Raw genomic sequence first — 56825 nt, 5'->3', positions numbered from 1 at the left:
TGTGCAGCTTCGAGCGCCTTTTCAACATACTCATATGCTACACTTTTATCCGCAGCGATAGCCAAAATAGTATTTTCGTTTTTTGACTTTTCTTCTTTCAAACGGGCCGTTACACCGTCAAAAGTCACTTTACTATCTGATTCTGCACCTAGATAATAGCTGCCATCCGGCGCAACGGTTAAACGTAAAATATCTTTTTGCGCAGGCTTCTCTTTCTGGACAGCCTGCTCCGAAGCGGTCGGTAACGTCAACGGAATCGAATGCGTCAGCACCGGCATGGTAATCATAAACACAATCAGCAACACCAGCATCACATCGACCAAAGGGGTCACGTTGATGTCAGACATCGGCGCGTCTTCATCACCGGAATTCATTGAACCGAATGCCATATTTTAATCCTTTTGATTCAACAGACGAACGTGCAAATCATGCGCGTAAGCGTCTAAGTCTTGGGAAACCGTTTTTTTACCGCGGGTTAAGAAGTTGTAAGCCAACACCGCCGGAATCGCCACAAACAAACCTGCCGCAGTCGCCACCAAGGCTTCACCAATCGGGCCTGCTACCGCAGCGATGCTCATTTGGCCGCTTTCACTGATGTTAATCAACGCGTGGTAAATACCCCAAACGGTACCGAACAAACCGATAAACGGCGCGGTGGCGCCAATCGATGCCAAAGCAGTCATGCCACCGTCAAATTGACGCATGCTCTGATTCATGCTGGTGCGGATTTGGCCGGCTAAGAATTCATTCAGCGGCAATGCGTTGGCTAAGGTTTTGGTGGTGCTTTGACGATAATTGTCGTAAGCACGCACGGCATCAGCGGTCAGCATGCTGATCGGCGCATCAATATTTCTGACTTTCTGCACGGCATCGTTCAAAGTAAACGAATCCATTACCGCTTTTTTAGCAGCAGCATTACCTGCTTTAGCTTTGCGCAGCTTAACCACGCGCACGATCAAAACGCTCCACGTGACAATACTCATGATGACCATCAATAAAAATACACTGATTAAGACGTAATCGCCCGATTGAAACACTAATCCTAAATTCATGGTTTTTCCAAAATCAAATAAATAAATGAAAGATTTGGCGGTGGCCTGCTTAGCCTTAGGCCGCCGCATGACTGCTTTCAGACGGCTTATCCGCCCAAGCTGAAGCGCACCGGCACACGGTAGCTGGTCCACACATTGGTGTTGAAATGGCCGGATTTTGCTGCATTGCGCGCGGCACGGTCTAAACGTGACGAACCGCTGCTCTTGGCAACCGATACCGAAATAACTTTACCCCCCGGCGCCACCAACACATTCAACACAACAGTACCTTCTTCACCATTCTCTTGTGATAAAGAAGGATATGGCGGGGTCGGAATCGAACCGGTGGCCTGCACCGGATTGCTGCGGCTGCTGCCCGGACCACTACCGACGCCCGTGCCGCTGCCGTCACCGGAGCCGCTTTCACCTTTTTTACCGCCTGAACCGCTGCCACTGCCTTTTCTTTCGCCTTTGGCAGACGAACCACCTTTACCGGTCTCGCTGCCCGCTTTTTCAAACGCGTTACCGCCGGCTTTTTCCACCGGTTTTTCGGGTTTAGGATCTGGTGCCGGTTTCGGTTCAGGCTTGGGTTCAGGCTTGGGTTCAGGTTTTGGCTCGGGCTTAGGTTCCGGCTTAGGCTCGGGTTTTGGTTTGGTTTTTTTGACCGGTTTCGGTTTTTCTTTAGTTTGCTGCATATCCGCGTCTGCTTTTTTGGTAATCACCGGCTTAATCACGGGCTTCGCCTCTTCTACCGGTTTCGGCTTAGGTTTTGGCCCCGGACGAGGTTTAGGCTTCTGCGGCGGAGCCTGCACCGGAGCAGGCGCACCGGCACCTTCCGGTGCACCATCGCCGCCACCTAAATCTCCTAATTCAACAAACTCGATATGCGTCACGTCAACAATGTCAAGCTTATGGGCTTTCCATAATAAAGACATCAAGCCAATGTGCAAAAGAGCGACCACGGCGACCACCGTGGGGTTTAAAATTCGATCTTTTTTCATAGTATGCGCATGGTAATAGCAATTATTCCTGTTTGCAACTTATTTCTACACAATTCCGCCCTTTGACAGGCTTACTAATATTCAAACAACTACTTTAAAAATCAGATATTTAAAATAAAGGTAATACTTACTTTCATATCAACCCACAAAAACGGCTTTATTTCCGATAACGTATCGGGAATAAAGCCGTTGGAACGGATATGGATTTACCGGAGTACAGCGGTCACGTCTTTCATGCCAACTTAAAACTTAATCCGTTTAGGTGGCGGTATTTGAATTTAGTTCACCACATCAATACGAATATTCGGCTGCGCCACTTTATTCCGGCACACACTCAACTTCATCAGACACAGTAGTCGGCATGGTCTCTACTACTTCCTGCTCGGGCAAAATGTCGATTTTAGGAAAATACAGCAAATCATAGGTTGGCTTGTTCAACAAATCTTCCAGTGTAAAACCATCGAGATAGTTGAAAAACGATTTAATCGCGCCGCCAAGGATACCGGCCAAACGGCAAGAAGGTGTAATCAGACAATCATTGTTGTTTCCCATACATTCAACCAACTGCATAGGTTCCAAATGCCGTATCACAGCACCGATATTGATCTTGTCTGCAGTCATAGCCAGCTTTAATCCTCCGCCTTTTCCACGCACACTGGTCAGGAAGCCGCCTTTTACTAGAGCGGTAACCACTTTCATCAAATGACTTTTAGAAATACCATAAGTATCGGCAATGGTGCTGATGTTGACCAATGCATCATCGTTAATCGCGGTGTAGATTAAAACGCGTAGCCCATAATCTGTATGTTGGGTTAAATACATAACAATCTCTGTTCTGAATCGGGTTGTATTTGTTATTTAAAATCAGCCACCCTATTGTTTTATCATGCAGTTGGGGCGGTATGTATTTGACTTTATATGAAGTTAAGTTTCATAATATATGAAACTTATAAATTAATCCAGTAAAATCCGACACGAGCTGCCGATTATGAAACCATTAAAACGCCATCCCGCGCTGATTGAACTCTCGCGCGAACACCATCACTCTCTTTCTTTATGTGTGCGTATTTTGCGCACACCATCTGAAAGCCATCAAGCCGAAATCGAACCGCATTTTGTTGAATTGGCGCAACATTTCCAAGAAGAAGAAAACCAGTTCGCGCCGCATTGGCGGAATATTGCGCCCGAACTGCGCGCACGTTTTGAAAACGACCACGCCAAACTGCGCCAAATGATGGCACAACCCGATTACACCAGCGAGGCATGGAATCAAGAATTGGCCACCACCCTGCGCGACCATGCCCGCTTTGAAGAGCGCGAGCTTTTCCCTGCCGTTGAGCCTTACTTAGACGATGCAACGGCCTAAGCGGACAAATAAGGCCGTCTGAAACTTTTCAGACGGCCTATCCACTATCCACCATAATAATTCAAGGAACCACCATGAACGCACTGTTCAAACACCCCGTTTGGGCCATGGCTTTCCGCCCGTTTTACTCGCTGGCCGCCCTTTACGGCGCCTTGTCGATTTTACTGTGGGGCTTCGGCTATCAAGGCACACCCGAGCTGCCCGGCTTTTACTGGCACGCGCACGAAATGATTTGGGGCTACGCAGGCTTGGTGGTAATTGCGTTTCTGCTCACCGCCGTTGCCACTTGGACCAGCCAGCCGCCGACCCGTGGCGCGGTATTGGCCGGCTTAACCGCGTTTTGGCTTTTGGCACGCATTGCCGCGTTTATTCCCGGTTGGGGAGCGGCGGCCAGCGGTATTTTCGGTACAGTTTTCTTTTGGTATGGTGCGGTGTGCATGGCGTTGCCGGTGTTCCGTACCCAAAACAAGCGCAATTATGCCGTCGTCTTTGCCATCTTCGTGCTGGGTGGCACCCATGTCGCCTTTCACCGCCAACTCAGCCCGTTTGACCCCGCTGCCTTATTGGTCGGCCTGCAATCCGGTCTGATTATGGTGGCCGGTTTCATCGGCTTAATCGGCATGCGCATTATCTCGTTTTTTACATCCAAACGCTTAAATATTCCGCAAATCGCCAGCCCGCAATGGGTTGGCCATGCATCTTTGTGGCTGCCCATGTTGACTGCCATGTTGATGGCGCACCAAATGTTGTTGCCGCTGGCTGCCTTATTTGCCTTTACGGCTGGCGTTATCAACTTGGTGCAGGTGTATCGCTGGTGGCATAAAAATGTGTTGAAAGAGCCGATGCTGTGGATTTTGTTCGCCGGCTATTTCTTCACCGGATTGGGCTTAATGGCGGTCGGCATTTCCTACTTTACGCCGTCTTTCCTGAATCTGGGTGTACACTTAATCGGCGTGGGCGGCATCGGCGTGTTGACCTTGGGCATGATGGCGCGTACGGCACTCGGTCACACCGGCAATGCGATTTACCCGCCGCCGAAATCAGTGCCGGTCGCGTTTTGGTTGATGATTATTTCAACTTTGGTGCGCATTTTGGCTACCTTCGTTCACGGCACGGCTTACACCCACAGCATCCGCTTGTCGGCCGCACTATTTGCCGCCGCCCTACTGCTTTACGCGTGGAAATACATTCCTTGGCTGATTCGCCCGCGCGCCGATGGCAAACCGGGTTGAGTGGTTAGATTAAAGGCCATCTGAAAGAATTTACTTCTTTCAGATGGCCTTCTCGTTTTTCGGATTTTTCAGAAAGCCTGAAACCTACTGTCCTTTCAACCACTCATCGCGTGTGCTTTTGGCCTCTTCAAAGTAAGTATAAAGCGCCGCTTTGTTTCCGGTTGCCAGCAGCTGCTCCAAAGTATCCAATTGCCGACGGATACCGCCGATTAAATCTCGCAGGCTGTTTTTATTGGCCAAGCAAATGTCCGTCCAAATCGCCGGATGACTGGAAGCAATGCGGGTGAAATCTCTGAAACCGGAAGCGGCGAAGTTCAGATAAGCTTGTCCGTCGGGGTGGTCGAAAATTTCGTGCACAAAAGCAAAGGCCAACAAATGCGGCATGTGCGACACGGCGGCGAAAATGGCATCGTGCTCGGCAGCGCTCAAACGAAACGTTTTTGCGCCCACTGCCTGCCACAGCGATTCAAGCCGCTCAAGGCCGTCTGAATGCTCGTCGCCGTGCGGTGTGATAATCAGCTTTTTGTCTTGATAAAGACCGAATTGCGCTGCCAATGCGCCATGACGGTCGGAACCGGCTATCGGGTGCGCGGCGATACAGCGCGGCAAATGTTCGGGCAGATAAGTGCGGAAAGCTTCGACAGTGATTTGCTTGGTGCTGCCCACATCCGACACCAGCGCATCCGCCCACAAAAACGGCTTAATGGCCTGGCAAATCATCGGCAAGGTCGATACCGGCGTGGCAATCAACACCAAATCCGCCCCACCGATGCTCTCGGCATTGATTTCGGTAAACGCGGCGTCAATCACGCGTCGTTCTAATGCGCGGTCAAGATTTTCTCGGTTTAGATCTATGCCGACCACAGTTTCCACCAGCCCCAAGCGTTTCAAATCCAGCACAAACGAGCCGCCGATCAGCCCGACGCCGATAAGGGTGATTTGTTTGAGTGGGGTGATGGCAGACATAACAGGCGACAGCATGGATAAAAGAACGAGTTTACCTGATTAAGCGTTGGGAGTAAAAGGGCGACACCTTTGCACCTTAGATTTGAGTGCAATTTGAAGTTGCAGCAACACAGAAAGCGAGGGCATATCATGAAGATAGGCAAGCTTTCGAGCAGCGCATAACGAAGAAATGTGCCAAAGATAGGGATTTCGCACAGGTCTCAGGCCGTCTGAAACCGATTCCGTTTCAGACGGCCTGATTCAAACATTCATCGCCATTGGCCGACAAATTCCTGCCAATGCAGTTTATCCTCGGCTTGCTCCTTGAGATAATTTTTCATGCGCTTGACTTCGACTTCGTATTCATCGCTGTCCAAAGCACCGCTCATCAAGCGGAAACGCAGATACATCAAATAAGTATTGGCGGCATCGGTTTCGCAATAATCACGGATGTCTTTCAGACGGCCTTGATAATATGCTTCCCAAACTTGGCTGCCGTCCATACCCAATTTACCCGGAAAACCGCACAGCTTGGCCATATCGTCCAGCGGTACACTGGCACGAGGTTGATACAGCGCGAGCAAATCCATCAAATCGCAATGGCGGTTGTGATAGCGGCTGATATAATTATTCCATTTGAAATCGCGGCTGTCGCCGAAATCGCCCTCGCCCATGTCCCAATAACGCGCGGCGGCAATACCGTGTATCAGGGCGCGGTAATGCAATACCGGCAAATCGAAACCACCGCCGTTCCAACTCACCAGCTGGGGCGTATGGTTTTCAATCAGCTCGAAAAATTTCGCAATCACCGTCTCTTCGCTGTCTTCGATTTCGCCGATGGTACCGACATGGATTTTCTCGCTGCCCCAACGCATACAGCACGAAACCGCCACCACTTGATGCAGATGGTGCTGCATGAAATCGCTGCCGTTTTGTGCGCGCCGTTTTTGTCGGGCAAACAACACTACTTCGTCATCCGGCACGCTTTGCGGTAAATCGTAAAGCAAACGGATGCCGTTGACATCGGGAACGGTTTCAATATCAAAAGCGAGTATCGGGGTCATGGCATGCTCCTTGGGTCAGGATATGGGCATTGTGACACGAAGCCGTGGATAAAAAAAGAGGCAACCCCCCACAGGATTGCCTCAATACCTCAAATCAGAGATTTACGCTTCACAAACAATACAGGCTCTCGCCTGCGGCTTTATTAATGCAGCTCAACTCTGCATTAATAAACAGTCGTTTCATCGGCAGAATCTTGCCGCTAAAACGCCCGTTAAGGGAACTTGACGATATTCAAAACTTGCTTGGCTGAATATCTTGTAACTTTATGTAGTGAAATTTACGCGTTTTTAACGCACTTGCCAAGTCTTTTTTTGAAAAATTCGCTTTTCCTTCTAAAAATATAATATTTCTCTGAATATTTAAAAATATTAAAATAATTTCTATAATTTATTTTAAAAATATAAAATGCCGATTTTTATAAAATCTTACCTATCATATAATGAAACGTTAAATTCGATTTATTTTTTTATAATATGTTGTTTTTTTTAAAATATATTTAATTTAATATATTGATTAAATGTTCAATAAATATGAAACTTAAATGTTTCAGTTATTTGACAAAAATAAATCCGAAACTTTCAGACGGCCTGTTTATCGCTTTAAATAAAGGGGATTACCCTCCCTTTAATTACATACCTACATCAAATAAACATTCACTTTCTGCTCGATCAAACAGAAATAAAAAAGGTTCGGCAGTCACCGAACCTTCTATTTTTTGCAACTGTATGTAATCAATAAAAGCCTGCTTCACCTTCCGGACGGGTTTTAAAACGCTTGTGCAGCCAGAAATATTGCTCAGGAATTTCACGCACGCGCTCCTCGATGAAGTCGTTCATACGTTGGGTATCGGCAACTACATCCCTACTGGGAAAATCCTCCCACGGTTCGTAAAAACGCAAAGTCACGGTATTATCCGCCTCACGAAACGGAACCGCCGGAATCACTTTGGCTTTGGCCATACCTGCAATGCGGCTCAAACCGGTAATCGTGGCCGTCGGAACGCCGAAAAAATCGACAAAAATCGAATCATTGCGACCGAAATCCTGATCGGGCAAATAGAGAAAAGGCGCATCGCTTTTGCGCAAATATTTGATAATTGCGCGCAGGCCTTCCGTGCGGCCAATCAGAAACACATTATCGTAGCGGTGGCGGCCTTTTAAAATCTGCTCGTCCACCGCTTTGTTTTTCTGATGCGAATACATGCTGGTCAGCGGCACATCTTGGTTGAGTGTGTACACCGCCATTTCAAAGGCGGTAAAGTGCGGATAAAGCAAAATTACTTTTTCGCCCGATGCCAGCACATCATCCAGATAATGCTTGTTTTCATAGCGTACAAAACCGCGCAACCTCTCCGCCGGCGCATACCAATAAAGACCGTACTCAAACATCAGCTTGGCCATGTGCTGAAAATGGCGTTTCAACACAGCTTCACGCTTTTCACCGCTCCATTCGGAAAAACATTTTTCCAAATTAACCTGCCCGACTTTGCGGCGCGGTTTCACGACATAATACGCCAGCCAACCCACTGCGTCGGCGATTTTGTGTATCAGCTTAAACGGCAGAAGCTGCACCAGATACAAAATAAAAAAAGCAAATTTCATGTTTCAGACGGCCTGTGTATGAAGTGGCATCATTATAACAGCAAAGGCCGTCTGAAAATTTCAATACCGTATGCTATTTTTACTTCAGACAGCCTTTATCCATGAGATACGTGAGTAACATATCCCCATACAGGGTTCCGTTTTGGAAGCATAGGCCGATCTACAGTAGAAACGTATTTTAATGGAGCAAACTGCTAAATTCACAGTCATTTTTATAGACACAACTTGACGAATTTGCTGCTCTTCTATACTATTTAAAAATGATTATCATTTATTTAAGGATATACCCATGAAACCATTGCTACTGAAACGCAAATTAATCTGTTCCGCCACTATATGTGCGTTGCTGCCGGCAAATACTTGGGCTCAAACAGAAACCGAAAACGAACAGGTAGCATTAGAGCCCATTGTTGTGATGGGTACTGCTGTTCCCACTAAAGTAACACGCAAACGGCTTGACCAAACTAATACAACCGATTTGAAACAAGTTATGAAAAATCAAATAGGTATGTCTGTAGGTGGCGGCAATGGCGTAGCACAGTACTACAGTATTCGTGGGATAGGGGAGGACAAAATCGTGTTGGACGTGGACAACACCAGCCAATCCACCAAAGTTTTCCACCACCAGAGCCGTTTTCAGCTCGATCCTGCTTTGTTGAAAAGCATCAATGTAGAAAAAGGCACCGGTTCGGCAAGTGCCGGGATAGGGGCAGTCGCAGGGGTAATTCGGGCGACAACGGTTGATGCGAAAGATTTGTTGGTGGATGACAAACCTTTTGGTTTCCGTGTAGGTGCAGGTTACAGCAGCAACAAAGGACACCACAGCAGTTTGGCGGCCTACACCTACCAAAACGGTTTCAGCGGTCTGATTGCAGGCAATTTTCTAAATAACGGCGAATACAAAAGCGGCGGCGAACTCCAAAAAGGCAGCAAACTTAACCAACGCGGTCTGTTGGCAAAAATCGGCTACGATTTTAATCCAGACCATACCGCTTCTTTAAGTTACCGCCAAGAATATCAAAAAGGTTCGCGCAGCAATAAAGCGGAATTCCGTACCGATGAGTACCGCGGCTTCCCGGGAGCGGAGCAAAAAGAGCAAACATTGAATGCACAGTACACAGGGCACAATATCGGCTTTATCAATAAACTGGATATAAACGCCTTCCAAATCCGCACCGAAGACATCAAACCGCCCAAAGATTGGGAAAGCGGTAAAAATGTCTCGCACACAGGCGAAAAAACTACCGCAAAAGCCATAGGTGGCAATGCGGATTTTACCAGCAGCATTTTTGATAAGCACACACTCAAATACGGCATCAACTACCGTCGCGAGACCTCCGTGCCGTCTGATAAAGCCACGTGGCTGAAAATTTTGAACGTTACCCCCCACTCCGAACGCAAAACCGATATCGGCGTGTACGCGGAAGGTATTTGGGATTTGTCCCCCATTACCTTAACCACCGGTTTGCGTTACGACCATTTTAACTGGACTTCAGCCAGCGACAACCCTGCCGCACGCAAAGCCAAAGCGGGGCAAATCAATCCCAGCTTGGGTGTGATTTGGGAAGCCAATCCCAATCTCACCCTATTGGCAACACTCAATCAAGCCAGCCGTTCACCGCGCTTGAACGAGGCTTTGCTGGCAAACGAACGGGCAGGCGCAGTAATGGATATTAATCCCGATTTAAAAGCGGAAACGGCACGCCGTGCGGAAGCAGGCTTCAAATGGAAAACAGGAAACTTTGATGTTTCAGGCAGCGTATTCCGTCAAAAAATCGACGATTTAATTATTTACAAATGGGCAAACATCAGCAAAACATCCGTCAGCAAACGCGGTGCAGTATTCAACAACGGCAGCCTGAACATGAACGGCTATGAATTGGACGCGTCTTACCGCAACGGCGGTTTAACCGCACGCGTAGGCGTATCACACACCAAACCCAAAATACAGGGCAACGACATTTGGTATGGTGAAACCCCATTGGCAGATGAACACCATGAGAGCTCATTTTATTTTTGGAACACCGGCCGCCAATGGCTGACCGGCTTGTCTTACCGGTTTGAAAATCCCAAGCTGGAAATCGGTTGGCTTGGCCGCTACGCCCAAAGCACGAAGTACACAGATACCGCCCGCCGAAAAGGTACATTACGCGCCACCAAATCAGGTTATGGCGTACACGACATTTACGCCAACTGGCAGCCGCTGAAAAAAGATACCATGAACGTGAATTTTGCCGTCAATAACGTAACCGACAAAAAATTCCGCAGTCACAGCCAGCACTTCCCCGATGGAGAACAACGGGTACCGTTTTACGAACGTGGGCGTGAATTCGTTCTCAGCGTAAATTATCGTTTCTAAAAATCCCATGACGGCCTTTTAGAATCTACCTTTCATCGCTTTGTTTTTACTGATGTAAATAGCGGTGTACATTGTGATTGAGCGTGTACACCGCCATTTCAAACGCCGTAAAGTGCGGATAAAGCAAAATCACTTTTTCTCCCGATGCCAGCACATCATCCAGATAATGCTTGTTTTCATAGCGTACAAAACCGCGCAACCTCTCTGCCGGCGCATACCAATAAAGACCGTACTCAAACATCAGCTTGGCCATGTGCTGAAAATGGCGTTTCAACACAGCTTCACGCTTTTCACCGCTCCATTCGGAAAAACATTTTTCCAAATTAACCTGCCCGACTTTGCGGTGCGGTTTCACGACATAAATGGCTGTTATATCTATAATAGTGAATTGAAATATTCGTTGGCTGCAGCTTTGCCGTACTATCTGTACTGTCTCCGCCTTGCCGCCTTGTACCTTTCTTATTTCAATTCACTATAGTAGCCATGGCATGTGCGCGTCGGACGCACTCAAATCAGTGTATTTGCACAATCCTGACAGCAAACTGTTTGAAATCAATCGCCGTTGCGTCTGATATCGCTCTTTTTCAGAATGCTGAATACACGGTCTTGGGATGATGACAGGCAGCCACCGAAACAAACGCCTGTCGAAAATACGTTCAGGCGGCCTTTCAGGCCGTCTGAAACAATGGGCAATTAAGAAATGTGCAGCTTGCGCTTTGCCGCTGACAGCAGGGTAAAGTCAGATACCGTATTTTCCTGCCAGATAAACTGCCGCATAGCAGAAGAATATGGCACCATAAGTCAGCGAACAGAAAATTTTCTGCCGGGATGTTTGAGGAACGGGGACAGTCCAAACAGCGATGGCTGCCATGATCAAAATCACGTCACCCGATGTGGGATTCTCGATACGGCGGTTGCACAGTTACAATATGCCCCAGCCTACTGCCAGCAAAACAGTAAAGCTTGCTCTGATTATTTTTTCACGGTTCATTACCAACCTTGTCTGCCTGCCACACCGCGGATGCTGCCACCCGCAAGTACCGTTGAAACTCCAGATGCCCCATCGGCTCTGCGGTTCCGCCTGCAACTGCTCCTCCGGCAGCATAAGTGGCAAGCTTGCCGGAGAAAATTTATCGCCGCTGATTTGCTGTTCGACTAAATAACCCGCACTTGACCGATCACACCGAAAGTGCCTTGGACACGTGTTAAGTCTTCATTGCTAAAACGTACATGATGCTCCCCTTCAATAAAAATAATAAACAAATTTAATCAGGAACTCGAAACTAAAAAACAGATCTTGTTCCTGATTTGTTAGGAAAAAAATAATAAAAATAATAAAAGTTTCAAACTGATTTCAGCTTCTAATTAACTTATTGATATCAATAAGTATTACTTTAATTTCAGCAGGTTTGTAAAATCCGCAATTTGCGATTTGAGACACTTTCAGGCCGTCTGGTGCTGCCGTACATGCCAATTTTTCTTGCTTTAATTTAATAAGAAGCAGGATTTTGGCAGGATAAAAGGTTCGTTGTTTGAGCTACCCAAAGACAGCGACTTCAAGCCTGCTGCCAAAATTCTGCGCTGTGAGGGAAATCCGCCCGGAGACCGAACCTGCAACTGCGCCGCCTTTCTTTTGCCTGCTTTTAAGCTTCGCCTGTCATAACTATGGTTTAACATTAAAGTCTCACTTATATGGTTTCATATGGTTTCAGAAAACATCCAATCTTTTCAGACGGCCTCAACCATGAAACCGCCCGCCCTTAATCTGCAAACCGTTGCGGTTGATTTGATTGGACAAACCATGATTGCGCAGCGCATGGGTGAGCGCCACGGCCAAACCGTCGGCCGCATCGGCTTGCGGCGTACCCGACAACCCCAGCATCTGCACCACCATATGCTGTACCTGCTCTTTCGCTGCTTTGCCCTGCCCGACCACCGCCTGTTTTACCTGCAACGCCGTGTATTCATACACCGGCAAACCACGCAGCACCATGGCCGCAATCACCGCACCGCGCGCCTGACCGAGCATCAGCGTGGCTGCCGGATTGACGTTTACAAACACTTGTTCGATGGCGGTTTGATTCGGTTGGTACACATCAATGATTTCATTGATGTGTTCGCAAATCACGCCGATGCGTCCGGCCAGTTCGTCACCGGGAATGGTTTTGATGCAGCCGGAAGCAACGTAGCTGTGTTCACGGCCATATACGTCAATCACGCCAAAGCCGGTTATGCGGCTGCCGGGGTCAATGCCTAAAATGCGGATGTTTTTTTTATTCATTGGATTCAAGTTGGAAAACAAGCCGTCTGAATCGGTTTCAGACGGCCTTTTTTATTTAAAGCAAACGGTGCTGCAAAGCCGGTAAGCGCGTACGCACGCTGTTCAGACGGCCCGCATCCAAATCCGCCGCCACTACACCTTCACCTTCCGGCAACACAGCCAGCACTTCGCCCCACGGGTCGATAATCATACTGTGACCAAAGGTGCGCCGTCCGCTTTCATGTTTACCGCCTTGAGCCGAAGCAACAACGTAACATTGGTTTTCTACTGCCCGCGTGCGTAACAGTAATTCCCAATGTGCCGCGCCGGTGGTGTAGGTAAAAGCCGCGGGCAGCAGCAATACGTCAAACGGCGCCTGCATGCGGAAAAATTCGGGGAAACGCAAATCGTAGCAGACGCCCGCTGCCACACCCATGCCGTCCACCTGCCAATCAGGCACTTCCTTGCCCGCAGTGATGGTGCCGGCTTCGGCATAGCGTTCGCCCAAGCCGGAAAAGCCGAACAAGTGCATTTTGTGGTAATGCGTCAAAGACCGGCCGTCGCGGCCGTAAGCCAGCATGGTGTTCATCACTTTACCGTCTTCATCGCTGGTTAAAGGAATGGTGCCACCGAACAAAACCACCCGGTTTTCACGTGCGGCCTCACTTAAGGCCGTCTGAAGTTTGCCTTCGCCCAATGTTTCGGCAAAAGCAATTTTATCGGTATCCTGCTGCCCCATAACCGGCCAGTATTCCGGCAGCAACACCCAATCAGCCCCTTTTTCGGCGGCTTCTTTGACCAAACGGCGCATGGTTTGGATATTGGTATCGGGGTCAGTAGTGGAAACCATCTGCACGGCGGCAGCGCGGATTGTGTGAGCCATATCATTTCCTTTCAGACGGTCTTTACTGAACCGTCATTCTTTTACAGCCAAGTCGGTTATACTTACCCCATCTTATTTTTTTTTCACCCGAAAGGCAAATCATGAAATCCACCGCCTTTATCCTAACCGCCCTGCTCCTGCCCACTCTGGCGTATGCCGAAGTGAAAATCTACGGCGAACTCAAAAGCGGCGTAGAAAGCTCGCGCACCAAAATCAACGGCAAGCCTGTTTCCCATACCCAAATCGCCGATCAAGGCAGCTTTATCGGTTTGCGCGGCTCTTACCCGATTGGCAGCAACGGCAGCCAAATGACGTGGCAATGGGAACAAGACGCACCCACCGCTTCGGATAAATGCAACAGCAGTAACAACGGCTCATTACGCCAAGAATGGCGCGGACGTAAACAGCGCGGCGAATCGTATATCGGTTTTGAGAAAGATCGCTGAAACTCAACAGGCTGAGACCTTTGTAAAACCCTAGGTTTGAGTACAGTTCAACGTTGTCGCAGCGCAGAAAGCGAAGACCTACCATGAAGATAGGCAAGCTTTCGAGCAGCGCGCAACGAAGAAATGTGCCAAAGATAGGGTTTTGCAAAGGTCTCAGGCCGTCTGAATATTCAGACGGCCTGTTGGTTCTCAAAATACTGGCTAGCGCGGCAAGCCCAATTTTGCCGCGATTTTTTCCCACACTACTTCCAAAGGAATCGCACCGAGCAAACGCGCTTTGTCATCCGTATTAATGCTTTCCGGGTGCGGTAATTCGCCGAAATCGCCTGCCCACACCACTTCAGCCTGTTCCGAATACGGCCGCCAACGGCCAACCCATGTCGAGCCGAACAGAGCAACTTGTAGCTTATCCAAGGCTGCCGCAATGTGCATAGGTGCGGAATCGACGCCGAAAAACAATTGAGCGCCGTCGATTGCAGCGGCAAGTTCCCGCAGGTTGAGTTTACCGCCCATATCCCATACCTTCACACCGGCAGGAATATTCAGACGGCCTAAAATCTCATCCAGCATTTTGCGTTCGGTTTCATCAGGCGCGGCGGTGAGCACCACATGGCAGCCGTGATTAAGCAAAAGCTGTACCACTGCCGCATTTTTACCGTCTTCCCAGCATTTAAACAACCAACGCGAACCGGGATGCACCAACACATAATCTTCGCCACGCCAGCCTTGTTGGCGTAATTTGTTCTCCCAACTTTGCCGCGCTTCATCACTGATGGTGAGCAGCACTTTCGCTTCGCCGCAATCTTCACGCGCCATCAGTGGCGGCAACACCGCCAAATGCCGCTCGATCACATGATGGTTCACATCCAAATCAGGATTGATAAAATCATGGGAAAACCGCCATGCCGCATTATCGCGCTTTCCATAAGCCAAAGTCGCGCTACATTCGGTGCAAAATTTGGCAATAAACGCCGTGCGCCATTGGTCGGACAGGTTAAATGCCCAATCATAACGACGCGCTTTAAGCTGTTTGAACAAATCGGTTTCATGTTTGATTTGCGCCTTCAGACCTTGCTTTTTCCACGCGCGGGCCACGCTGAAAATATGTGTAATCTCGGGATTGTCGCGGATGATGTCGGCAGTTTCCCGATACACCAGCATGTCGACTTCGCAATCGGGAAAACGCTGTTTGATGGCGGCCACCACCGGCGTGGTCAGCAACACGTCGCCATGATGGCGCAATTTGATGATTAAAATTCGTTTGGGGTCAGCGATGGACATAATAAATAAGCTTTCATGAGCTTTCAGACGGCCTGATGAGTTCGGCACCAATTTAAGAATAGCCCGCAATTGTAAAACGAATAGGAATTTTAGGGAATGCCCTTATATATATAAGCCATTCAATTCCAAACGGAGAATGACAATGACACACACCATTTATCTGGCCGGCGGCTGCTTTTGGGGCGTAGAAGCCTATTTCCGCCGCATTCACGGTGTCGTAGAAGCGGTGTCGGGCTACGCCAACGGCCGTACCGAAAATCCGTCTTACGAAGATGTTTGCCACCACAACACCGGCCATGCCGAAGCGGTGAAAGTAGTGTTTGACGACGAAAAAATCAGCTTGGCCGAGATATTGCAATACTATTTCCGCATCATCGACCCGACTTTGCTCAACCGTCAAGGCAACGATGTCGGCGAACAATACCGCACCGGCATTTATTATACCAAGCCGGACGATGAAGCAGCTATCCGCGCCGCCTTGGCCGCCGAGCAGCAACAACACGCCGCACCGATTGTAGTCGAATGCGAGCCTTTACAGCATTTCTACCCTGCCGAAGACTACCATCAAGATTACTTGGGCAAAAACCCCAACGGCTATTGCCACATCGACATTCGTTTGGCGTATAAACCCTTATCTGCTGATAATGCCGCCCCGCGTGTATTCAGCAGGCCGTCTGAAAGCGAAATTCGGGCAAAATTGAGCGACGAGGAATATTACGTCACCCAACAAAGTGGCACCGAACGTCCGTTTTCCCACGCTTACGACCATCTGTTCGAGCCGGGTATTTATGTCGATATTGTCAGCGGCGAACCTTTGTTTAGCTCCGCAGATAAGTTCGATTCCGGCTGTGGTTGGCCCAGTTTCGCCAAACCGATTGTGCCTGAACACATTACCATGTTGGAAGACTTAAGCCACAATATGCATCGCATCGAAGTGCGCAGCAAAGCGGCCGATTCGCATTTGGGACACGTTTTCCCCGATGGCCCGCAAGCACTAGGCGGCCTGCGTTTCTGCATCAACGGCACCAGTCTGCGTTTTATCCCGTTGGATAAAATGGATGAAGAAGGCTACGGCGAATGGAAATATTTGGTTGAGGCCGTCTGAACGTTTTTTCACCTTCAAATACAAGGCCGCCTGAAGTTTCAGACGGCCTGAAAACTATTTAAAACCAATATAAAAATCTAAGAAAATTATTTTAAATCAATGGCATGATGAAAAACGGCAGCAGAAACATCACACTCAAGCAAACTTCACCGAATAAAATTCGTGCCAATTGTTTGGTCGATATCGATATGACGCTGATTGGACACTTCGTTGCAGAACATTTGTTGTTCCAATATGATCTCGGCCTGGGGCACACCTATTGGCGAAAGGCGTCTCTGGCTTGTTTGCTAACATCAAAACCAAAAAATTATGATCTATATAGAGAAACAAAATATTCAAATCAATTTAGGCGCGTTTGGCGAATTTAAAGATATTTTAAAAACACACAAAATCGCTGACGCACAGATTGAGTAACTAGGATTGGTTTATTGGTTTTAGATTTATGTCGAGAAATAATTTAATCAAAATTGTTCTATAAAACAAAAGGCCGTCTGAACATTCAGACGGCCTTTACTCATATCAAACTTAATCATGCTTTGAGTGAATAATCCACTCGCTGATTTCCAGCCACATTACAGCAAACCCGGCTGACCCAACGCAGGGTCGGTCGCGCGGGCGGCTTGTGCCTCGGCAACGGTCATGCCCAAAGCTTTGGCAACGCCTTCGCCGTAAGCAGGGTCACACATAAAGCAGTTGCGGATGTGGCGGTGTTTGATGAAATCCTCCGCATCGCCCATAGCCGCGGCAGTGTTGCTGAACAAGGCTTGTTTTTGAACATCACTCATCAAGTTAAACAGCGCACGTGGCTGGCTGAAATAATCCGCATCATCTTCACGGAAATTCCAGTGGTCGGCATCGCCATTAATTTTCAAAGGCGGTTCGGCAAAATCAGGTTGCTCTTGCCATACACCAAAGCTGTTTGGTTCGTAGTGTTTCAAGCTGCCGTAATTGCCGTCCACGCGGGTCAAACCGTCACGGGCATTGCTGTGTACCGGACAACGCGGTGCGTTCACCGGAATTTGATTACGGTTGACGCCCAAACGGTAGCGTTGTGCATCCGCATAGTTAACCAAACGTGCTTGCAACATTTTGTCTGGAGAAACACCAATGCCCGGAACCAAGTTGCTTGGCGCAAACGCGGATTGTTCTACATCAGCAAAGAAGTTTTCAGGGTTTTTATTCAGCTCAAACTCACCTACTTCAATCAGCGGGTAATCACCTTTCGGCCATACTTTAGTCAAGTCAAACGGATGGTACGGCACTTTTTCCGCTTCGGCTTCCGGCATGATTTGCACATACATTTTCCATTTCGGGAATTCGCCACGTTCAATCGCTTCATACAGGTCGCGTTGATGGCTTTCACGGTCTTGGCCAATTATTTTTTCCGCTTCTTCATCGGTCAGATTTTCAATACCTTGTTGGGTACGGAAGTGGAATTTCACCCAGAAACGCTCGCCGGCTTTGTTCCAGAAGCTGTAAGTATGCGAACCAAAACCATGCATATGACGATACGATTTAGGAATACCGCGATCCGACATCACGATGGTTACTTGGTGGAAAGCTTCCGGCAATAAAGTCCAAAAATCCCAATTGTTGGTGGCAGAACGCATATTGGTGCGCGGGTCACGCTTAACCGCCTTGTTCAAATCTGGAAATTTGCGTGGGTCGCGCAAAAAGAATACCGGCGTATTGTTGCCCACCATATCCCAGTTGCCTTCATCCGTATAGAATTTTAAAGCAAAACCACGAATATCGCGCTCGGCGTCGGCCGCGCCACGCTCACCGGCAACGGTGGTAAAACGGGCAAACATTTCAGTTTTCTTGCCAACTTCGCTAAAAATAGAGGCACGGGTATATCGGGTGATATCATTGGTCACAGTAAAGGTGCCGAATGCACCGCTACCCTTGGCATGCATACGGCGCTCAGGGATGACTTCGCGTACAAAGTCGGCCAATTTTTCATTCAGCCACAAATCCTGTACCAGCAACGGACCGCGCGGCCCTGCGGTCAGACTGTTTTGATTGTCGGCTACCGGCGCACCGTTGCTCATAGTCAAATGGTTTACAGGGCATTTATTCATGGTTTTGCTCCTTGGTATTACGTTATTGAATGGAAATCTTTTAAAGCAGGCTCAGTTTAAGCTGCTTTGATGACTTTTATTATCATGGTCGGAGATGACTGCCGCCCGTTGCTGTTTGTTACGATGATACAGACTATACATGAATAATTTAGCTATTAAAACTATAGGATAGATTATTATTTTCTATTTAAATTTTAATCTTACAACAGCTTTAACCTCTTGATATTCAGCCGGAACTATCGTCTATCATGACCCATACAGTGTGACACAAAGCACAGCCAACAGCAGCATTTTTACGAAAAATTAAATCAAATAAATAGGATAATCATCCAAATAAACTTTTATTCTATTTTAAATACAAATATTTAATCTCATACTGATTATCATACCCCACGTTATGAATGGATTCAGACAACCTATCGGCTCTTAAAATTTAACGCAATAATTACATTTTTACCGGTTGAATGCGATGCCGCCAATAACATACAAAATGCCGTCTGAAATTGTGTTTCAGACGGCATTTGGATACATTAAATCAATTAAGCATCAATATTTTGCGCAATCAAGGCATTGTTTTCGATAAACGCGCGGCGCGGCTCGACTTCATCGCCCATCAAGGTCACGAACACTTCATCCGCCGCAATGGCATCTTCAATGCGCACTTTCAGCAAACGGCGCACGTTCGGATCCATCGTGGTTTCCCACAATTGCTCGGGATTCATCTCGCCCAAGCCTTTGTATCGCTGAATGCTCATGCCTTTTTGCGCGGCACTCATCAAGATATTCAAGGCTTCTTCAAAACTAGTAACCGGTTGCTCATTCTCGCCTTTCAGCAATACTGCTTCTTCACCGACCAAACCATCCAACATTTCCGCAGTTTGCACGATGGTTTGATAAGATTTGCTGCTCAAGAATTTCGGCTCGATGTAGCTGATGGCAACATTGCCGTGCAACTGACGGGTAATCTTGATGAAATGGCTGCCTTCTTGATGGCCTTCAATGCGTTGCAACGCAATTTCCTGATTTTTGAGCAGACCGCCCAACTCAGCAATGGCTTTATCGGTGCTTTCCGCCGTCGATAAATCCACCGGCTTGGCATAGAGCATGGCATTGAGTACCAAGCTGTCAATCACGCGGCTTTCTTGCTCGATCACGGCTTTGGCCAACAAGAATTGCTTGGCGATTTGCGCCAATTCTTCGCCTTCGATGGTGCGGCCGCCTGAAACCAATTTGGCTTTATCTACAGCCAAACCCAACAACCATTGGTCTTTTTCAAATTCGTCTTTCAAATAACGCTCTTGCTTACCGTATTTGGCTTTATACAAAGGCGGCTGAGCAATATAGATATAGCCGCGCTCGACCAATTCCGGCATTTGGCGGTAGAAGAAGGTCAGCAACAGTGTACGGATGTGTGCACCATCGACGTCGGCATCGGTCATGATGATGATGCGGTGGTAACGCAGTTTTTCCGGATTGAATTCTTCCTTGCCGATACCCGCGCCCAACGCAGTAATCAGCGTCGCCACTTCTTGGCTGGCCAGCATTTTTTCAAAACGCGCTTTTTCCACGTTAAGAATTTTACCTTTTAACGGCAAAATCGCTTGGAATTTGCGGTCACGGCCTTGCTTGGCCGAGCCGCCGGCGGAATCCCCCTCGACCAGATACAGTTCTGACAAGGCCGGATCTTTTTCCTGACAGTCCGCCAGCTTGCCCGGCAAACCCAAACCGTCCATCACGCCTTTGCGGCGGGTGATTTCACGGGCTTTGCGGGCAGCTTCGCGTGCGCGTGCGGCATCGACGATTTTTCCGGTGATGATTTTGGCTTCGTTCGGGTTTTCTTCCAAGAATTCGGTCAAAGCCTGGTTGATGACTTCGTTCACCACCGGCCCGATTTCACCCGACACCAGCTTGTCTTTGGTTTGCGATGAGAATTTCGGGTCAGGCAGCTTTACCGACAACACGCAGGTCAAGCCTTCGCGCATGTCGTCACCGGCGGTTTCGACTTTGGCTTTTTTTGCCACTTCATTAGCTTCGATATAGGCATTCAAAGTACGCGTCATCACGCCGCGCAAAGCCGCCAAATGGGTGCCGCCGTCGCGTTGCGGAATATTGTTGGTGAAACATTGCACCGATTCTTGGTAGCTGTCATTCCACTGCATGGCGCATTCCACGCTCATGCCGTCTTTTTCGCCGGTGGCATAAAAGATTTTTTCATGCAGCGGCGTTTTTTTGCGGTTCATATATTGCACGAAACCGGCCACACCGCCACTCAAGGCAAAGCTTTCGTGTTTACCGTCGCGCTCATCGGTCAATTCGATGTCCACGCCGTTATTCAGGAACGACAATTCGCGGATGCGTTTGGCCAAAATATCAAAACTGTATTCGACATTGCCGAAGGTCTCTTCACTGGCACGGAAACGCACGATGGTGCCTTTTTTATCCGATGCCCCCAATTCGGCCAACGGTTTTTCCGCCGCGCCGTTTACAAATTTCACAAAATGCTCTTTACCGTCGCGGTAGATGATTAAGGTCACCCAATCAGACAAGGCATTGACCACCGACACCCCCACGCCGTGCAGGCCGCCGGAGATTTTGTAGCTGTTGTTGTCAAACTTACCGCCCGCGTGCAACACGGTCATGATCACTTCGGCTGCCGAGCGGCCTTCTTTCGGGTGGATGCCGGTCGGCATGCCGCGGCCATTATCGGACACACTGACGGAATTGTCGGCGTGAATGGTGACGGTGATTTTGTCGCAATGACCGGCCAAGGCTTCGTCGATCGCATTGTCGAGCACTTCAAATACCATGTGGTGCAGGCCGCTGCCGTCCTGCGTATCGCCGATGTACATACCCGGGCGTTTGCGCACCGCTTCCAAGCCTTCTAAGACTTGGATACTGTCTGCGCCGTATTCTTCGTGTTTTTGGTCGGTCATAATCTTTATCTTTTTGAAACTAAATAGAAAACAGGCCGTCTGAATACTTTTTCAAGTGCGCTTCGGCATGGCGGAAATCGATACCGGCCAAACCCGTAACGCAACGGCAAATAACATGTCATTATACCTGATTTTGTTGAGTATTTCAGCTTTTATGCATGCAAATATTCCATAAAAAATGCCGTCTGAAAACAATTTCAGACGGCTTTACGGATATATTTTCATCAGATACGCATCGGCATCACAATATATTTGAAATCGGGGTTGTTCGGCATGGTGAACAAGGTCGAGCGGTTGGCATCGCCGAAAGCAAGCTGCATATCATCCGAATGGATGTTGCGCAACACGTCCATCAAATAGCCGATGTTGAAACCCACTTCCAATTCACCGCCTTGATAAGCGATTTCCAATTCCTCACGCGCTTCTTCCTGCTCGTTATTGGAACACACCACGCTCAGCAGCCCCGGTTGCAAGAACAAACGCGCACCACGGAATTTTTCATTGGCCAGAATCGAGGCACGCTCCAATGCACTTAGCAATTCGCTGCGCGATACCAAGAAAATTTTATCGTTGTCTAACGGAATCACACGGTTGAAATCGGGGAATTTACCGTCGATGACTTTGCTCACAATCACGGTATCGTTGCAGCGGAAACGCACTTGGTTATTCAACAATTCCACGCTGATGGCTTCGCCCGGATGATTTAAGAGCTTAAACAGTTCCAACACGGTTTTGCGCGGCAGAATCACTTCGGCTTTCGGCAATTCGGCTTCAATGGTGGTGGCGGAATACGCCAAGCGGTGGCCGTCGGTCGCCACCAAGCGCAATTGGTTGCCTTCTACCTGCATCAGCAAGCCGTTGAGATAATAGCGGATATCTTGCACCGCCATGCTGTATTGCACTTGCGAGAGCATGTTTTTAAAGGTTTCCTGCGTCAGTGAAAAAGCCGCGCTCACGTCTTCGCCCACACTCATCAACGGAAAGTCTTCCGCCGGCAGAGTTTGCAGCGCGAAACGTGATTTGCCTGCTTTCAAGGTCAGGCGGTTATCCGCCCAATCCAGCGACACAATGGCGCTATCCGGCAGCGCGCGCAGAATGTCTTGGAATTTTTTGGCATTGGTGGTGAGGCGGAAATCACCCGCCTGGCTTTCGGGCCCGTGGGTGTTGATTTGGATTTCCAAGTCGGTCGCCAAGATATTGGTTTGGCCGTTGCTGCTTTCGATTAACACATTAGACAGAATCGGCAAGGTATGGCGGCGTTCCACAATACCGGTAACGGCTTGCAGCGGCTTGAGAATGCTGTCGCGGTCGGCTTGCAAAATAAGCATGGGGAAAGTCCTTTGGATTTTGTTTGGATTTTGTTGGTTTTCGGTTTCAGACGGCCTACTATTAATCAGGCCGTCTGAAAAAATGCATTACAGCTATTTCGGTTTCAGCTGAGGTTCAAAGCCTTTATGGGCAGCCTGAACATCAGTTCTGGATCATAATCAGCAGCTTCTCATAATCCTGCGCCAGCTCGGGATCCTCTTCGCGCAGTTTCGCGACCGCCTTCACGCCGTGCATTACAGTGGTGTGATCGCGCCCACCGAAAGCATCGCCGATAGACGGCAGGCTTAAGTTGGTGAGTTCTTTGGTCAGACTCATCGCCACTTGGCGCGGACGGGCAATGTTGCGCGTGCGTTTTTTACCCAGAATGTCGCTGATTTTGATGCGGTAATATTTGGCAGTGGCATCAATAATCAAATCGGCGGTAATCACTTTATGGCGTACAGCAATGATGTCTTGCAACGCGTCGCGCGCCAAATCAATGTCAATCGGCTTGTTCATAAAGCGGCTGCTGGCGCTGACGCGGTTGAACGCGCCTTCCAACTCGCGCACGTTGGAACGGATTAGGTTGGCGATGAAAAACGCCGCTTCTTCGGTCAAGTTTACGCCGGCAGATTCGGCTTTTTTCTGCAAAATCGCCACGCGCATTTCCAATTCGGGCGGTTCGAGCTCCAGCGTCAAACCCCATGAGAAACGCGACTTCAGGCGGTCATCCATGTCTTCGATTTTGGCGGGCAAAACGTCGCAGGTTAAGATTAACTGTTTCTTTTCATTATGAAAATGGTTATACAGATAGAAGAACTCTTCCATCGTTCGGTCTTTGCCTTTTATGAACTGAATATCGTCGATAATCAGCAAATCGTATTGCTTGTATTGCTGCTTGAACACATCATAACTATTCGAGCGCACAGCATTCATAAAGCTGCGGATGTAGTCATCGGAATGCATGTAGCGCACTTTGGCATCGGGCTTGTTTTTCAGCAATTCGTTGCCGATGGCCTGCACCAAGTGGGTTTTACCCAAACCGGTGCTGCCGTATAGGAAAAACGGGTTGTAGCTTTGGCCCGGATTTTCCGCAATTGATTGCGCGGCGGCGGCGGCAATTCGGTTGCCCTTACCTTCCACCAAAGTATCAAACGTGTAATCCGCCGATAAATTAGTTGTCTGATAACGCGCTTCTTCTGCATCACGCTGCACTTCCTGCTTAATTTTGCCGGGCGCGGGTTTGTCTTCTGCTGCTTCTGGCATTGCTTTGTTTTCCGGCAGAGTTTTCAAACGTTCGGCTAAAATATCGGCAGCGGATTTTTTCGGTGTCGGCTTGACAGCCTGTTCAGACAGCATGGCTAAATTCGCTTCAACAGCTTCAGCGCTGACTTCTTGCCGTACCGGAATTTCCGCCACTTCCGCCGCTTGATTCTCTGCTGCAGGCGCATCGTGCTGCGCCGCCATGATGTAACTCTGCCCTACGCCGACTTTAAACACCAGCGGAACCTGTTCCGGCACCAATTGCGCACGAACGGCATCAATCTTGGCAGCAAACTGGTTTTTCAACATATTGACGGCAAACTGGTTTTTGCCATACACCACCCACACCCCACCTTCCTCGCCCACGGTCAACGGTGCAATCCATTGCTGGAATTGTTGCGCGGGTAAGGTCAGATTCAGACTCAAAAGGCACTGCGGCCAAAATTCAGCTAAGGTCATGGAATGGCTCAAATCGTGAAACAGTTGGGGAAAACAAAGGTGCAGAAAACAGCAAAGGCCGTCTGAAAGAAAGGGAACAGCTTGATAATACACTGTTTTCAGACGGCCTGAAATCTATGTAAGCATATACAGATTGAACGATTATACTGAATTTTATCCACAACCGCATCAAATTTTTATCCACAATCGGCTGCTTTATCCTTCTTCATCGCACTAACCGTACATATCCCTAATCCGGCTTTACTTCTAATGAATGTTAAATCCAACACATTCCAGCCTCCCGAATAAACGAAGTCGCCATATTGATTGACAAAAGCTTGAAATTGGGGTGTAATTCACAGTTTAATTCTACCGATTTTTTAGGAAAAGACATGAAACGCACTTATCAACCTTCCGTTACCAAACGCAAACGCACCCACGGTTTCTTGGTTCGCTCTAAAACCCGCGGTGGTCGCGCAGTATTGGCTGCCCGTCGCGCCAAAGGCCGCAAACGCTTGGCTGTTTAATCTTGAATTACGGTTTCGGCAAGCAGTATCGCTTATTAAAAACGGATGATTATTCATCCGTTTTTGCGTTGAGAAACTGCAAAAGCCGCGATTTGCTGCATGTTTCGCAATCCGGTGACAACGGCTTGGGTCATGCGCGCTTAGGTTTGGTGGTCAGCAAGAAAACCGCCAAACGCGCCAACAAACGCAATTACATGAAACGTGTGATCCGCGATTGGTTCCGCCGTCACCGCAGCCAACTGCCGCCGCATGATTATGTGGTGCAGGTCCGGCGCCTGTTTACGCGCGACAATGCGCCCGAAGCCCGCGACCAGCTCGCCCAACTCATGATTCGGAAACGCCGATGAACTCGCCTTTGGCTAAAATGATGCTGCTGCTGATTCGGTTTTACCAATATGCCATCAGCCCGCTCATTCCACCGCGGTGCCGCTTCACGCCGACTTGTTCGCAATATGCTGTGGAAGCGGTGCAGAAACATGGCGCCCTTAAAGGCGGCTGGTTGGCATTTAAACGCATCGCCCGCTGCCACCCTTTCGGCGGCTCCGGCCGCGACCCCGTGCCTTAAGCATCAACATAAAACGGGATTCTCTTTCTTTCACTTTACTTCCCGTTTTACCGCTCATTATATAGATGCCGTCTGAAAATATGGGATTCTCCTCATACCGATCTTCATGAAAATCATCGCTTATCGGCATGATTTCCTTTTATTTCTCAGTGATTTCTATATAATGCCGTCTGAAGCAATATTCAGCACTTTAACTTACCTATCCAGCAATTCCGGGAATTTTTATGGATTTCAAAAGACTTATGGCATTTTTTGCCATCGCCTTGTTGATTTTGATGGGCTGGGAAAAACTGTTCCCATCACCAAAACCGACACCGGCACAACAAGCCGCCCAGCAGCAACAGCAAGCAGCCGTTGCCCAAAATGAAGCCGCGCTTACCGCCGCCACACCGATTACCGTAACCACCGATACCGTGAAAGCTGTAATCGATGAAAAAAGCGGTGATTTGCGACAAATGACTTTGTTGAAATACCAAGCCACCGGTGACGAAAGCAAAAACTTCGTTTTGTTTAACGACAGCAAAGAATACACTTACGTTGCCCAGTCCGAACTGCTGGATGCGCAAGGCAATAATATCTTAAAAGGTGTCAGCTTTACCGCCGCACAAAAAGACTACACGCTCAACGGCGGCAAGGTCGAAGTACGTCTGAGCGCGCCGGAAACCAATGGCCTGAAAGTCGATAAAGTGTACACCTTCACTAAAGACAGTTACGTGGTAAACGTACGCTTTGACGTTACCAACAGCACCGGCCATCCGGTCAATCTGTCGGCCAACTACAATGTCGTGCGCGACAGCAGCGAACCGGAAGGCCAAGGCTACTTCACCCATTCTTATGTCGGCCCAGTGGTATACACCCCTGAAGAGAAGTTCCAAAAGGTCGATTTTTCAGACTTGGATGACGATGCCAAATCCGGCAAAAACGAAGCCGAATACGCCCGTCAAACCAAAACCGGCTGGCTGGGTATGATTGAGCATCACTTCATGGCCACTTGGATTTTGCAACCGAAAGGCGGCCAAACCGTCTGCGCCCAAGGCAACTGTACAATCGACCTGAAACGCCGTAACGACAATCTTTACAGCGCCGGCGTGAGCGTGCCTTTAGCCACAATTCCGGCCAACGGCACCAGCCAAGCCGTGATGAACCTGTATGCCGGCCCGCAAACTACCGATACTTTGGTACAAGTAGCCGACAACCTGCAATTAGCCAAAGACTACGGCAAAGTGCATTGGTTCGCCTCACCGCTATTCTGGCTGCTGAACAAGCTGCACGACGTGATTGGCAACTGGGGGTGGGCGATTGTTGCCTTGACCATCATCGTCAAAGCTGTGCTGTATCCGCTGACCAACGCCTCTTACCGCTCGATGGCGAAAATGCGCGCCGTTGCGCCTAAGCTGCAAGCAATTAAAGACAAATACGGCGACGACCGCATGGCGCAGCAACAAGCCATGATGCAGATGTATAAAGACGAGAAAATCAACCCGCTGGGCGGCTGCCTGCCTATGCTGTTGCAAATTCCCGTGTTCATCGGTTTGTATTGGGCGTTGTTTGCTTCGGTAGAATTGCGCCAAGCACCATGGCTGGGCTGGATTCAAGACCTGAGCCGTCCTGACCCTTGGTTTATCCTGCCGCTGATTATGACCGCGACCATGTTCATCCAAACCTATTTGAACCCGCCGCCAACCGACCCTATGCAGGCCAAAATGATGAAGATCATGCCGTTGATTTTCTCGGTGATGTTCTTCTTCTTCCCTTCCGGTTTGGTGCTGTACTGGGTAGTCAACAACTTGCTGACCATCGCCCAACAATGGTACATCAACAAAAGCATTGAAAAGCAACGCACCCAAGGCGAAGTGATTTCTTAATGTGAAATAAACCAAAGGCCGTCTGAAAACAATTTTTCAGACGGCCTTTTTTGTATAATTCACCCAAAATCAAATGTCGGTTAAAATACCTCTTCCGGAAAATTCACCACGATTTTACGCTTCTTACTGCATTTGACCTGTGTCACATACTGCTCCTCACCGTTTACCAACCGATGCACTGTTACCCCGTAAGCCGTATCATGACGCGGCGACAATCTGTCCCATCGACGAAAACAGCATATATTGGTAATCACCGTTTTGCAGCACCAAATTCGTCCACAAATCACGCCCGATACCGCCCCAACGCGGCGAACGGTCAATTGCTTCCTGCCTATCGTTTTCAAACACCAATTCCGCACGCTTAGGTTTACCAAACTGATAACGGAATTTCCCGTCCTGCTCGGTCACGCGCACTTGCTTGCCCTGCGCATTGGTGCAGAAGAAAATTAAATGATCGGCAGCATGGGCAAATGAAGCAGAGCCCAGCAGCAGAATACACAAATAATTTCTTGTTCTCATATTAAGCATTCCTTATCCTGTTTCTGAAGTCTTAGGCCGAGACCTTTGTAAAATCCCTATTTTGGTACATTTCTTTGTTGTGTGCTGCTCAAAATCTTACCTATCTTCATGATATGTCTTCGCTTTATGTGCTGCTACCACTTTAAGCCACACTCAAATCCAGGGTTTTGCAAAGGTCCCGCCCCGTCTGAAAACATCACAACCAATACAAGCTTTCAGACGGCCTGTCCCGCATGCAACACAAATATCGTTGGCCGCTTTTTCAAATTTGGTAATTCGCCCATTTTTTTCCAATCAGCTACCGTTTTGCTAATGATGGTTTGTGTCGGCAGGGTTAAATCGCAAGCGATACACAGGCGTGTTTCGGCATGCAGGTTATCTAGTATATCGCCGAGTAAGGCATCATTGCGGTATGGAGTTTCGATGAAAAGCTGGGTTTCGTTTTGGCTGCGGCTGCGTTTTTCTAAGGCTTTCAAGGCTTCAATGCGCTCGCTTTTTTCAGACGGCAGATAGCCTTTAAAAGCAAAATTTTGCCCGTTTGCCCCCGAAGCCATCAAGGCCAATAATAAGCTCGACGGCCCAATCAGCGGCCGTACCTCAAAGCCGTGTTTATGCGCCAATGCCACCAAGTTCGCGCCCGGATCCGCCACTGCCGGGCAACCGGCTTCGCTGACAACGCCCATACTGCGGCCTTCCTGTAAGGGTTTGAGCAGCTCGGGCAGCGTTTTCAAATCTGTGTGTTCGTTGAGGGTTTGCAGGTTCAGCTCACGGATAGGCGTGGTTACACCTAAATGTTTCAAATGCGCGCGCGCGGTTTTCTCCGCTTCCACGACAAAATCGGTCAGGCCGATAATCTGCGCTTGCTCTTGCGGCAGCAAACACGGTGTATCCGGTGCGCCTAAGGGGGTAGGAATCAGGTATAAAACGGGGGACATGATTTACTTTCTATTCAAACAGGCCGCCTGAATTTTTCAGATGGCTTCATCATCTTTTCAGACAGCTTTACAACACTTCCACCCCTTCATTGTTTAAAAAATCAATCAGGCGGAAAATCGGCAGACCGATGAGCGCATTAGGATCGGTGCTGTCGATTTTTGCCAACAAAGCCGCGCCCAAACCTTCGCTTTTGGCCGCACCTGCGCAATACACGGCATCGGGTTCCCGCTCAAGATAACGGCGGATTTGCATCTCGGTTAATTCGCGCATGGTAACGACTGTGTGGTCGACGTGCTGCTGCATACGGCCGGAAACGGTGTTCAAAAGCACGATTGCGCTGTAAAATTCTATGTGCTTACCGCTGAGTGCGGTCAGCATTTGTTGTGCATTCGCCACGTTCATCGGTTTGCCCAATTGACACTGATTGCACCAGGCTACCTGGTCGGCACCGATAATCAGCGCGTTCGGAAATTGCGCCACCAACGAGCGCGCTTTGCCTGCGGCCAACCGTAAGGCGGTGCTTTGCGCGTGCTCCCCTTCGATCGGTGTTTCATCAATATCCGGGGAGGCCGTCTGAAAAACCAAACCCAATCGCACCAACTGCTCACGACGGAATACCGATCTCGACCCTAAAATTAATGGCAATTTTTCACTCATTTTTGCTTAAAAATATTGACGTTAGACTGCCGAAATTATATCATACCCCGTTTATGTTAGACCCTAATTTGATTGACCCAGAAGTTTTCGCCGCCGAAAAGCAGCATCTGCGAGGCAGTTTCCTGCTCAATGAGTTGGACGAACGTGTTTGGTCGCACGAATATCCGGCTGACAAGCAAACCAAAGTTTGGTTTACGCTGCAAGGCGGACGCGACCGCCTGCAGCGACTGTTTCTTGACTTGACGGTAAGCGCCGATATGCCGCTGTTTTGCCAGCGCTGCGTGAAGCCTATGCCGTTCGAACTCAACGAGACCAGCCGTATTGTTTTGTTTGCCGATGACGAGCATTTGGATGATGCCATGCTTTCCGATGAGGAATTAGAAGGCATGCTGATCACCAAATCGCTTGATATTAGAGAACTGGTTGAAGACCAAATCCTGATGGCTTTACCATTTTCACCGCGTCACGAAGACTGTAGCAATGTCTCTCTGGAACACGTCAATCAGGACAAACCCAACCCTTTCGCTGTTTTAAAATGTTTGAAAAACAGTTAATTAGGACACAGTATTATTTATCTAGGAGCTTGAAATGGCCGTTCAACAAAATAAAAAATCCCCTTCTAAACGCGGTATGCACCGTTCACACGATGCATTGACCGCACCTGCCCTGTCTGTTGACAGCAACACCGGCGAAGTACACCGCCCACACCACATTTCACCTAACGGAATGTACCGTGGTCGCAAAGTAGTTAAAGCCAAAGGCGAATAATTTATTCGACTGACTGAAAAAGCCAGAATATTGCCCTGCAATGCTGGCTTTTTTACGTTACATCTCTGATATGGATGGCGGTAACGCTAAAACGCAAACCGCCGTTTATTCGTCACATTTTCTCTATCGGGACGTTAAAATGACTCAGAAAATCTGGTATACATACGATGATATTCATCGCGTGATCAAAGGCTTAGCTGAAAAAATCCAAAATTCCGGCGTTAAATACGATGCCATGATTGCCATCGGCGGCGGCGGCTTTATTCCTGCCCGTATGTTGCGCTGCTTTTTGGAAATCCCGATTTACGCCGTCACCACTGCCTATTACGACAGCGACAACCAAGGCCAAGTGACCGAAGAAGTGAAAAAAGTGCAATGGTTCGACCCTTTGCCGGAAGCCTTAAAAGGCAAAAATGTGTTGGTTGTTGACGAAGTGGACGACAGCCGCGTAACCATGGAATTTTGCCTGACCGAATTGCAGAAAGAAGATTTCAACACCATCGGTGTGGCCGTGTTGCATGAAAAAATCAAAACCAAAGTCGGCAAACTACCGGAAAATATCCCTTACTTCAGCGGTATTACCGTAGAAGACTGGTGGATCAACTACCCATGGGATGCGCTAGATATCGACGAGCATAACCAATTGGCCGTACAAAACCGCGGTTGATATTTCGATAAATTGCTGCCAAATACAATTATATCAAACAGCACAATCCTTTCTTAAGAAATGTCGCTTATTCACGACATTTCTGTTTTCAGACAGTCTCACCCCCAATCAAGCCGTCTGAAACACAAAACGGAGAACAACATGATTACATTAGCCGTAGATGCCATGGGCGGTGACGCCGGCTTAACGGTTACCGTACCAGGTGCCATTGCTTTTTTGAAAAAGCAGTCCAATGTGCATTTAATGATGGTCGGCGATGAAGTTGGCCTTCAGCAAGCATTAAAATCTGCCAATGCACCAATGGATCGCATCAGCATCATCCCAGCCAGTCAAGTGGTTGAAATGGATGAAGCGCCACAACTGGCACTGAAAAACAAAAAAGATTCATCCATGCGCGTAGCCATCAATCAAGTAAAAGAAGGCAACGCACAAGCTGCCGTATCTGCCGGCAACACCGGCGCACTGATGGCAACTGCCCGCTTCGTGCTCAAAACCATACCCGGTATTGAGCGCCCTGCCATCGCCAAATTTATGCCTTCCAGCAATACCAACCATTTCACACTGATGCTGGATTTGGGTGCCAACGTAGATTGTAGCGCCGACCAGCTTACCCAATTTGCCGTGATTGGCAGCGAATTGGTGCAGGCCATGTATCCGGAGAAAGGCCAACCGCGCGTCGGTTTACTCAATGTCGGCACAGAAGACATCAAAGGTACGGAAACAGTCAAGCAAACCTTTAAGCTGCTCAAAAACAGTAAATTGAATTTTATCGGCAATATTGAAGGAAACGGTGTATTCAACGATCAAGTAGATGTGGTCGTGGCCGATGGTTTTGTCGGCAACATTATGCTGAAAACCATTGAAGGCGCAGTGAAATTCATGAGCGGCGAAATCAAGCAGGAATTCAGCCGCAATGTGTTTAATAAACTGGCGGCCATTACTGCCCTGCCAGCACTCAAAGGCATGAAAGCCAAGCTCGATCCGCGTAAATTCAACGGCGCGATTTTTTTAGGCTTGCGCGGTGTGGTTATCAAAAGCCACGGCGGTACTGATGAAGTCGGCTTTATGTATGCACTGGAAGAAGCCTATCACGAAGCCAAATTCGCCAGCTTAGCTAAAATCGAACAAGGTGTGGCCGAACAATTAGCCGCCTTGGAAGAAGTACGCGAACAAGAAGCCTTGGACAGCGGCGCTTCCCATATCAGTACACCTTAATCGGCGTAGCATCTTTAAATTCAGACGGAACGAAAGTGTCTTAGCAGAATTTAAAGCATGAATCACCAAAATTCTGTACAAAAGGCCGTCTGAAATCCATGAACTGCCCCCAATTCTTGGACAAGTGAAAAATCTTTCTCAAACAGCCTTTTCAAGCTGGGTTCTGTAAGCCGCAGGACTCAGCTTTTTTAAATTCAAACTAATCCGTTTATGATTATAGTAATGTATGTAATCATCTATCACTCTAGTCAATTCTGCCACCGATAACGTACCTTCTTGATGGAAGCTCTCCGTTTTCAGTGTATCGAAAAAAACGCTCCATCGGCGCATTGTCCCAGCGTGCCTTTGCGCGACATACTTTGCACAATCCCTTTCTCAGCCAGTTTCGTTCGATAAGCACCGTTGCGGTAAAGCACACCTTGGTCGGAATGCAGCAGCGGCGTTTGGCCTTTCAGACGGCCTGAGAAAGGATATGACAGTAAAGCCAATCAAACACTTACTGCAACATAAAAGGCTTTCAGACGGCATTATGCGTAAGGCACCGAGGCCGCCCGTTAACAGAAGAAGATAAAACAAGAAATAAACAATTGTCGAAAACGCGCTATGTGATGGAACAGAGCTTCGGTACGCTGCACCGTAAATTCCGCTATCACCGTGCGGCTTATTTTGGTTTATTGAACGTCACTGCACAAAGTCATTTGAAGGCGATTGGTATCAACCTGCCAAAAGCGGCCAATAGGCTTCGTGTGTCTGCTGTCTGAAAAGGGGAAAGAGGCTCAAAAAGTAGGCAATGATCGAGAACTACAGAATATTTAATATTGGAAAAAAGCTTACTGAGTTACCTAAGTAAGCTTTTTTTGATTATAGCAAGGTTTTGTAAAGGCCTCGGCCTGTTTTTATTCTTCGCTCGGAATCTGATTTAATTTTTTCAACAACTTTTCCGATTTTTCCGGATCATCGTTACGCATCAATTTGGCAATCGGGTATTCCAACTGATTGGTGTCGCTTTTCAAAATAATGTTTTTCACATCCAAAAGATTATTGGTGTTCATGGAAAAACGGCGTAAGCCCATGCCGAGCAGCACGCGGGTGAAGGCTGTGTCGCCGGCCATTTCGCCGCACACGGAGACACTTTTGTCTATGCGGTTGGCGGTACGGATGATGTGCTGAATCATTTTCAACACTGCCGGATGGCTCGGCTGGTAAAGGTGGCTGACGGCCTCGTCGCCGCGGTCGACCGACAACACGTATTGAATCAAGTCATTGGTGCCGATGGAAATAAAATCGACCATTTTCAGAATGCTGCCGACCGTCATCGCCGCAGACGGAATTTCAATCATGCAGCCGATGCTGACTTCACCGAACGCTTCACCGCGTTCGGTCAATTGTTTCTGCGCCGTCTCCAAGTGAATCAGACATTGGCGCACTTCGGATAGCGATGTAACCATCGGCCACATCATGCGCACGGGGCCGTGCTGGGCGGCACGTAAAATCGCGCGCATCTGCGTGCGGAACATCACCGGCTCGGCCAAGCACAAGCGGATGCCGGTTAAACCCAATGCGGGATTCAGGCTGCCGTTGGGCGTGGCGTTTTGGCCGAACCAACGGGGATTTTTGTCCACGCCCAAATCAACGGTGCGGATGGTGAGGTTCTTGCCTTTGAGCTTTTTCACAATCCCGCTATAGACTTCGTATTGCTCGTCTTCAGACGGCATGTTTTCGCGGTTGAGATAGAGAAATTCGCTGCGGAACAAGCCTACACCGTCGGCACCGATATTGTGTAAAGCCTTGATGTCTTCGGCGGACTCGATGTTGGCGAGCAATTCAATGTTGATGCCGTCGGCGGTGGTGGCGGCGGTTTTCTTGAGTTTGTTCAACTCGCGCTTATGGCTGCGGTATTCGCGCTCCAAGCGGCGGTATTCCGCCAGCACCACGTCATCGGGGTTAATCAGCAAAATACCGTTGATGCCGTCAACAATGACGATTTCATTTTCGGTAATCAGCTTGCGGGCGTTGTGCAGACCAATAACCGATGGAATATCCAAGCTGCGGCCTAAAATGGCGGTGTGGCTGGTCGGACCGCCGGCATCGGTAACAAACGCGGTAATGTGTTGTTCTTTAAACAAAACAGTATCGGCCGGCGACAGATCATGCGCAATCAGAATGGTGTCTTCAAACGGGTTATTGGCCAAATTCAATTCGTTGCTCTGACCGACCAAATGATTGTGAATGCGCTGCACCACTTGCAGCATATCCTGCTTGCGTTCGCGCAGGTAGGCATCCTCCATTTCGTCAAATTGGGCGGCAAGTTTGTCGCTTTGCTGTTTCAGTGCCCATTCAGCATTGATGTTTTGCGCGCGCAACAAATCGACCGGCTCGCGTGAAAGCGTCACATCGGTGAGCAGCATCAAATGCAGCGAGATGAACGCGCCCAATTCGGTCGGCGCGTTTTCAGGAATGGCGTTGCGCAGCTGCTCCAATTCTTTACGCGTGGCTTTCACCGCCGCATCAAATCGTGCCACTTCCGCTTCGATGTTTTCCGGATCGATGTCGTACTGCGGCACTTCGGTGCTGCCGCGTGACACCAAGTGCGCATGACCGATGGCTATACCTTTGCCCGCCGCCACGCCGTATAGCATAATACTCATATTATTCGCCTTCGCCGAAGTAATCATTGATCAAATCGGTCAGAGCCTGCATGGCGGCAGCTTCGTCGCTGCCGTCAACTTCAATTTCAATCACGCTGCCTTTGGCGGCTGCCAGCATCATCAAACCCATAATGCTTTTGCCGTTGACACGGCTGCCGTTTTTGCTGACCCAGATTTCGCTTTGAAAGCGTGATGCGGTTTGGGTGAATTTGCTCGACGCACGCGCGTGTAAACCCAATTTGTTGATGATTTCGATTTCTTGCTTGAGCATGGTTTTTCCTGATTTTGCTTTTTATTCATACACTATCAGACGGCCTGTTGGCTCAGGCCGTCTGAAAAAATCCATTCATGGCGGCGAGTCTGACTCAGTTTCAGATGTCCTCTGCCGCTTTTTTACACATCAAATCGTCCGGTGCCGCCGTGATGGCAAAAATGCCGCGAATCGCCGCTTCTTTCACTGTTTCGGTAAACGCAGTCAGGTCGGTGGCAGCCGGTGCGTATTGCACGGCTTTAATTATCATCGGCGCATTCAGGCCGGTGAGGATCGCGGATTTGCCTTCTCGTACCATGCGGCGGGCGGCGTTACACGGGGTCGCGCCAAAAATATCGGTCATAATCAATACGCCGTGACAATCTTCCGAAAACTCCTGAATCATGGAAATCGCGCGGTTAATCAGGTCGTCTTGGTCTTCGTTCGGCTGCGCGCCCAAAATATGGACGTTTTCAGGACTGCCTTGCGGAAAAAAATGATGTGTCAAACCACGGTAGGCTTCACCTATGGTTTCGTGAGTAATGATAAGCAAGCCAATCATTTGCGTTCCTGAAATGAAATAAGGTTTTTATGGTGTTGAGATGGTTGCAGATGCCTGAATAAACAAGGCCGTCTGAATGTTTCTTGGCGTAGCTTTACTTTATTGTTCAGACGGCCTGCTGATTAATCCTGCTTCAAAGCGTAAATTTCGCCCAAATTGCGCCAGCAGCCGGCCGCGTCCATGCCGTAGCCGAAAACATAGCGGTTGGGCACATCCAAGCCGACGTAATCACCTTTGGTTGGCTTTTCTTTGTCGATTAATTTATTGGCAAACACCGCCGCACGACAGCTTGCCGCCCCCATTTCCAACAGCTTTTCCTGAATCGCATGCATGGTGTGGCCTTCATCGAGAATGTCGTCCAACACCACCACATGACGGCCGCGGATTTGCTCGGCATCGGGCATGCGTTTCCAATTGAAATTACCGCCCTGCAATTTGTCGCCGTAGCGCGAAACATGCACATAATCAAAGTCCAGCGGAAAGCGCAGTAACGGCAATAATTGGCCGGTAAACACCACCGCCCCACCCATCACAGGCAGCAACAGCGGATATTTATCGCCCAAATCGCGGGTTATGCCGCCGGCCACTTTCTGCAGCGCAGCTTGGCATTCTTCTTGGCTGAACAACAATTCAGCGTTGTCGAGCATGGTTTGAGTTTGATGGCGTTTGGTTTCGAGATCCATTTGTCTGTACCGCGCAAAATCTAAAATTTAATTATAACAGCAGGCTTAAAACGGCGGCTAAAATATCGCAATGCGCGATCACCATCTAGGCTGAGATCTTCGCAAAACTTCAGACTTGAGTACGGTTTGAAGTTAGATCAGCGCAGAAAGCGAAGACCTATCATGAAGACAGGCAAGTTTTCGAGCAGCGCATAACGAAGAAATGTGCCAAAGATGAAGATTTGGCAAAGGCCTCTGTCTGCCGAAAACTTTTGGTCAAACCTTTGCGCTATAATATGCCCCCTTTCCTTTTTCAGACGGCCTATCCGCCATGACGCAGCATTCCGACCCGTTCCAACATTTCGAAAACCTTGAATCTCCCGCCACGCAAGATTTCGCCGCCAAAGCGCACAATGAAACCCAAGCACGTTTTATGGAAAACGATACTTCACGCACGCTTTCAGACGGCATTTTGGCGCAAATGCAGGACACGCGCCAAATCCCGTTTTGCCAAGAGCACCGTGCGCGCATGTACCATTTCCATCAAGACGCGGAATACCCAAAAGGCGTGTACCGTGTTTGTACCGCTGCGACGTATCGATCAGGTTATCCGGAATGGGAAATCTTGTTTTCAGTGGCCGATTTCGATGAGATTTTGGGCGATGACGTTTACCTCGGCGGCATCTCGCATTTGGTCGAAAAACCGAATCTGGCCTTGCTGACCTTGAGTCGCGCCGGTGGAGATGCAGCCTATACCTTGGAAATGGATTTGGCTGCCGGTACGCTGGTAAACGGCGGTTTTCACTTTCCGGCCGGTAAAAACCACATTTCATGGCGCGATGAAAACAGCGTATGGGTTTGCCCTGCATGGGACGACCGCCAACTCACACAAGCAGGCTATCCGCGCGAAGTGTGGCTGGTCGAGCGCGGGCAAAGTTTTGAAGAAAGCACGCCGGTTTTCCAAATCGACCGCGACGGCATGATGGTCAATGCTTGGCGTTATCTCGACCCGCAAGGTTCGCCGATTGATTTAATCGAAGCCTCGCAAGGGTTTTACACCAAAACCTATTGGCAGGTTTCCGCACAAGGTGAAGCCAAGCCTTTGAATTTGCCGGAAGATTGTGATGTGGTCGGATATTTGTCCGGCCATTTGATGCTGACCCTGCGTAAAGACTGGCTCCGTGCCAACCAAAGCTACCCGAGCGGCAGCCTGTTGGCAGTAAAGCTGCACAAAGGCGAACTCGGCGCGGCGCAATTGCTGTTCGCACCCAATGAGACGCAAGCCTTGGAAAGCGTGGAAACAACCAAGCGTTTTGTGGTGGCCAGTACGTTGGAAAACGTGCAAGGCCGTCTGAAAGCATGGCGTTTTGCCGATGGTGCGTGGCAGGAAATCGAATTGCCCCGCCTGCCGATGGGCACATTGGAAATGACTGACCAGCCGTGGGGCGGCGATGTGGTGTATTTGGCTGCCAGCGATTTCACCACGCCGCTGACGCTGTATGCCTTGGATTTGAACGTAATGGAACTCACCGTCATGCGTCGCCAGCCGCAGCAGTTTGCCGCCGCCGGCATTCAAGTACAGCAGTTTTGGACAAGCTCTGCAGACGGCACACAGATTCCTTATTATCATGTCAGTAAAAATGTTTCAGACGGCCTCTCATCGCAGACACCGACCTTAGTGTATGTGTACGGCGGCTTCGGTGTGCCCGAATTGCCGCATTATTTGGGCAGCATCGGTAAATATTGGCTGGAACAAGGCCATGCGTTTGTATTGGCCAACGTGCGCGGCGGCGGCGAATTCGGTCCTCATTGGCACCAAGCGGCGCAAGGTTTGCACAAACACAAAAGCACTGACGATTTACTCGCCATCGTTGACGATTTGAGCCGCCGCGGTTTGAGTTCGCCCCCACACATCGCCCTGCAAGGGGGCAGCAATGGCGGCTTGGTAGTGGCATCTGCCTTTGTACGCCAGCCGCAAAGCTTCGGCGCGATGGTGTGCGAAATGCCGCTGACCGATATGTTGCGCTATCCTTTATTATCGGCCGGTTCAAGCTGGACAGACGAATACGGCAATACGCAAAAATACGACATCTGCCGCGGTTACTGGCAGCAGCACTCGCCCTACCACAATCTTTCAGACGGCCGCCACTATCCGCCGGCCTTAATCACCACCAGCTTGAGTGACGACCGCGTCCATCCCGCCCACGCGTTGAAGTTTTATGCCAAATTGCGTCAAAAAAGCCCGCAATCATGGCTGTATTGCCCCGACAACGGCGGCCACACGGGTAACAGCACACAACAGGATTCCGCTGATGAATTGGCCTGTATTCTGGCGTTTTTAAACTGTTTTTTAGTGAAAAAAGCCGTCTGAACGGCAAAATTCCCGTTCAGACGGCCTGCAAACGGTATGCCGAAGCAAAATGGTTCTGATTAACCCTTTGATAACAAACAAAAACAAAATGCTGCTTGTAGGATAAAAACAGCCTATGATAATATGCAGCGTAACGAAAGCATTCCCTGAGAATGCAGAAAGCGCATTTTTAGATGGAAAACTCTAAACGAATTCGGTACAATACATCCGATTTATTTTTTCAAACCCGCCGCAAGGCATATAAGGAACGACTGACATGTCAAATATCGAACAACAAGTTAAAAAAATTGTTGCTGAACAACTGGGCGTGAATGAAGCCGAAGTGAAAAACGAATCATCTTTCCAAGACGATTTGGGCGCAGACTCATTGGACACCGTTGAACTGGTAATGGCTTTAGAAGAAGCTTTCGGTTGCGAAATCCCTGACGAAGAAGCCGAAAAAATCACCACCGTACAATTGGCTATCGACTACATCACTGCCCACAACGGCTAATCCGTAGTCTCACCAACACGCCGGCCTCTGCTGCGATTCCGCATACAGGGGCTTTTACCTTATTAGATATGCTCAAAATTAGAGAAAAATTCTAATTTTCAGACGGCCTATCAGGCATTTCAGCCTTACCGTCCACCAATCCCGATTAACGACAGCGAGATTATCATGAGTCAACGAAGAGTAGTCATTACAGGCCTCGGCCAAGTATCACCGGTCGGCAACGACGCCGCCACCGCATGGAGCAACCTGCTCGCAGGCAAAAGCGGCATCGGCATGATTACCCGCTTTGACGCATCCGAAATCAACAGCCAAATTGCCGGCGAAGTGCGCGATTTCGACATCAGCGAATACATCAGTGCCAAAGAAGCCCGCCGCATGGATGCCTTTATCCACTACGGCTTGGCCGCCGCCCTGCAAGCCATTCGGGACGCAGGCTTGGACGATACCCCAGATTTAGACAAAGACCGCATCGGCGTAAATATCGGTTCAGGCATCGGCGGCATGCCGAGCATTGAGGCCACCGGTATTGCGGTGCAAGAAGGTGGTGCGCGCAAGATTAATCCGTTCTTTATTCCGGGCTCGCTGATTAACCTGATTTCCGGTCATGTCACCATTTTGAAGGGCTACCGCGGCCCTTCATACGGCATGGTCTCGGCGTGTACCACCGGTGCACACTCTATCGGCGATGCAGCGCGTTTGATTAAATACGGCGATGCCGACGTAATGGTAGCAGGCGGCGCGGAAGGCTCTATCAATTTATTGAGCGTTGGCGGCTTTGCGGCCATGAAGGCTTTGTCGACCCGCAATAACGACCCTACAGCAGCTTCCCGCCCGTGGGACAAAGGCCGTGACGGTTTCGTGATTGCCGAAGGTGCCGGTGTGTTGGTATTGGAAGAATTGGAACATGCCAAAAAACGCGGCGCGAAAATCTACGCCGAGATCGTCGGCTTCGGCATGAGCTCGGACGCCTACCACATCACCGCACCAAACGAAGAAGGTCCTGCTCTGGCCGTAACCCGCGCATTAAAAGATGCCGGCCTGAACGTAAGCGATGTGAATTATGTCAACGCACACGGCACTTCTACCCCGTTGGGTGATGCCAATGAAACCAAAGCACTGAAACTGGCTTTGGGCGAACATGCTAAAAATGTGGTGGTGAACTCAACCAAATCCATGACCGGCCACTTGCTGGGCGCAGCCGGCGGCGTGGAAGCCGTGTACAGCATCATGGCGATTCACGATCAAAAATCGCCACCAACCATCAATTTGGAAGATCAAGACATCGAAGCAGGCTGCGATTTAGACTATTGCGCCAACGAAGCGCGCGACTTGAACATTAATGTTGCCATTTCCAACTCTTTCGGCTTCGGCGGCACCAACGGCACATTGGTATTCAAAAAATTTGAAGGTTGATTGGTTTTATTTGAAAAGCCGTCTGAACAATATTGTTCAGACGGCTTTTTTATATGGTTAAATCCCAATCAATCTACTTTATGCCGTTGATTTTGACACTCACTCCATGCCAAAACCTCTTCTAAGCCGAATAGCTCTTCCCCCATACCATCGGTAAACGTGCGCCAATCAGACAGATATTTATCTTGCAACAACGAAATCACGGGAATACCCTGCCCGATGGCTTGCGCATATTCGTCAATCAAGCCGCTGTTTTCACTTTCGGCATGGCCGAATTTATTAAACACCAGAATATCGGGCGGCGTTTGCAAAGCTTCTCGGATAACTTCAGAAGAGGCCGCCAAACCACGCGGATCAAGCAGACAAGCCTCGGTGGTGCAGCCTTGGTCATACATAATGGTATACACCCTGCTATCCGTTAAAGATTGTACACGTTCACGTAATTTTTGGTTGTTTTCATCCAAAGGATTCAATAAACCCGCTACTTTTAATCCATGCCGCTGCCAATGCCCCACCGCCTGCCACAAGACTTGTAATTCGCAGGTTCCTTCACCTTGATACATCAGCACGGCAATCGGTTTCATGGTTTTATCTCCGGTTATAAACGGATAAAAGCTTATGCCAACTCTGCCTCAGTGGCAAGCTTTTCTCAAGGCCGAAACCTTTGCAGAACCTCATGGACCACCAATAAAAACCATAACAGCCGTCATTCCCGCGCAGGCGGGAAGCCATCTTAAAATTTCAGAAACTTATTTTATTCAATAGTTTGCCATGTTCAAAAATGGATGCCTGCGCGGAAATGACGCCGATTCTTGGTAAAGTGGTTTTTCAGGGAGTTTTGCAAAGGTCTCAGGCCGTCTGAATACCATATCTCATTTCCAAACGGTCAATTCCTTTACCCAAAAATAAAAAAGGATATCAGTTTCCCAACATCCTTTTCAGACGGCCTATTCGCTTAAATCACTTCTAACGTGAAATAATGGCGTAATTTTTCATACACCTTGTCCGTAACATTAATGCAACCATTAGTCATGACACGATCGGCCACCAATGGCGAAGCGATGCGCTCCATACGGCGCTCAGAAGGTTTGCCCAACCAAACGCGGTGTAATGCAAACAAGAAATCGCGCTCTTCTTTAAAACCAATCACCTCTCCGCCATAGCCCGATTTTTTCGTGGCCATGATGGTCATAGGAAAAGTACCTTTAGGCGTGGTTTTACCGATAAGCACAGGATGGCATTGTTTATCATCGGCAAAGCACAATTCGGCTTTGGCGGTATCCACAATGACCTTCTTACGCTTCATGTAATCGCTGACTGCATCGGCACTGGCAAACGTGTTTAAGCCCAACAACAAGGCCGTAGTTAACCAAAATTTTTTCAAACTATATCCTATTACTGACGGATGCGTTGCGACGTGGTTTCCACTTCGCGGATAATCACTTGCGGCTCTGCTTTAGATGCAGGCGGCGGGCAGGCAGCATCTTTAGGGAATACAGGATTCCAGTAGAAGCTGCGCGCAAATTTGTTTTTATCATAGATTACTTTGTATTGACAAGTAGTGATTCCTTCTACGCCTGAAGTGTTGTCAGGATCCACGCCTACGCCCGGGGTATAGAAATGAAACAGGTAATCCCATTCACGCACGCCAACCATCCCTTCATTGTAATGCGGGCGCCCCAAGATTTTGTAGATGTCGTCTTTGGTCAAACCTGGGCGCATTTGGTCTAATTCATCCCAAGCCGGGAACGTACCGCGGTCGTTATTGAAAGTCAATGAATACGGTTTAGGGAACACCGGGTTATCGGTGGTACCTTCCGGCGTAATATCGCTCTTGGCCGCACATGCTGCCAATAAGCCGGTTGCCAACAATGACAAACCGATTTTAACGATTTGATTAGTTTTCATAACATAATCCTTTTTGATTTCCCGAACCGCCTTTTTCAGACGGCATTAATTGATTCCGGCACTACGCTGCTGCCGCTTACTTAACAAGTGGCTACATGGCATTTTTCAATCCTGATTGCCCAAAGTGCCACATTTTCAACGTCGTCAAAAACTGACATTAATTGTCACTTTGTAACCATTTCATTCAACAATACCCCAAAACATCAGTCGCATCATTTTGATGCCGAAAATATTTTTTATTACGTATTTTACTGTTAAGTATTGTTTTATTTAAAATTTAACTACTTTATTGAAAATACCTTATTTCCTCTTAAATATAACATGCAATTCCCATGCCATATTTAAGGAAGCAAAATTTATTTTAAGCGGCTCTAGCGCAACCTTCTCAACAGCACTTTGTACGAATCATCATGCCGGCAATTGAAGCCGAATTCGGTTTCTTTTAGGGGCCGGTAAAACGTATGCTTGCTATACCGTTACATTATGCGGGTCGATACTTGGCAATACAAATTCCATGCCGACCAACCCTCGACAACCGCGCCATCCATCAGTATTGAGATGGCCTCAATCGAGCTACGACGGCCGCTAATAACCTTTTGTAGCGTTGCTTTGGAAGCAGTTAAATGCAAGGCGAAAAGTTGCAGGATTTGGCGGAATTCAGGCTCGGTAATTTTGTTGAGGCTTTGGGCGTACTTTTTCATTCCATATCAGAAATTAATCGCTATATTTGGTGATTTTGCTTCCTCAGCCTCTTGGATAATAGGCCGTCTGAAAGCTTGTTTACCAATAAAGAATGAGTAATCTTTCAGACGGCCTTTTTATTTATTTTAACTTATCATCGCGAATCCGCACAAAAGTCGCGAAGCGCGGTGTACCTTTTTGTGTAAATCCACGGTAGCGGTAGGTAATCGTTGCGCCGATGGGTGGCGGATGGTCGCGCTCGATATCTTTAAACCCGCTGCCGATCCGGAATTCACCGTACTGATTGCGGCAGCCGATGGCGCCGAGCCGGCCTTGATTTTTACCTTTGCCTTCATAATGTCGGGTAACGGTACATTCGGCATCGTGTTGGCTTTTAAGCTTTAAAAGCTGACTGCTGCGTCCGCCGGTGTAGGTTTGTTCAGGGTTGCGCAACATCACGCCTTCGCCGCCTTGGGCTTCAATATACTTGAGAAAATCGTAGGCATGTTGGGTATTTTCTACGGGGATTTGTTCAATCACGGTAATGGGGGCAGTCGGGTACAGTTGCAGCCACTGTTTGGCGATATCAAGCCGCTGATAGAGGTTGCCACTGGCTTTGGGTACATCGAACACATGCAGTTTAATATTTTGCCAATCGCCCGAAGTCGAACGTACGGTAGCGGAAATTTGCTCGAACTGCCCGCGTGCGCTGAATAGTTCGCCATCCAGGGGATAAGGTGGAAAGTGGCGGGTATAATCGGCAGGCGGTGTAAACGCGTGACCTTGTCGGCTGATGAGCTGTTTGCCGTTCCAAAAGGCGCGCACACCGTCAAGCTTTTCGCTCATTGCCCAACCTTGGATATTTTGGTTTTTGTATTCTTGTGCCAGTAATAAATCGGCGGCTAACAATGGGCTTGAGATGAAAAGCGCGGCGAAAATGGGTATGATAAGTCTCATGGCTTTTATTTCCGTTTATTATAATAATTTAAGAAACTATATTGTATTACACCAATAGGCCGTCTGAAAATATATATGACGGCCGGGAAGGAATCAAATCATGGCCTTACAGGTTGAGATTATGGCGGTCACGCCTTTTCGTCAGAATTGTTCGTTGTTGTGGGATGATGAAACTCATGAAGCGGTTTTGACGGATGTGGGTGGGGATGTACCGTTTTTGTTGCAGCAGGTTGCGGAAAAAAGGCTCACCATTAAAGAAATCTGGCTCACGCACGGCCATTTGGACCATGCCGGCGGAGTGGATGAATTTGTGAAGCAATACCCTGTTCCAGTGATCGGGCCGCATAAAGAAGACGAATTTTTGTTGCAAGCCTTGCCACAAACCACGCCGCAATTTGGATTTCCTGTTTCGCCTGCGGTAGTGCCGACCCGTTGGTTGAACGAGGGCGAGACTTTAACAGTCGGCCGATATGAATTTACGGTATTGCATATTCCCGGCCACACTCCGGGGCATGTGGTGTTTTATTGCGCTTCGGAAAATCTGCTGATTGCGGGCGATGTATTGTTTTACGAGACAATCGGTCGCACAGACTTCCCGAGAGGTAATCATGAAGATTTAATTAATAATATCCGCAGTAAGCTTTTGGTATTGCCGCCTGAAACTCAAGTTGTACCCGGACACGGCAGATTGACGACTATTTCACATGAAAAACAACATAATCCGTTTCTTTAATTTCAACTTTAGTATGTTTTATGATGGACTCTGTAAAAACTCATTAATTTAATGAAATTCGCTGTTGCAAATAAAAAGGCCTCATGTAGTATGGTTATTAAATTCGCAAACATGCGTAGTTTCTACAACAAAACATTTAAGGAAATGGATATGTCTTTAGATTTAGGTAACTTGTTGCAAAGCCAAGTAGGTAATGTGTTGGGCCAGTTTTTAACAGCCAACGGCGAATCTGCTGAAAACAGCACGCAGGCAGCTGGTTTAGCAGCGCCTGCGATTATCGCCGGTTTGGTGAAACATGTAAGCGGCAATACTGCCAATGCTTCAGGTTTGTTGGATTTGATTACCGGTACAGGTGGGGCGCGTTTGAATACTGCGGTTGCCGATGTTACCACCGGTAACGGCGCAAGCAGCTTGATCGATTTGGGCAAACAATTATTGCCTAATCTATTAGGTGGCAATGCACCAAACGTAGCCGACCAAATTGCAGCAGAAAGCGGCATTTCTAAAGCATCTTCAGGTTCCCTGCTGGCATTGGCATTGCCTTTGGTATTGTCTGTGCTGCGCGGTAAAGCACAAAATGACAACCTGAGCGGTGGTCAATTGCTGGGTCTGTTAGGTCAACAACAAGGCTGGTTGTCACGCGTATTGAGCCCGAACATGTTATCAGCATTGGGCATCGGCAGTTTGAGCGGTTTATTCGGCGGCTTGACTAATGTGATTAGCGGTTTAGGTACAACCGGTGCGGCAGCTACTGCATCTGCCGCTGCGGCGGCTCCCGTAGCGGCTAAAAAAGGTGGCGCCGGTAAATGGATTGTATTAGGTTTGGCTGCCTTGGCGGCATTGTTTGCCTTCAAGAGCTGTAATAACAAACAAGAACCTGCTCCGGCACCGGTTGAAGCCAGCACCCCTGCTGCTTCAGATGTAGCAGCTCCTGCGGAAGTGTCTGCGCCAATCGAAGCATCTGCACCGGCTGTCGCCTCTGAAGTAGCGGCTCCTGCCGCTTTTGACACAACCCCTGCCGTAGCTTCCGAAACTGATCCTGTGGTACAGGAAGCCGATGCGGCGGCTCATGTATTGGTTGAAGACGGTGTGGCCAAATTCTACTTCGCGACCGGTAAAAACGACATTGCCGAAGGTGCGGATGCCATCATTGCAGACGTGATTGCAGCCGGTAAAGAAGGTAAAAAACTGGTAATCAGTGGTTTTGCCGACAGTACTGGTAACGCGGTGGCGAATGAAGAATTGTCTAAACAACGTGCCCAAGCTGTTCAAGCTTTCTTTGAAGCGCAAGGCGTGAACTCAGCCAATATTGAGTTGCGCAAACCTGAAAACACCACCGGCGCAATTGGCAATGAGCAAGAAGGCCGTCGCGTTGAAGTAAAAGTTGAAGGTTAATCCAATCAGTCATGATTTGATGAATTAAGTGAAGGCTGTCTGAACGTAAATCGTTTCAGGCAGCCTGAGACTTTTGCAAAACTTCGCATCGAATAAACAGCCGAAACTACAAAGTACAGTTTCGGCTGTTTTCATCGGTTTTAGGCTCCCTCCCCCTTTCACCTTCCCGGGTTGCCTAACAAATATATCCTTCAACAGGCACACTAAACTTGTTGGCTGCCGCCAACAGGTTCAAATATATCGCTTTCAGATGGCTTTGCACTGCCACTTTCAACAAACCGAAATAGCTTGCTCGGGCTAACGGAACTTGCGGAGCAGGATGACGAGGCTTTATTCCGCTACATAGATAGCGGATTTTCGACAGCTCGTTGTTACGCTGCTTCTCTTGCGCTTAAGGGTTAGACCCTGCTGCGCCTTACGCATGATGTCGTCTGAAAGTTGTTTTCTCTGCAGATGTTCTCGGCTGGCTTTACTGTGGCAACATTTGCCAGCATAAGCGGTTTCGATGCCTTTCAGCAAGGATTTCGAAATGGTTGCATTCGTGGGCATTAGCCGGGGTGATGTGCAGCTTCTCAATATAGCTGTCGGAGTCGGTGCGGGTATGTTGTTGGTAGCCGGATTTCAACTTGCCGTCTTGCTTAATCCACCGTGCATCTTGATCTTTGCTCGGGGAGGTTTCGCCGCTAGATTGCACCGTTTTTACCTACTTTGACGAGTTGGCGTTGTTTATAGCCGGTGGTTTGGATGATGGTGGCAGCATCAATAACGGCTGCTTCGCCTTTCCCGACTTTGAGCCCTTTTCGGTGAGTCGGTGGTTAAAAAGATAGACCGGTCACCGTTGTCGCGCAGATAGCGGGTTCTTCGCATAGTAAGATACTGTTCGATCGTTACCCAATCGAGAGTGCAGTCGAGTTTGATGAGCGGGAAATGGTCGAAATGTTTTTCGATGTGGTTGAGAGCGTCGGTACGTAAAAAGCTGCTCATGAAGAACATCCTCTAAATTCGACTTATAGGGAATTTAGAGGGTTTTAGAGCGCTTGGGAGGTATTACGTTACTTGGTAACCATGGTTACTTTACATAAATTTTCAGAAGGGCTTTGCCAAGGTCCCGACCAGTTTATAGGCTTTATCAGCGGGTTTTGCATTCTTGATTTGTCGGTCGTTCAAAGATATTTTTACGGTACTTTTTGAAGGTATTTTTTCAATACCGCATAAAATACCGCAAATTTATGCTTTATTCAATTAGACGGCATTAGACTATATTAGACAGAAAAATCAGGATAACCACACCAGCCAATCACACGCTAAGCCTTTATTCATCAGCATTTTCACGATTGGATTAGACGGCATTAGACGTAAAAAAACCGCCTGAATTTCAGACGGTTTTTCTTTTGATGGTGCCGACATCGAGACTTGAACTCGAACGATCTAGGATCACTACCCCCTCAAGATAGCGTGTCTACCAATTCCACCATGTCGGCCGGTAATTTTTATTTACTGCTGCGCGGCGAGGCCGGAGCGGGTGCAGCAGGTGCAGTATTTATGTTACTTGATGCAGGTGCAGTTTGTGCCGGTTGGCTTTGCTGCACGGTGCTGAAGTCTAAACCATGACGTGTGGTGTTGGAATGGATATACACCATAGCCATGCAGGTGGCGAAAAATACGGTGGCCGCAATAGCAGTCGAGCGTGTCAGGAAGTTGGCATTACCTCCCGAACCGAATACGCCTTGCGCACTACCGCTACCGGAACCGAAAGTCGCACCCGCATCCGCACCTTTGCCGTGTTGCAGCAATACCAATACAATCACGGCCAATGCGGAAATGATGTTCACAATCCAAATAACGGTTTTAAAGGCTTCCATAATTCTCTACGATGCTTGCGCGGCGTCAATAATGGCAGTAAACGAGTCATAAGACAAGGATGCGCCGCCGACTAATGCGCCGTCTACATGTGGTACGGCGAAAATGTCTGCTGCGTTTTCAGCTTTCACGCTTCCGCCGTAAAGAATGCGGATTTTAACATCGTCGCCACACAAAGACAAGATTTGTTTGTGGATAAACGCATGCATGTCGGCGATTTGCTCGACGGTGGCAACTTTGCCGGTGCCGATCGCCCAAACCGGCTCGTAGGCAACGGCGATGTTTTTGGTATCTAAGCCTTGCAACACCGATAATTGATGCGCAATCACTTCCTGCTCTTGGCCGGCTTCGCGCTCTTCCAAGCTTTCGCCGACACACAATAATGGAATCAGGCCGACGTTTAATACGTTTTCCATTTTTCGGCGTTGGATTTCGTTTTTCTCGCCGAAATACAGGCTGCGCTCGGAGTGGCCGATTAACACGATGTCGGTGCCTATATCGGCCAACATTTCGGCCGATACTTCGCCGGTGTATGCGCCGTTATTCGGGAAGCGGCTCACATCTTGAGCACAGGTTAAAATGCGGTTGTTTAGCACAATCTGCATGGCGTTGTGCAGCTGCAACAGATAAACGGTCGGCGCAGCCAAGCCGATTAATACGCGCTCGGCGGTGGGCATGATACGGAAGCGGTGCATGAGTGCGTTGTTGTTTTGCAGGCGGCCGTTCATTTTCCAGTTGCCGATGACCCATTTTTGATCCCACATACCGATTTCGTGTTGCATGTTGCTTGCTCCGTCAGATTAAATCACTGTAACGAAGTGTAGTTCATATCGACATGATTAGCAATATTTCCTCTCTAGGCGGCCATTATTGCGCCTTCAATCCAAGGCCGTCTGAAACAACGTTTTCAAACGGCCTTGTTCACTGCTTGGCAGACAATTGGTTTATAATTCGGTTTTATTTTTCAGACGGCCTTTACGCATGCATTCGCTTCATCTTTCCCACACCGACAAAGCCAAGCGTTATCAAGAATTGCTGCCGCAAATCGAGAGCGTCATCAGCGGCGAGACCAATCTGATCGCAAACTTGGCCAACACCGCCGCCATCTTAAAAGAAGCATTCGGCTGGTTTTGGGTTGGCTTTTATTTGGTCGAACAAGAAAACCAAGAATTGGTATTAGCACCATTCCAAGGGCCATTGGCTTGCACGCGGATTCCTTACGGGCGCGGCGTGTGCGGTCAGGCTTGGTCGCGCGGTGAAACCATTGTAGTCGAAGACGTGAACCAACACCCCGACCACATCGCTTGCTCATCCTTATCGCAATCGGAAATTGTGGTACCGCTGTTTGATTCAGACGGCCACTGCTATGGCGTATTGGATGTCGATGATGACAAACTGGCGCAGTTTGATGGCACCGATGCCTGCTATTTAAATGAATTGGCCGATATACTCAGCCGCCATGCAATGAAATAGGCCGTCTGAAATCTGGTAAGCCAGCCAATTCGATTCTATAATAACGGTTTTCCCGATAACACCCGCCACGGAGCAGCATCATGGACTTTGACAAAGCGCGTTTCAATATGGTCGAACAACAAATCCGCCCTTGGGACGTGTTGGATTTTAATGTGCTCGATGCCCTGATGGCCATTCCGCGCGAACGTTTTGTTGCCGGAAGCCAGCAAGGTTTGGCGTATTCCGACACCGAATTGCCGCTGCCCAACGGCCACAAAATGCTGGAGCCGAAAGTCGTGGCGCGGTTAGTGCAGGGTTTGAAATTAAACAAACAAGACAAAGTGTTGGAAATCGGCACCGGCTCAGGCTATGCCACCGCATTGTTGGCGGAATTGGCCGGCGAAGTGGTTTCAGACGACCTCGATATCGAGCAGCAAAACCGCGCTAAAACCGTATTGGACGATCTGGGTTATCAAAATATTTACTACGCACAAAACGACGGTTTGGTCGAACACACCGAAGGCGCCCCCTTCGATGCGATTTACGTTGGTGGCGGCGTGCATGGTGTGCCCGAAATCTTAAAAGCGCAATTGAAAGACGGCGGCCGCATGGTTGTCGTGGTCGGAGACAAACCGGTACAACGCGCCCTGCTCATTAACCGCAATAGCAACGAATTCAGCCAAAGCGTGTTGTTCGATACCCTCATCGCCCATCTCAACGACAAAAGCAACCAACCTTTCGGCAACTTTGATTTTTAAAGATTGCACCCATATCCAATTAAGGTACTGCCGAATAATTTGCTTCGGCCACGCCCAAAGAAAGGCCGTCTGAAACATTTCCTTTCAGACGGCCTGTTTTACTCTTGATAAACATATAAGCTAAAGGCCGAATAATGACGATTCCGCAACTTTCCGTGATTGAATTCAAAAAATGGCAAGATGAAGGCTGCGAATTTCATTTGCTCGATGTACGCACCGATGACGAAGTCGAAATCTGCGCCCTGCCCAACGCCATTCACATCCCGATGAACCTGATTCCATTGCGCCACAACGAGTTACCCGACGACGGCCTGCCGATTGTGGTGTATTGCCATCACGGCATCCGCAGCCTGCACACTGCGCTTTACTTGGCCGACATGGGATTCGAATCATTGTATAACCTGCAAGGCGGCATAGACGAATGGGCGCTGCAAGTGGATGCGAATGTTGCTCGTTATTAAAAACCTAAAGTACAAAAGGTTATTTTGTTTTGCTCTTCAACCAAACACACGATAAGATTAAGCCCATAATTTTAAAGATAAAATTTTATCTAAACACGACCAGATAACTAAACCGAAATAACTAGAAATTCATCATGCTTACCGACCCATTCGGCCGTACCGTCGACTACTTACGGATATCCGTGACCGACCGCTGCGACCTACGCTGCACTTATTGCCTGCCCAAAGGCTTCAAAGGTTTTTCCATTCCCAAAGAATGGCTGACCATTGAAGAGCTTGGCCGCGTAGCTGCCGCGTTCGCCCGTCTCGGTACCAAACGCTTCCGCCTGACCGGTGGCGAACCCCTGTTACGCAAAGGTTTGGTCGATTTGGCCGCCGAAATCAACCGCCAGTCCGGTGTCGAAGACATTTCGCTCACCACCAACGGCACCCAACTTGACAAACATGCCCATGCCCTGCGCCAAGCCGGTGTACGCCGTTTAAACATCAGCCTCGACAGCCTGCGTCGCGACTGTGTCACCAACATCACCGGCAGCGACTGTCTGCCACAAGTACTCGACGGCATCAAAGCTGCCAAAGAAGCCGGATTCGAGCGCATCAAAATCAATATGGTGCCGCTCAAAGGCGTCAACGACATGGATTTGGACGAAATGGTCGCCTTCTGTATGGAACACGGCTTCATCTTGAATCTTATCGAAGCCATGCCGATGGGCACCACCGGCCAAGCCCACGCCAAAGTGAGCCTGCAACCGGTATTGGAAGAATTGCGCCAAAAGTTCGACTTAAGCCCGTTTGAAGGAAAAATCGGCGGCGGTCCGGCGCGCTACTGGCAAAGCGAAAACAACGGTTTCACTCTCGGCTTGATTACCCCGATGAGCCAACACTTCTGCGCCACCTGCAACCGCGTGCGCCTGTCCGCCACCGGCAACATCCACCTCTGCCTCGGCCAAGAAGACAAAGCCCCATTACGCGACCTGCTGCGCGATAATTGCAGCGATGCCGAACTCGACCAAGCCATCCGCGATGCGATTGCGATGAAGCCGGAAAAACACGAATTCGTAGAAAATCCGAAGAAGATTATTCGAGTAATGGCGTTAACCGGAGGTTAAGCGCTAACTTTGTTTGCTTTATGAAAAGGCCGTCTGGACATTTATGTTTCAGACGGCTTTTTATTATTTACCACTCACAATCAATCAAACAAATCGCCCAATTTATCTAAAAACGATTTTTTGCGCGGGGTTTGGCTGCGGTCGAGCCCGGTAGAAATGCTTTCAAATTCTTCCAGCAATTCTTTTTGGCGGTCAGTCAGGTTGACCGGTGTTTCCACCACCACATGGCAATATAAATCGCCGGTGGCGCTGGAGCGCAGTGATTTGATGCCTTTACCTTTCACGCGCATGCGGCGGCCGTTTTGAGTTTCTTTCGGGATATTGAGTTTGACCTTGCCATCCAAAGTCGGCACTTCCACATCACCACCCAACGCGGCCACGGCAAAGCTGATTGGCAGCTCGCAATGCAGATCCAAGCCGTTGCGCTCGAAGATTTTGTGTTCTTTCACATGCACATTGACGTACAAATCGCCGGCCGGTGCGCCGTGCTGACCCGGTTCGCCTTCGCCGCTCAAGCGGATGCGTTGACCGTCGTCGATGCCTGCCGGAATGTTGACTTCAACAGTTTTACTGGTTTTGGTGCGGCCTTCGCCACGGCATTTCACACAAGGATCTTTGATTTCTTTACCGGTGCCGTGACAGGTCGGACAGGTTTGCTGCATTTGGAAAATCGCTTGACGGATATGCACTGTACCCGAGCCGTGACAGGTCGAACAGGTGCTGGCCGAGGTGCCCGGTTTGGCACCGCTGCCGTGACACACGCCGCATTCTTCGTAAGTCGGAATATTGATGCGTTTTTTCAAACCTTTGGCCGCTTCCTCCAAGGTGATTTCGACACCGACCTGCAAGTCCGCGCCCTGATAATTCGGCTGACGGCCGCCACCCGTGGCTCCGCCGAACATTTGACTGAAAATATCGCTGAAGTCAAAGCCTTGGGCACCGCCAAAGCCGCCACCGAATCCGCCGCCAAAACCACCTGCGCCGCCGCCCATGCCTTGCTCGAAAGCGGCATGGCCGTATTGGTCGTACATGGTGCGTTTTTCTTTGTCGGAAAGGGTATCGTAGGCTTTTTGGATTTGTTTGAATTTCTCTTCCGCTTCTTTATTGTCGGGATTACGGTCGGGATGGTATTTCATCGCCAATTTGCGGTAGGCTTTTTTGATGTCGTCTTCACTCGCGCTGCGGGCAACGCCGAGGGTTTCGTAAAAGTCTTGATTGCTCATGTTCGTAGTGGAATAGATCTAGGTGTTAAAACTGGTGTGCAGATATGGGCAGTGATGAGAATCTCAAGGGGACAAAGCGAAATAAAAGGCCGTCTGAAAAAAGAATATTTTTTCAAATAACCTTCTTATGAAATAATCATTTTTAGAGAAACCTGCCCTATCCGCTGGGCGCAACCGAACAAAGCAGGATTTTGGCAGAATAAAAGGCTCGGTGTTTGAGCCGCCCTAAGCGGCGAGTTCGAACCTGCTGCCAACATGCTGTGTGAGTGGGAAGTTCGCCCTTACAGGCGAACCTGCAACCGCGGCCGCCTTTCTTTTGCCTACTTTTAGCTTCGCAGAAAACAATAATCTAACTCTAAAAACTATCTGAAAAAATATTTCCTAGAAAATTTTCAGACGGCCTGTTCATGATATTTATTTCCTATGCAAACAGATTCCGCAAATTGCCGACAATCCGTCAGTAAACTGCTATAATCCCTCGCTAATTTTTCACTTTTTTCAGCGTAAAGCAGACGAATCATGCAAGAACAATACCAACCGTCCGCCATCGAGCCGGCGGCACAAGCAAAATGGGACGAAGCCCGTATTTTCAATGTATCGGAAGATACGTCCAAACCGAAATACTACTGCCTGTCGATGTTCCCCTACCCGAGCGGCAAGCTGCACATGGGGCACGTGCGCAATTACACCATCGGCGACGTATTGAGCCGTTTCAAATTGCTCAACGGTTTCAACGTGATGCAGCCGATGGGTTGGGATGCGTTCGGCATGCCGGCGGAAAATGCGGCGATGAAAAACAACGTCGCCCCTGCCGCGTGGACATATGACAACATCGAATACATGAAAACCCAGCTCAAAAGCTTGGGTTTTGCCATCGACTGGGATCGTGAACTGGCCACCTGCACGCCGGAATACTACCGCTGGGAGCAATGGCTGTTTACCAAATTGTTTGAAAAAGGCATTGTTTACCGCAAAAACGGCACGGTCAACTGGGATCCCGCCGACCAAACCGTATTGGCCAACGAGCAAGTCATCGATGGTCGCGGCTGGCGTTCGGGTGCAGTAATTGAGAAGCGCGAAATCCCGATGTATTACTTCAAAATCACCGATTACGCCGAAGAGCTGCTGGCCGATTTGGACAAACTCGACCACTGGCCGGAGCAAGTCAAAACCATGCAGCGCAACTGGATCGGCAAATCACGCGGCATGACCGTGCGTTTCCCTGTGTCCGATAACAGCAAACAAGGCCTGGAAGGCGATTACGCCAATTATCTACAGGTGTACACCACCCGCCCGGACACCTTGATGGGCGCAACTTATGTGGCCGTGGCCGCCGAGCATCCATTGGCTACCGCCGCCGCTGCCGATGTGCCGCAATTGCAAGAATTTATTGCCGAATGCAAAGCCGGTTCGGTTGCCGAAGCCGATATGGCGACCATGGAAAAACGCGGCATGCCGACCGGCCGCTACGTGATCAATCCGCTCAACGGCGAAGAATTGGAAGTGTGGATTGCCAACTATGTGTTGTGGGGCTATGGCGACGGCGCGGTGATGGCCGTGCCTGCGCATGACGAACGCGATTTTGAATTTGCCAACAAATACAGCCTGCCGATTAAACAAGTGCTGCAGCGTATTACTATTGGTCTTTCTCCTGAACAAGAGGAAGCCTTTGGATTTGGCGGAGGTTCCGGTGCTGGTGCTGGCTCTGGAGACGGTAGTGGATCATCTGATAGAGATTTACCATTCATATCCCATCAATGGCAAGATTGGTATGCGGCTAAAGATGAATTCATGATTTTGATCAACAGCGGAGAATTCAACGGCTTAGACTTTCAGACGGCCTTCGACAAAATCGGCGAGAAACTGCAAAGCCTGCAACTGGGTGAACCGAAAACCCAATACCGCCTGCGCGACTGGGGCATTTCGCGCCAACGCTACTGGGGCTGCCCGATTCCGATTGTGCATTGCGAAAGCTGCGGCGATGTGCCGGTACCGGCTGATCAACTGCCTGTGGTCTTGCCGGAAAACGTCGTGCCCGACGGCATGGGTTCACCTTTGGCAAAAATGCCCGAATTCTACGAAACCACTTGCCCGCATTGCGGCGGTGCGGCCAAACGCGAAACCGACACCATGGATACCTTCATGGAATCGAGCTGGTATTTCTTCCGCTACATGTCGCCTCAATTTTCAGACGGCATGGTCAGCACCGAAGCTGCGCAATATTGGGGCGCGGTTGACCAATACATCGGCGGCATCGAACACGCCATTTTGCACCTTTTGTACGCGCGCTTCTTCACCAAACTGATGCGCGACGAAAGCTTGGTGAATGTTGACGAGCCGTTCGAGCGTTTGCTGACCCAAGGCATGGTTGTGTGCGAAACCTATTTCCGCGAAGGCGCCAGCGGCGGCAAAGAGTGGATTAATCCGGCCGATGTCGAAGTCCAAACCGACGAAAAAGGCCGCCCTATTTCCGCCACGCTCAAGGCTGACGGCCTGCCGGTGCAAATCGCCGGCGTGGAAAAAATGTCGAAATCGAAAAACAACGGCGTTGACCCGCAAGCCCTGATTGAAGCCTACGGCGCCGACACTGCCCGTCTCTTTATGATGTTTGCCGCCCCGCCGGAGCAATCTTTGGAATGGAGCGACAGCGGTGTGGAAGGCGCGCACCGCTTCCTGCGCCGACTGTGGCGCACCGTGTTCGACTTCCGCAAACAAGGCGGCACCATAGCTGCATTCTCAGGCGACCAAGAGAGCTTGAGCAAAGAACTGAAAGAATTGCGCCACAAATTGCACAGCACCATCGCCAAAGTCAGCGACGATTACGGCCGCCGCCAGCAGTTCAACACCGCCATCGCCGCCGTGATGGAATTGCTCAACCAGTTTGACAAAACCGACACCAGCAGCGAACAAGGCCGCGCCGTGGCACAAGAAGTGCTCGAAGCCGTCACACGCCTGTTGTGGCCGATTGTGCCGCACATCTGCGAAGCTTTGTGGGCAGAACTCAACCGCACCCAACTGTGGGATGCCGCGTGGCCGCAAGTCGATGAAGCCGCTTTGGTGAAATCGGAAATCGAGATTATGGTTCAGGTCAACGGCAAACTGCGCGGCAAAATCACCGTGGCCGCCGATGCGCCGAAAGAGCAAATCGAAGCCGCCGCACTAGCCAGCGAAGGCGCGGTGAAATTCATGGACGGCAAAGCACCGAAGAAAGTGATTGTGGTGCCGGGCCGTTTGGTGAATATCGTCGTGTAAACATCGTGGTATAACACCCGAATCGGGCAAAGCCGTCTGAAAACTTTGAACTGTCCCCCAATACTTGGACAAGTTAAGAATCTTTCTCAAACAGCCTTTTCAAGCTGGGTTCTGTAGCCGACAGGACTCAGCTTTTTTAAGTTTAAACTATCCGTTCATGATTGTAGTAATGTATGTAATCATCTATAGCAAATAAACTTATTTATCGATACACGCCTGAAACAGCCAATCCACATCCGCCATTCTCAGCCGATTCCCAACACCTTTAATCCAAGCCCGCTTTTTCTCTATCTGATTCAGATCGGGACTATAGGGCGGAA

Annotated in this window: 55 protein-coding genes, 1 tRNA gene and 5 pseudogenes (1 of these 61 running past the window's edge); 25 read left to right on the top strand and 36 right to left on the bottom strand. The window is 49.0% G+C overall.

Features of this window, described 5'->3' with window-relative positions; all coding sequences use genetic code 11:
• The 4 genes from ACFPVS_RS07585 to ACFPVS_RS07570 all read right to left on the bottom strand — a co-directional run.
• A protein-coding gene (locus ACFPVS_RS07585) for an ExbD/TolR family protein (protein WP_096294632.1) crosses the window boundary here: on the bottom strand, nt 1-389 show its 5' portion. Its footprint begins 52 nt before the window's first position; only the first 389 of its 441 coding nucleotides appear in the window; its start codon is at nt 387-389; the stop codon falls past the left edge of the window.
• A gap of 3 nt (nt 390-392) precedes the next feature.
• Nucleotides 393-1052 (bottom strand): MotA/TolQ/ExbB proton channel family protein, encoded by a 660-nt coding sequence (locus ACFPVS_RS07580; protein ID WP_123804269.1) that lies wholly within the window; start codon nt 1050-1052, stop codon nt 393-395.
• A gap of 86 nt (nt 1053-1138) precedes the next feature.
• Nucleotides 1139-2032, bottom strand: coding sequence for an energy transducer TonB (locus ACFPVS_RS07575; protein WP_096294631.1), 894 nt, complete (start codon nt 2030-2032; stop codon nt 1139-1141).
• A 318-nt stretch (nt 2033-2350) separates the two neighbouring features.
• Complete coding sequence (locus ACFPVS_RS07570; protein ID WP_096294630.1) at nt 2351-2854, bottom strand: Rrf2 family transcriptional regulator; 504 nt, start codon at nt 2852-2854, stop codon at nt 2351-2353.
• Nucleotides 2855-3020: 166 nt separating this feature from the next.
• Here ACFPVS_RS07570 and ACFPVS_RS07565 point away from each other — a divergent pair, with 166 nt between their 5' ends.
• Nucleotides 3021-3398, top strand: coding sequence for a hemerythrin domain-containing protein (locus tag ACFPVS_RS07565; protein WP_198345322.1), 378 nt, complete (start codon nt 3021-3023; stop codon nt 3396-3398).
• A gap of 74 nt (nt 3399-3472) precedes the next feature.
• A complete protein-coding gene (locus tag ACFPVS_RS07560) occupies nt 3473-4630 on the top strand; it encodes an NnrS family protein (protein WP_096294628.1) in 1158 nt (385 codons plus the stop codon).
• Nucleotides 4631-4714: 84 nt separating this feature from the next.
• Here ACFPVS_RS07560 and ACFPVS_RS07555 read toward each other — a convergent pair whose 3' ends face one another.
• The 3 genes from ACFPVS_RS07555 to ACFPVS_RS07545 form a co-directional block, all read right to left on the bottom strand.
• Nucleotides 4715-5587: a prephenate dehydrogenase gene (locus tag ACFPVS_RS07555; protein ID WP_378595556.1), complete on the bottom strand. Its 873-nt coding sequence runs from the start codon at nt 5585-5587 to the stop codon at nt 4715-4717.
• A gap of 257 nt (nt 5588-5844) precedes the next feature.
• Nucleotides 5845-6639 carry a 3'-5' exonuclease gene (locus ACFPVS_RS07550; protein WP_096294626.1) on the bottom strand — a complete coding sequence of 265 codons (795 nt, stop codon included), beginning with the start codon at nt 6637-6639 and terminating at the stop codon, nt 5845-5847.
• A 732-nt stretch (nt 6640-7371) separates the two neighbouring features.
• The gene (locus ACFPVS_RS07545; protein ID WP_096294625.1) at nt 7372-8241 is read right to left on the bottom strand and encodes a lipid A biosynthesis lauroyl acyltransferase; all 870 of its coding nucleotides are present in this window, start codon (nt 8239-8241) and stop codon (nt 7372-7374) included.
• Between the two features lie 289 nt (nt 8242-8530).
• On the opposite strand from ACFPVS_RS07545, the gene ACFPVS_RS07540 reads away from it, so the two are divergent.
• Nucleotides 8531-10600 carry a TonB-dependent receptor domain-containing protein gene (locus tag ACFPVS_RS07540; protein ID WP_378595544.1) on the top strand — a complete coding sequence of 690 codons (2070 nt, stop codon included), beginning with the start codon at nt 8531-8533 and terminating at the stop codon, nt 10598-10600.
• Nucleotides 10601-10649: 49 nt separating this feature from the next.
• On the opposite strand, the pseudogene ACFPVS_RS07535 reads toward ACFPVS_RS07540, so the two are convergent.
• Nucleotides 10650-10982, bottom strand: a pseudogene (locus ACFPVS_RS07535) (LpxL/LpxP family acyltransferase); the annotation flags it as partial.
• Between the two features lie 327 nt (nt 10983-11309).
• Between ACFPVS_RS07535 and ACFPVS_RS07530 the strand changes: the two are divergent.
• Nucleotides 11310-11759 (top strand): hypothetical protein, encoded by a 450-nt coding sequence (locus ACFPVS_RS07530; RefSeq protein WP_378595542.1) that lies wholly within the window; start codon nt 11310-11312, stop codon nt 11757-11759.
• 579 nt (nt 11760-12338) lie between these two features.
• Here ACFPVS_RS07530 and ruvC read toward each other — a convergent pair.
• Both ruvC and ACFPVS_RS07520 read right to left on the bottom strand, forming a co-directional pair.
• Nucleotides 12339-12881, bottom strand: coding sequence for a crossover junction endodeoxyribonuclease RuvC (gene ruvC / locus ACFPVS_RS07525; RefSeq protein ID WP_123804276.1), 543 nt, complete (start codon nt 12879-12881; stop codon nt 12339-12341).
• Nucleotides 12882-12936: 55 nt separating this feature from the next.
• Nucleotides 12937-13743 carry a carbon-nitrogen hydrolase family protein gene (locus ACFPVS_RS07520; protein WP_096294622.1) on the bottom strand — a complete coding sequence of 269 codons (807 nt, stop codon included), beginning with the start codon at nt 13741-13743 and terminating at the stop codon, nt 12937-12939.
• A 101-nt stretch (nt 13744-13844) separates the two neighbouring features.
• On the opposite strand from ACFPVS_RS07520, the gene ACFPVS_RS07515 reads away from it, so the two are divergent.
• Nucleotides 13845-14189: a porin family protein gene (locus ACFPVS_RS07515; RefSeq protein WP_096294621.1), complete on the top strand. Its 345-nt coding sequence runs from the start codon at nt 13845-13847 to the stop codon at nt 14187-14189.
• A gap of 201 nt (nt 14190-14390) precedes the next feature.
• Here the strand turns inward: ACFPVS_RS07515 and rfaQ are convergent, their stop codons facing one another.
• Nucleotides 14391-15470, bottom strand: a complete 1080-nt coding sequence (rfaQ, locus tag ACFPVS_RS07510) for a putative lipopolysaccharide heptosyltransferase III (protein ID WP_096294620.1) — start codon at nt 15468-15470, stop codon at nt 14391-14393.
• 109 nt (nt 15471-15579) lie between these two features.
• Here rfaQ and msrAB point away from each other — a divergent pair.
• Nucleotides 15580-16575: pseudogene (gene msrAB / locus ACFPVS_RS07505) on the top strand (bifunctional peptide-methionine (S)-S-oxide reductase MsrA/peptide-methionine (R)-S-oxide reductase MsrB); the annotation flags it as partial.
• A 572-nt stretch (nt 16576-17147) separates the two neighbouring features.
• Here the strand turns inward: msrAB and ACFPVS_RS07500 are convergent.
• From ACFPVS_RS07500 to dnaA, 4 genes are all read right to left on the bottom strand, one after another.
• A complete protein-coding gene (locus ACFPVS_RS07500; protein ID WP_096294619.1) occupies nt 17148-18656 on the bottom strand; it encodes a catalase in 1509 nt (502 codons plus the stop codon).
• A gap of 539 nt (nt 18657-19195) precedes the next feature.
• A complete protein-coding gene (gyrB, locus tag ACFPVS_RS07495) occupies nt 19196-21589 on the bottom strand; it encodes a DNA topoisomerase (ATP-hydrolyzing) subunit B (protein WP_123804280.1) in 2394 nt (797 codons plus the stop codon).
• Nucleotides 21590-21813: 224 nt separating this feature from the next.
• Nucleotides 21814-22917: a DNA polymerase III subunit beta gene (gene dnaN / locus ACFPVS_RS07490; RefSeq protein ID WP_096294618.1), complete on the bottom strand. Its 1104-nt coding sequence runs from the start codon at nt 22915-22917 to the stop codon at nt 21814-21816.
• 142 nt (nt 22918-23059) lie between these two features.
• The gene (gene dnaA, locus ACFPVS_RS07485) at nt 23060-24619 is read right to left on the bottom strand and encodes a chromosomal replication initiator protein DnaA (RefSeq protein WP_096294617.1); all 1560 of its coding nucleotides are present in this window, start codon (nt 24617-24619) and stop codon (nt 23060-23062) included.
• Between the two features lie 371 nt (nt 24620-24990).
• Between dnaA and rpmH the strand changes: the two genes are divergently transcribed.
• The 4 genes from rpmH (at nt 24991) to yidC (ending at nt 27555) form a co-directional block, all read left to right on the top strand.
• On the top strand, nt 24991-25125 hold the full coding sequence (rpmH, locus tag ACFPVS_RS07480) for a 50S ribosomal protein L34 (protein WP_002214728.1): 135 nt from the start codon (nt 24991-24993) through the stop codon (nt 25123-25125).
• Nucleotides 25126-25127: 2 nt separating this feature from the next.
• Nucleotides 25128-25472, top strand: a complete 345-nt coding sequence (rnpA, locus tag ACFPVS_RS07475; RefSeq protein WP_096294616.1) for a ribonuclease P protein component — start codon at nt 25128-25130, stop codon at nt 25470-25472.
• Complete coding sequence (gene yidD, locus ACFPVS_RS07470) at nt 25469-25690, top strand: membrane protein insertion efficiency factor YidD (RefSeq protein ID WP_096294615.1); 222 nt, start codon at nt 25469-25471, stop codon at nt 25688-25690. Before rnpA ends, yidD begins: the two co-directional genes overlap by 4 nt.
• A gap of 224 nt (nt 25691-25914) precedes the next feature.
• A complete protein-coding gene (gene yidC, locus ACFPVS_RS07465) occupies nt 25915-27555 on the top strand; it encodes a membrane protein insertase YidC (RefSeq protein ID WP_096294614.1) in 1641 nt (546 codons plus the stop codon).
• A 198-nt stretch (nt 27556-27753) separates the two neighbouring features.
• On the opposite strand, the gene ACFPVS_RS07460 is transcribed toward yidC, so the two are convergent.
• The 3 genes from ACFPVS_RS07460 to ACFPVS_RS07450 form a co-directional block, all read right to left on the bottom strand.
• Complete coding sequence (locus ACFPVS_RS07460) at nt 27754-28074, bottom strand: hypothetical protein (protein WP_123804283.1); 321 nt, start codon at nt 28072-28074, stop codon at nt 27754-27756.
• A 215-nt stretch (nt 28075-28289) separates the two neighbouring features.
• Nucleotides 28290-29009, bottom strand: coding sequence for an SAM-dependent methyltransferase (locus ACFPVS_RS07455; RefSeq protein WP_378595537.1), 720 nt, complete (start codon nt 29007-29009; stop codon nt 28290-28292).
• A 67-nt stretch (nt 29010-29076) separates the two neighbouring features.
• The gene (locus tag ACFPVS_RS07450) at nt 29077-29667 is read right to left on the bottom strand and encodes a Maf family protein (RefSeq protein ID WP_096294612.1); all 591 of its coding nucleotides are present in this window, start codon (nt 29665-29667) and stop codon (nt 29077-29079) included.
• 53 nt (nt 29668-29720) lie between these two features.
• On the opposite strand from ACFPVS_RS07450, the gene ACFPVS_RS07445 reads away from it, so the two are divergent.
• The 4 genes from ACFPVS_RS07445 (at nt 29721) to plsX (ending at nt 32317) form a co-directional block, all read left to right on the top strand.
• Nucleotides 29721-30221 carry a YceD family protein gene (locus ACFPVS_RS07445; RefSeq protein ID WP_096296063.1) on the top strand — a complete coding sequence of 167 codons (501 nt, stop codon included), beginning with the start codon at nt 29721-29723 and terminating at the stop codon, nt 30219-30221.
• A gap of 34 nt (nt 30222-30255) precedes the next feature.
• Nucleotides 30256-30435 carry a 50S ribosomal protein L32 gene (rpmF, locus tag ACFPVS_RS07440; protein WP_095503301.1) on the top strand — a complete coding sequence of 60 codons (180 nt, stop codon included), beginning with the start codon at nt 30256-30258 and terminating at the stop codon, nt 30433-30435.
• Nucleotides 30436-30574: 139 nt separating this feature from the next.
• On the top strand, nt 30575-31102 hold the full coding sequence (locus ACFPVS_RS07435; RefSeq protein WP_123804286.1) for a phosphoribosyltransferase: 528 nt from the start codon (nt 30575-30577) through the stop codon (nt 31100-31102).
• 141 nt (nt 31103-31243) lie between these two features.
• Nucleotides 31244-32317 (top strand): phosphate acyltransferase PlsX, encoded by a 1074-nt coding sequence (gene plsX, locus ACFPVS_RS07430; protein WP_096294611.1) that lies wholly within the window; start codon nt 31244-31246, stop codon nt 32315-32317.
• Between the two features lie 138 nt (nt 32318-32455).
• Here plsX and ACFPVS_RS07425 read toward each other — a convergent pair whose 3' ends face one another.
• Together ACFPVS_RS07425 and ACFPVS_RS07420 are read right to left on the bottom strand one after the other, a co-directional pair.
• Nucleotides 32456-32647 (bottom strand): IS3 family transposase, encoded by a 192-nt coding sequence (locus tag ACFPVS_RS07425; protein WP_096294610.1) that lies wholly within the window; start codon nt 32645-32647, stop codon nt 32456-32458.
• Nucleotides 32614-32805 (bottom strand): hypothetical protein, encoded by a 192-nt coding sequence (locus ACFPVS_RS07420; RefSeq protein WP_123804288.1) that lies wholly within the window; start codon nt 32803-32805, stop codon nt 32614-32616. Before ACFPVS_RS07420 ends, ACFPVS_RS07425 begins: the two co-directional genes overlap by 34 nt.
• On the opposite strand from ACFPVS_RS07420, the pseudogene ACFPVS_RS07415 reads away from it, so the two are divergent.
• Nucleotides 32780-33078 (top strand): annotated as a pseudogene (locus ACFPVS_RS07415) (transposase); the annotation flags it as partial. The gene ACFPVS_RS07420 and the pseudogene ACFPVS_RS07415 sit on opposite strands and share 26 nt — an antisense overlap.
• Before the next feature lie 135 nt (nt 33079-33213).
• On the opposite strand, the gene ptsP reads toward ACFPVS_RS07415, so the two are convergent.
• The 4 genes from ptsP to ACFPVS_RS07395 all read right to left on the bottom strand — a co-directional run bounded on the left by ptsP (nt 33214) and on the right by ACFPVS_RS07395 (nt 36460).
• A complete protein-coding gene (gene ptsP, locus ACFPVS_RS07410) occupies nt 33214-34965 on the bottom strand; it encodes a phosphoenolpyruvate--protein phosphotransferase (RefSeq protein WP_096294609.1) in 1752 nt (583 codons plus the stop codon).
• Nucleotide 34966: 1 nt separating this feature from the next.
• Nucleotides 34967-35236 carry an HPr family phosphocarrier protein gene (locus ACFPVS_RS07405; RefSeq protein ID WP_096294608.1) on the bottom strand — a complete coding sequence of 90 codons (270 nt, stop codon included), beginning with the start codon at nt 35234-35236 and terminating at the stop codon, nt 34967-34969.
• Nucleotides 35237-35336: 100 nt separating this feature from the next.
• Nucleotides 35337-35777, bottom strand: coding sequence for a PTS sugar transporter subunit IIA (locus ACFPVS_RS07400; RefSeq protein ID WP_096294607.1), 441 nt, complete (start codon nt 35775-35777; stop codon nt 35337-35339).
• Between the two features lie 122 nt (nt 35778-35899).
• Complete coding sequence (locus ACFPVS_RS07395; RefSeq protein ID WP_096294606.1) at nt 35900-36460, bottom strand: hypoxanthine-guanine phosphoribosyltransferase; 561 nt, start codon at nt 36458-36460, stop codon at nt 35900-35902.
• Between the two features lie 310 nt (nt 36461-36770).
• On the opposite strand from ACFPVS_RS07395, the gene ACFPVS_RS07390 reads away from it, so the two are divergent.
• The 3 genes from ACFPVS_RS07390 (at nt 36771) to fabF (ending at nt 40716) form a co-directional block, all read left to right on the top strand.
• Nucleotides 36771-38810, top strand: a complete 2040-nt coding sequence (locus ACFPVS_RS07390) for a prolyl oligopeptidase family serine peptidase (protein ID WP_096294605.1) — start codon at nt 36771-36773, stop codon at nt 38808-38810.
• A gap of 256 nt (nt 38811-39066) precedes the next feature.
• Nucleotides 39067-39303, top strand: a complete 237-nt coding sequence (gene acpP, locus ACFPVS_RS07385; protein WP_047759914.1) for an acyl carrier protein — start codon at nt 39067-39069, stop codon at nt 39301-39303.
• Between the two features lie 165 nt (nt 39304-39468).
• Nucleotides 39469-40716 carry a beta-ketoacyl-ACP synthase II gene (gene fabF / locus ACFPVS_RS07380; RefSeq protein ID WP_123804291.1) on the top strand — a complete coding sequence of 416 codons (1248 nt, stop codon included), beginning with the start codon at nt 39469-39471 and terminating at the stop codon, nt 40714-40716.
• 68 nt (nt 40717-40784) lie between these two features.
• Here the strand turns inward: fabF and ACFPVS_RS07375 are convergent, their stop codons facing one another.
• The 6 genes and pseudogenes from ACFPVS_RS07375 to ACFPVS_RS07350 form a co-directional block, all read right to left on the bottom strand.
• Nucleotides 40785-41300 carry a DUF2478 domain-containing protein gene (locus ACFPVS_RS07375; protein ID WP_123804292.1) on the bottom strand — a complete coding sequence of 172 codons (516 nt, stop codon included), beginning with the start codon at nt 41298-41300 and terminating at the stop codon, nt 40785-40787.
• 371 nt (nt 41301-41671) lie between these two features.
• Nucleotides 41672-42022, bottom strand: coding sequence for a murein L,D-transpeptidase (locus ACFPVS_RS07370; protein ID WP_232507568.1), 351 nt, complete (start codon nt 42020-42022; stop codon nt 41672-41674).
• 89 nt (nt 42023-42111) lie between these two features.
• The gene (locus ACFPVS_RS07365; RefSeq protein WP_096294602.1) at nt 42112-42624 is read right to left on the bottom strand and encodes an outer membrane protein assembly factor BamE; all 513 of its coding nucleotides are present in this window, start codon (nt 42622-42624) and stop codon (nt 42112-42114) included.
• A gap of 371 nt (nt 42625-42995) precedes the next feature.
• A pseudogene (locus ACFPVS_RS07360) lies at nt 42996-43091 on the bottom strand (IS1595 family transposase); the annotation flags it as partial.
• A gap of 9 nt (nt 43092-43100) precedes the next feature.
• Nucleotides 43101-43325 carry a hypothetical protein gene (locus tag ACFPVS_RS07355; protein WP_096294601.1) on the bottom strand — a complete coding sequence of 75 codons (225 nt, stop codon included), beginning with the start codon at nt 43323-43325 and terminating at the stop codon, nt 43101-43103.
• Between the two features lie 121 nt (nt 43326-43446).
• Nucleotides 43447-44262, bottom strand: a complete 816-nt coding sequence (locus tag ACFPVS_RS07350; RefSeq protein ID WP_378595536.1) for a DNA ligase — start codon at nt 44260-44262, stop codon at nt 43447-43449.
• Nucleotides 44263-44362: 100 nt separating this feature from the next.
• On the opposite strand from ACFPVS_RS07350, the gene ACFPVS_RS07345 reads away from it, so the two are divergent.
• Together ACFPVS_RS07345 and ACFPVS_RS07340 are read left to right on the top strand one after the other, a co-directional pair.
• Nucleotides 44363-44995: an MBL fold metallo-hydrolase gene (locus ACFPVS_RS07345; protein WP_096294600.1), complete on the top strand. Its 633-nt coding sequence runs from the start codon at nt 44363-44365 to the stop codon at nt 44993-44995.
• A 150-nt stretch (nt 44996-45145) separates the two neighbouring features.
• Nucleotides 45146-46390, top strand: a complete 1245-nt coding sequence (locus tag ACFPVS_RS07340; RefSeq protein ID WP_096296062.1) for an OmpA family protein — start codon at nt 45146-45148, stop codon at nt 46388-46390.
• A gap of 175 nt (nt 46391-46565) precedes the next feature.
• Here ACFPVS_RS07340 and ACFPVS_RS07335 read toward each other — a convergent pair.
• The 4 genes and pseudogenes from ACFPVS_RS07335 to tpiA all read right to left on the bottom strand — a co-directional run bounded on the left by ACFPVS_RS07335 (nt 46566) and on the right by tpiA (nt 49032).
• Nucleotides 46566-47374 (bottom strand): annotated as a pseudogene (locus ACFPVS_RS07335) (transposase).
• A gap of 411 nt (nt 47375-47785) precedes the next feature.
• Nucleotides 47786-47871: transfer RNA gene (locus ACFPVS_RS07330), tRNA-Leu, on the bottom strand.
• Nucleotides 47872-47880: 9 nt separating this feature from the next.
• Nucleotides 47881-48252: a preprotein translocase subunit SecG gene (gene secG / locus ACFPVS_RS07325; protein ID WP_096294599.1), complete on the bottom strand. Its 372-nt coding sequence runs from the start codon at nt 48250-48252 to the stop codon at nt 47881-47883.
• Nucleotides 48253-48258: 6 nt separating this feature from the next.
• The gene (gene tpiA / locus ACFPVS_RS07320) at nt 48259-49032 is read right to left on the bottom strand and encodes a triose-phosphate isomerase (protein WP_095502254.1); all 774 of its coding nucleotides are present in this window, start codon (nt 49030-49032) and stop codon (nt 48259-48261) included.
• 199 nt (nt 49033-49231) lie between these two features.
• Here tpiA and ACFPVS_RS07315 point away from each other — a divergent pair, with 199 nt between their 5' ends.
• The 4 genes from ACFPVS_RS07315 to moaA all read left to right on the top strand — a co-directional run bounded on the left by ACFPVS_RS07315 (nt 49232) and on the right by moaA (nt 52030).
• Nucleotides 49232-49723: a GAF domain-containing protein gene (locus tag ACFPVS_RS07315; RefSeq protein WP_096294598.1), complete on the top strand. Its 492-nt coding sequence runs from the start codon at nt 49232-49234 to the stop codon at nt 49721-49723.
• Nucleotides 49724-49803: 80 nt separating this feature from the next.
• Nucleotides 49804-50460: a protein-L-isoaspartate O-methyltransferase family protein gene (locus ACFPVS_RS07310; RefSeq protein ID WP_096294597.1), complete on the top strand. Its 657-nt coding sequence runs from the start codon at nt 49804-49806 to the stop codon at nt 50458-50460.
• A gap of 134 nt (nt 50461-50594) precedes the next feature.
• Complete coding sequence (locus ACFPVS_RS07305) at nt 50595-50921, top strand: rhodanese-like domain-containing protein (protein WP_096294596.1); 327 nt, start codon at nt 50595-50597, stop codon at nt 50919-50921.
• Nucleotides 50922-51055: 134 nt separating this feature from the next.
• The gene (moaA, locus tag ACFPVS_RS07300; RefSeq protein ID WP_123804295.1) at nt 51056-52030 is read left to right on the top strand and encodes a GTP 3',8-cyclase MoaA; all 975 of its coding nucleotides are present in this window, start codon (nt 51056-51058) and stop codon (nt 52028-52030) included.
• Between the two features lie 80 nt (nt 52031-52110).
• Here the strand turns inward: moaA and dnaJ are convergent, their stop codons facing one another.
• Nucleotides 52111-53253, bottom strand: coding sequence for a molecular chaperone DnaJ (dnaJ, locus tag ACFPVS_RS07295; RefSeq protein WP_123804296.1), 1143 nt, complete (start codon nt 53251-53253; stop codon nt 52111-52113).
• 519 nt (nt 53254-53772) lie between these two features.
• Here dnaJ and leuS point away from each other — a divergent pair.
• The gene (gene leuS / locus ACFPVS_RS07290; RefSeq protein WP_096294595.1) at nt 53773-56505 is read left to right on the top strand and encodes a leucine--tRNA ligase; all 2733 of its coding nucleotides are present in this window, start codon (nt 53773-53775) and stop codon (nt 56503-56505) included.
• 142 nt (nt 56506-56647) lie between these two features.
• Here the strand turns inward: leuS and ACFPVS_RS07285 are convergent, their stop codons facing one another.
• Nucleotides 56648-56707: an IS3 family transposase gene (locus tag ACFPVS_RS07285; protein WP_123804297.1), complete on the bottom strand. Its 60-nt coding sequence runs from the start codon at nt 56705-56707 to the stop codon at nt 56648-56650.
• Between the last annotated feature and the right edge of the window lie 118 nt (nt 56708-56825).

Origin of the sequence: Neisseria weixii (assembly GCF_042658245.1) — a bacterium.
GTDB classification, from domain to species: Bacteria; Pseudomonadota; Gammaproteobacteria; order Burkholderiales; family Neisseriaceae; genus Neisseria; species Neisseria weixii.
The sequence above is the reverse complement of the archived record's forward strand: the minus strand, read 5'-3'. Positions and strand labels throughout refer to the sequence as shown.

Bases quoted from the DNA above. Each gene is read 5' to 3' on its own strand.
- plsX (WP_096294611.1), top strand. From the start codon at position 31,244: ATGATTACATTAGCCGTAGATGCCATGGGCGGTGACGCCGGCTTAACG.
- ACFPVS_RS07305 (WP_096294596.1), top strand. From the start codon at position 50,595: ATGACGATTCCGCAACTTTCCGTGATTGAATTCAAAAAATGGCAAGAT.
- ACFPVS_RS07460 (WP_123804283.1), bottom strand. From the start codon at position 28,074: ATGAGAACAAGAAATTATTTGTGTATTCTGCTGCTGGGCTCTGCTTCA.
- ACFPVS_RS07400 (WP_096294607.1), bottom strand. From the start codon at position 35,777: ATGATTGGCTTGCTTATCATTACTCACGAAACCATAGGTGAAGCCTAC.
- ACFPVS_RS07580 (WP_123804269.1), bottom strand. From the start codon at position 1,052: ATGAATTTAGGATTAGTGTTTCAATCGGGCGATTACGTCTTAATCAGT.
- ACFPVS_RS07500 (WP_096294619.1), bottom strand. From the start codon at position 18,656: ATGAATAAATGCCCTGTAAACCATTTGACTATGAGCAACGGTGCGCCG.
- dnaN (WP_096294618.1), bottom strand. From the start codon at position 22,917: ATGCTTATTTTGCAAGCCGACCGCGACAGCATTCTCAAGCCGCTGCAA.
- ACFPVS_RS07540 (WP_378595544.1), top strand. From the start codon at position 8,531: ATGAAACCATTGCTACTGAAACGCAAATTAATCTGTTCCGCCACTATA.
- ACFPVS_RS07435 (WP_123804286.1), top strand. From the start codon at position 30,575: ATGACTCAGAAAATCTGGTATACATACGATGATATTCATCGCGTGATC.
- yidC (WP_096294614.1), top strand. From the start codon at position 25,915: ATGGATTTCAAAAGACTTATGGCATTTTTTGCCATCGCCTTGTTGATT.
- ACFPVS_RS07390 (WP_096294605.1), top strand. From the start codon at position 36,771: ATGACGCAGCATTCCGACCCGTTCCAACATTTCGAAAACCTTGAATCT.
- leuS (WP_096294595.1), top strand. From the start codon at position 53,773: ATGCAAGAACAATACCAACCGTCCGCCATCGAGCCGGCGGCACAAGCA.
- dnaJ (WP_123804296.1), bottom strand. From the start codon at position 53,253: ATGAGCAATCAAGACTTTTACGAAACCCTCGGCGTTGCCCGCAGCGCG.
- ACFPVS_RS07550 (WP_096294626.1), bottom strand. From the start codon at position 6,639: ATGACCCCGATACTCGCTTTTGATATTGAAACCGTTCCCGATGTCAAC.
- ACFPVS_RS07365 (WP_096294602.1), bottom strand. From the start codon at position 42,624: ATGAAAACTAATCAAATCGTTAAAATCGGTTTGTCATTGTTGGCAACC.
- rpmF (WP_095503301.1), top strand. From the start codon at position 30,256: ATGGCCGTTCAACAAAATAAAAAATCCCCTTCTAAACGCGGTATGCAC.
- ACFPVS_RS07370 (WP_232507568.1), bottom strand. From the start codon at position 42,022: ATGAAGCGTAAGAAGGTCATTGTGGATACCGCCAAAGCCGAATTGTGC.
- ACFPVS_RS07450 (WP_096294612.1), bottom strand. From the start codon at position 29,667: ATGAGTGAAAAATTGCCATTAATTTTAGGGTCGAGATCGGTATTCCGT.
- gyrB (WP_123804280.1), bottom strand. From the start codon at position 21,589: ATGACCGACCAAAAACACGAAGAATACGGCGCAGACAGTATCCAAGTC.
- ACFPVS_RS07575 (WP_096294631.1), bottom strand. From the start codon at position 2,032: ATGAAAAAAGATCGAATTTTAAACCCCACGGTGGTCGCCGTGGTCGCT.
- rpmH (WP_002214728.1), top strand. From the start codon at position 24,991: ATGAAACGCACTTATCAACCTTCCGTTACCAAACGCAAACGCACCCAC.
- fabF (WP_123804291.1), top strand. From the start codon at position 39,469: ATGAGTCAACGAAGAGTAGTCATTACAGGCCTCGGCCAAGTATCACCG.
- ACFPVS_RS07565 (WP_198345322.1), top strand. From the start codon at position 3,021: ATGAAACCATTAAAACGCCATCCCGCGCTGATTGAACTCTCGCGCGAA.
- ACFPVS_RS07340 (WP_096296062.1), top strand. From the start codon at position 45,146: ATGTCTTTAGATTTAGGTAACTTGTTGCAAAGCCAAGTAGGTAATGTG.
- ptsP (WP_096294609.1), bottom strand. From the start codon at position 34,965: ATGAGTATTATGCTATACGGCGTGGCGGCGGGCAAAGGTATAGCCATC.
- ACFPVS_RS07350 (WP_378595536.1), bottom strand. From the start codon at position 44,262: ATGAGACTTATCATACCCATTTTCGCCGCGCTTTTCATCTCAAGCCCA.
- ACFPVS_RS07355 (WP_096294601.1), bottom strand. From the start codon at position 43,325: ATGAAAAAGTACGCCCAAAGCCTCAACAAAATTACCGAGCCTGAATTC.
- ACFPVS_RS07315 (WP_096294598.1), top strand. From the start codon at position 49,232: ATGCATTCGCTTCATCTTTCCCACACCGACAAAGCCAAGCGTTATCAA.
- dnaA (WP_096294617.1), bottom strand. From the start codon at position 24,619: ATGACCTTAGCTGAATTTTGGCCGCAGTGCCTTTTGAGTCTGAATCTG.
- tpiA (WP_095502254.1), bottom strand. From the start codon at position 49,032: ATGCAACACGAAATCGGTATGTGGGATCAAAAATGGGTCATCGGCAAC.
- ACFPVS_RS07405 (WP_096294608.1), bottom strand. From the start codon at position 35,236: ATGCTCAAGCAAGAAATCGAAATCATCAACAAATTGGGTTTACACGCG.
- ACFPVS_RS07345 (WP_096294600.1), top strand. From the start codon at position 44,363: ATGGCCTTACAGGTTGAGATTATGGCGGTCACGCCTTTTCGTCAGAAT.
- ACFPVS_RS07515 (WP_096294621.1), top strand. From the start codon at position 13,845: ATGAAATCCACCGCCTTTATCCTAACCGCCCTGCTCCTGCCCACTCTG.
- secG (WP_096294599.1), bottom strand. From the start codon at position 48,252: ATGGAAGCCTTTAAAACCGTTATTTGGATTGTGAACATCATTTCCGCA.
- yidD (WP_096294615.1), top strand. From the start codon at position 25,469: ATGAACTCGCCTTTGGCTAAAATGATGCTGCTGCTGATTCGGTTTTAC.
- ACFPVS_RS07570 (WP_096294630.1), bottom strand. From the start codon at position 2,854: ATGTATTTAACCCAACATACAGATTATGGGCTACGCGTTTTAATCTAC.
- ACFPVS_RS07310 (WP_096294597.1), top strand. From the start codon at position 49,804: ATGGACTTTGACAAAGCGCGTTTCAATATGGTCGAACAACAAATCCGC.
- ruvC (WP_123804276.1), bottom strand. From the start codon at position 12,881: ATGAATAAAAAAAACATCCGCATTTTAGGCATTGACCCCGGCAGCCGC.
- ACFPVS_RS07445 (WP_096296063.1), top strand. From the start codon at position 29,721: ATGTTAGACCCTAATTTGATTGACCCAGAAGTTTTCGCCGCCGAAAAG.
- ACFPVS_RS07425 (WP_096294610.1), bottom strand. From the start codon at position 32,647: ATGCGCCGATGGAGCGTTTTTTTCGATACACTGAAAACGGAGAGCTTC.
- rfaQ (WP_096294620.1), bottom strand. From the start codon at position 15,470: ATGTCCATCGCTGACCCCAAACGAATTTTAATCATCAAATTGCGCCAT.
- ACFPVS_RS07560 (WP_096294628.1), top strand. From the start codon at position 3,473: ATGAACGCACTGTTCAAACACCCCGTTTGGGCCATGGCTTTCCGCCCG.
- ACFPVS_RS07520 (WP_096294622.1), bottom strand. From the start codon at position 13,743: ATGGCTCACACAATCCGCGCTGCCGCCGTGCAGATGGTTTCCACTACT.
- ACFPVS_RS07395 (WP_096294606.1), bottom strand. From the start codon at position 36,460: ATGGATCTCGAAACCAAACGCCATCAAACTCAAACCATGCTCGACAAC.
- ACFPVS_RS07455 (WP_378595537.1), bottom strand. From the start codon at position 29,009: ATGTCCCCCGTTTTATACCTGATTCCTACCCCCTTAGGCGCACCGGAT.
- moaA (WP_123804295.1), top strand. From the start codon at position 51,056: ATGCTTACCGACCCATTCGGCCGTACCGTCGACTACTTACGGATATCC.
- ACFPVS_RS07375 (WP_123804292.1), bottom strand. From the start codon at position 41,300: ATGAAACCGATTGCCGTGCTGATGTATCAAGGTGAAGGAACCTGCGAA.
- acpP (WP_047759914.1), top strand. From the start codon at position 39,067: ATGTCAAATATCGAACAACAAGTTAAAAAAATTGTTGCTGAACAACTG.
- ACFPVS_RS07545 (WP_096294625.1), bottom strand. From the start codon at position 8,241: ATGAAATTTGCTTTTTTTATTTTGTATCTGGTGCAGCTTCTGCCGTTT.